The sequence below is a fragment of the Microbacterium sp. PI-1 genome, from assembly GCF_004337555.1.
Taxonomy (GTDB): Bacteria; Actinomycetota; Actinomycetes; order Actinomycetales; family Microbacteriaceae; genus Microbacterium; species Microbacterium aurugineum.
In genome coordinates this window covers 1-57,671 of the sequence record NZ_SJYZ01000018.1, presented here as the reverse complement: position 1 = coordinate 57,671, position 57,671 = coordinate 1, and the positions used below count along the sequence as shown (strand labels likewise).

Genomic DNA, 57,671 nt, shown 5'->3' with positions numbered 1-57,671 from the left:
AGACGCCGTGGTGACATCGGCGAGCGACGACCGACGCGCACGCGGCGGTGAAGAAGCGACCGTGGGGATCTCGTTCGTGCTCGACGGTGAGGAACACACGGCAGAGCTGTCTCTGACGCCTGTCGGCGGACGCTGGACCGTCGACGCGTCCGGCCTGGGCACGGTGACGCCCACAACCACGATCGGCTCCTTCGTCGCGGTCGGCGAGCAGACCCTGCCGACCGCAGAGAAGGCCTCCCTGCTCCCTGCCGCCTACTCGGTCGCCCCCGCGCCGGTCGCACTGCTCGACGGCCGCAGCGCGCTGGTGGTGCTCCCCGGCGAAGAGTCGGAGCTCGCCGTGGAGGCAACGCTCCGACCGGAGGCGACGGTCGCGGCGCAGAAGCAACTCGACGACTACCTCGCGGCGTGCACGACGTCGTCGGACGCGGCACCCGAGGGGTGCGGAATCCGGATCCCGTGGGGCACCGAGTTCCGCGCGGTGTCGGAGTTCCGCTACCGCGTCGACGAGCTGCCGACCGTGACGCTCGACGGCACCGGGTTCCGCGCCCACGGCGGGGCACTCGTCGCCACGCTGGTCGGCACCGGTCAGGACGGCGCGGCGCGCACCACGACGTACCGCACGGATTCCTGGGGCGTGCGCGGAGACGTGACCTTCACCGACGAGGGCCTGGTGCTGTCCGTCTGGTGAGTGCGCTCTCCGTCAGAACTGCGCGCTCCGTCAGAACTGCACGCGAGGCGGCTCGGAGATCGCGCTGCTGTCGGCGACCTCGAAGAACTCGCGCTCGGTGAAGCCCAGCCCCTTCGCGAACAGGTTGTTCGGAAAAACCTTGATCTTGGTGTTGAGCTCGCGCACACCGCCGTTGTAGAACCGGCGCGCGGCTTGGATCTTGTCCTCGGTGTCGACGAGTGCCTGCTGCACCTGGAGGAAGTTGGTGCTGGCCTGCAGCTGCGGGTATGCCTCGGCGACCGCGAACAGACTGCGCAGGGCCTGTTGCAGGTGTCCCTCGGCGATGCCCGCCTCGCCGGGCCCACCGGCCGAGAGCGTCTCGGCGCGCGCACGGGTGACGTTCTCGAAGACCGCCTTCTCATGGGAGGCGTAGCCCTTGACGGTCTCGATCAGGTTCGGGATGAGGTCGGCTCGTCGCTTCAACTGCACCGTGATCCCGCTCCACGCCTCATCGACGCGCACCTTGAGCTGCACCAACGAGTTGTACGTGGCCCACAGATAGATGCCGGCGAGCAGGATCACTCCGACAACGATCAGTACCGGCACGAGCCATTCCATCAGAGGCCCACCCTTCCTCGTGTTTCTCCCATCCTAGACGCGCACCCTGCACGTGGACTGGGCGCCGACGCACTCTCCACGGACGTCGGATCAGCTCCCGAGGACTCGCTCCAGGTAACGGTTCCCGAACCGGCGCTCCGGGTCGAGGCGGTCACGCAACGCGACGAAGTCCTCGAAGCGCGGGTAGCGTTCGCGCAGCGTCTCTTCGGTCAGCGTGTGGAGTTTGCCCCAGTGCGGGCGACCGCCGAACTCGAGCATGATCTCCTCCACCGCGCCGAAGTACTCGGTCGGGTCGGCCCGCCAGTACCGGTGCACGGCGATGTACGCCGTCGCGCGCCCGTGCGCCGTCGACAGCCAGCGGTCGTCGCTGGCGGCGAAGCGCACCTCGATCGGGAACTCGATCCGCCACCCGCGTCGGGCGATGAGAGCACGCACCGCCTCGAACGCCGGCACCACGTTCTCCGCGGGGAGCGCATACTCCATCTCGCGGAATCGCACGGTGCGACTCTGGATCAGCACTCGGTGCGAGAGCTCGGTGTACTCGCGATTCCCCGTGAGCCTGACCGCGAGCCGGCTGAACGGCGGGGTGATCGCGGGAACCGCTTGTCCCGCGGCACACACCATCCGATACACACCGTTGGACAGGAGCGTCTCGTCGATCCACCTCCCCACGACAGGGAGCGGCTGGCGCACGGTCGACTCAGGCAGGCGGGTCTGACGCTTGGTCAGGGCGACCTCGGTGTGGGGGAACCAGTAGAACTCGAAATGATCGGACGCCGCCACCCGCTCCTCGAGCGTCTCGAGCACGTCGTCGAGCGGAGCCGGTTCATCGATCGCATGCATCACGAAGGCCGGCACGCACTGGAGCGTGACTTCGACGATGATCCCGAGCGCGCCGAGGCCGAGCGCGACGGCCGGGAGCAGCTCACTCTCGCGCTCGTCATCGATGCGGAGGAACTCGCCGTCCGCCGTGACCATCGTGACTCCGACGACCTGGGTCGCGAGCCCGCCGAACCCGGCGCCGGTGCCGTGGGTCCCGGTCGAGATGGCACCCGCGATCGACTGTCGGTCGATGTCCCCCAAGTTCTCCATCGCGAGCCCGAAGGGTGCGAGCAAGCGCGGGATCCGATGCAGCCGGGTTCCTGCGAGAAGCGTCACCCGGCCGGTTGCGGCATCCGCGGAGACGAGTCCCTGCAGATCGTCGAGCTCGAGCAGGACTCCCGGCGCCACGGCGATGCCCGTGAAACTGTGTCCGGCGCCCACCGCCTTGATGCTGAGCCCCTGCTTCACCGCAGCCAGAACCGCCCGCTGCACACCCTCCGGACTGCGCGGACGCTCCACACGCACGGGCCGCACCGAGGCCGAGCGGCCCCAGTTCTGCCAGGATCCGCCGATTCTCGTCACAGGAACGCCTTTCCCTCGCCGCGATAGGTCGGCAACTCGTCGATGATCTCCTCACCCGACACCAGGTGGTATCCGTCGATGCGCTCCGCCGGCTCGCCGCTCTTGGCGTGACGGAACCAGACCCGATCCCCCACTCCGAGTGACCTGGCGGCAGGACCCTGCAGCGGTGTCTGCACCTCACCCGCCGCTTCGCGGGAGAGCGTGTGGAGTCCCTGCGGCCAGACGGCTCGCGGCTGGCGCGAGGCGACGGCCGGCCCGGAGGCGATCCATCCGCCGCCGAGCACGGTGGCGATGTCCGGGGCCGGGCGTCGGACGACGTCGAACGCGAATGCGGAAGCCGGCGCGGGACGGAAGGAGCGGTAGCCGTCGAACAGGTGTCCTCCGAGCAGGCCGCTGCCGGCGCTCGCCTCGGTGAGGGACTCATCGCTCCCGGTGAACTCGAGCGAACCCGTCCCCCCGCCGTTGAGGATCTCCAGAGACGCGATCGCTCCGACCGCGGCCACGATGTCCGCCCGACGCTCCCGCAGTTCGTTGCGGGAGCGCGCCTGCACCATCCGGATAAGGGGCGCGTCGGGGCCGGCGTCGTCGCCCTGCCCGGCGATCTGCGCGTCGTACATCTGCAGTCCGACCAGCCGGAAGCCCGGGCGCGCGACGACCTTTCGGGCGAAAGCGGCCACCTCTCCCGCCGAGAACAGAGCCGAGCGACGCACACCGATGTGTCCGAGGAGCGAGGAGCGCCACGAGGCGTCGACGTCGATCGCCACTCGGATCTCCGGACGGGATCCCGGTCCGGCGACACTGTCGATCACATCGAGGTGGACGAGGTCATCGACCATCAGCGTGATGCGCTGCGCCGCCTGCTCGTCGGCGAAGAGCTTCTCCAGCCCCGCGCGGTCCACGGTCGGGTAGCCGAGCATGATGTCGTCATGCGTCTCAGCGAGCCAGAGCGCCTCCTCGAGCGTGAACGCGAGGATGCCCCGGAACCCGGGGAGTTTCAGCACCGCATCGAGCACTGCACGCACACGCACCGACTTCGACGCCACGCGGATCGGAAGTCCACCGGCGCGGACCAGGAGATCCATGGCGTTGTAGCGGAGCGCTTCCCGGTCGATCACCGCGACGGGCGCCGGCAGCTGGCCCGTCACGGCGGAGAGGCGCGGCCAATAGCGGGCCGGATCCTCCCATTCGGGGGCGACCGCGAGCGCGCCGGGGGCCGGGCTCAGTTCGTCGATGAGGTCGAGCACTCCCCCACCCTACGGCCTCCTCGTACTCCGGATCACCCCCGACGGCACCGGGTCGCATCCTCTGACCGGGCTAGGCTGACGAGCAGGCCCCCGTAGCCCAATGGCAGAGGCAGGCGACTTAAAATCGCTTCAGTCTGGGTTCGAGTCCCAGCGGGGGCACCGCTTTCAGTCCTGTGCGCGTGCGAGCTTCTTCCGCTCACCCGCCGCCTCACGTATCCGACGCACGACCAGCACGACGAGGGCGATCGCGATCGCCGTGTAGACGGCGTAGTCGAGATAGCCGAGATATTGCTCCAGCTGCTCGTGCTGTGTGCCCAGGGCCGCGCCGACCCCCAGGAGCAGCGTGTTCCAGAGCCCGCTGCCGATGATCGTGAAGAGGCTGAAGGTCACCAGGTTCATGCGAGCAGCACCGGCGGGGATCGAGATGAGGCTGCGCACGCCGGGCACCATGCGCCCGACCAGCACCGTCCACGCGCCGCTGCGCACGAACCACTCGGATCCGCGCTCCAGGTCCGAGCGGCTCACCAGACGCGTCGCCGCGAGCAGACGCACCGCCCGGTGCATCCCGATCGCTGCGCCGAGGCCGTAGAGCAGGAGCGCACCGATCCACGATGCCAGCGTGCTCCAGAAGATGAGCCAGCCCAGGTTCAGCTGTCCGCTCTGGCTCAGGTACCCCGCGAACGGAAGGATCACCTCGCTCGGGATCGGCGGGATCAGCACTTCGAGGAAGACCAGAAGGCCGACGCCGAAGTCGCCGAGAGCGATGAGCACATCGGCCGCGAACCCGGTGAGGCCGGTGAAGCCGTGATCGGTGTCGATGGACAGAAGCATCAGTGGGCGAGCCTTCCCATGGTGGTCCCTTCGTGGAGCAGACCACCGGGCATCCCCACGTCGGAGAAGACGGCAGGGGTTTCTCGGCGGCCCGCGATGCGGGTGCCAAGGTCTCCTCCACCCTCGCGGGCCAGCGGGCCGGAGCACATTCTCGTGCTCGTAATGACGACGACGCTGCAGACGGGAGTACTCCCCTTCGCGGTGACGACACTATCGGAGCACGCCTGAGCAACGCCTCGGAAACGCACAGGTGCCGAGAAAACGAGGAACGGCCCCGGCGCTGAGCGCACGGGGCCGTTCCGCAGACGCGAGAGCGCCCGACTACTTCGCCGAAGCCTCGACGGGTTCAGCGGCCTTCTTCGCGGGAGCCTTCTTGGCGGGAGACTTCTTGGTCGCCGGCTTCTTCGCCTCCGGCTCACCGTCGGCGTCGGAAACCTTGGCCGCAGACTTCTTGACGGGAGGCTCGGACTTCGCGGCCGGAGCCGTGTCCGCAGCCGGCGCCGCGGGAGCAGCCGGACGCGGGCGGGCGGCGAACTCCTCGAACACGTAACGCGGGTTCTGCACGGTCTCGAGGTTCACCAGGTCGCGGCCCAGCCACAGGTTGTTCCACCAGCCCCAGATCACGCGGAACTTGCGCTCCCACGTCGGCATCGCGAGGCCGTGGTAGCCACGGTGCGCGACCCAGGCCACGAAGCCCTTGAGGGCGATCTTGCCGGACTGGAAGACACCGTTGTAGAGGCCGAGGCCCGCGACGGCGCCCAGGTTCTTGTGGAAGTACTCCTTGGGGTTCTCTCCGCGCAGGACGGCGACGAGGTTCTTGGCGAGGAGCTTCGCCTGACGGACCGCGTGCTGAGCGTTCGGCACGCAGAAGCCGCCGACTCCCCCGCCGGAGAGGTCGGGCACAGCGGACACGTCACCCGCGGCCCAGGCACCCTCGACGAAGGCCTCGGGGGTACCGACGCGCAGATCGGCGCGGGTCTGGATGCGACCGCGCTCCTCGACGGGAAGGTCTCCGCCCCGCACCACCGTCGGGTTGGCCATGACACCGGCGGTCCACACGATGACGTCGGTCGGGATGACCTCGCCCGTGGAGAGCTCGACGTTGCCGTCGATCGCCCCGGTGACCTGGGTGTCGAGGTGCACGTTGGCACCACGCTTGGCGAGGTCCTTCAGCACCCACTCGCTGGTCTTCAGCGAGACCTCGGGCATGATGCGCCCCATGGCCTCGATGAGGTGGAAGTGCGTGTCCTCGAAGCTCAGCTGCGGGTACTTGCCGACGAGCGAGGAGGCGAGCGAGCGCAGCTCCGCGAACACCTCGATGCCGGCGAAACCGCCACCGACGACGACGACGGACAGCAGGCGGTCGCGCTCCGGGCCGGCCGGCAGCGACGCCGCCTTGTCGAAGTTCGACATCACCTTGTCGCGGATCGCGACGGCTTCCTCGATCGTCTTCAGCCCGATCGCGTTGTCGGCGATCCCGGGAATCGGGAACGTGCGCGATACCGCTCCGGCGGTGACGACGATCTGGTCGTACGCGAACTCGTGCGGCTCGCCCACGGGCGGCGTGATCGTCGCGACCTTCTGCGCGTGGTTGATGTTCGTCACCTTCGCGGTGAGGACGTGCGTGCGCTTAAGGTGACGACGGTGGGCGACCACCGAGTGCCGCGCTTCGATCGAACCGGCGGCGACCTCGGGGAGGAACGGCTGGTAGGTCATGTACGGCAGCGGGTCGACCATCGTTACGTCGGCCTCACCCTTGCGCAGGTGCTTCTCGAGCTTCCACGCAGTGTAAAAACCTGCGTACCCTCCGCCGACGATCAGAATCTTGGGCACAGTGCTGTTCTGAGGCACAGAAGAACTACTCCTCGGAGTCGGGGATTTGGCGTACGGGAACGCGCGCCGATCGGATGCGCCGGGCAGCTGCGGTGACGCCAAGCGCTATCAGGATACCAGGGACCGTGAGCGCAATGAGCGGCAGGGTACCGTAACGCAGCGAATCAGCGCTGGGAAGCAACGGTGAACCGGCCTCGCTGGGCGCGTCCGCGGCCGGGAGAGGCGGCACGGCAACCGGTGTGACGGACGCCTCGGGTTCCGGTTTCGCCTCCGCGCGGCGGAACCACCGGATCCACTCGGCGAGATCGCCCATCGGGTTCTCGGTCACCGGCGCGATGTCCGCGGAGATCGCCGCCGCCGCATCCACGAGCCCGTAGCCGTAGAGCGGATCCCGCGGCTTGACGGCATCCGGAACCGGGATGGCCGTCTGGACGATCCGGTTGATCACGTCAATCGCCTTGATGTCGGGGTGCGCCGAACGGATCAGCGCTGCGACGCCGGCGACGATGGGGGCCGCGCCGCTCGTTCCGCGCCAGGGCTGGATCGTCCCGTCGGCCGAGACGCCGATCAAGCCCTCGCTGGGCGCCGAGATGCCGATCGTGATGCCCTGCGTGGAGGCCTCGACACTCGCCGTACCCGTCTGGTCCACCCCGCCGACCGTGAGCACACCGGGGATCGTGGCCGGGGCGCCGATGATGTTCGTCCCGCTCCCCCTGTTCCCTGCAGCGACGACCACGACGACGTCGTGCTCGAAGGCGTACAGGAACGCATCGTCCCAGCTCTCGTCCCAATCCAGCGTGTTCGTCGTGAAGGAGAGGTTGATGATGTCGGCGCCGTTGTCGACGGCCCAGCGCATGCCCTTCGCGACCTGCTCCGTGAATGGGACGGCCGCGGCCGCACCGAACCCCACGGAGATCGACAGCAGGTTCGCCTCGGGCGCCACACCGATCATGCCGGTGCCGTCCGCCGCGCCGCGCCCCGCAGCGAGCGACGCCACCCAGGAGCCATGGTTGCCGTCGACCGCGCCCAGCGGTGTGCGTCCGTCCGGAGTTCCCGCGCCGGAAACGTCGGTCCCGCCCACCACGGCATCGCCGAACACCTGTGGCACCTTGCCGATGCCCGTGTCGATCACGGCGATCGTCACGCCCTCGCCCCGTGTGGTCTGCCAGGCCTCGCGGATCCGCGCTCCGTCGAGCCAGTACTCCGACGCACGCGTCGGGTCGGCCGGATCATCCGGGATCGGCGGCGGGGTCGCGGAGGCTCCGAGGAGCAGGACGGAGGCCGCGACCACCACGATGGCGGCAGCGCTGCGGAACGTCCGACGCACGGTCATTCCGGGAGGGCCGCCTCTTCACGCGTGGCGGCGCCGGGGTCCTCACACCGGCAGACCGTCGGGGACCACGAGGAGCGCGACAGCGCGGCGTCGCCGATGGGGTTCACTCCAGGGCCCGCCGCGAGAGCGTGTCCGGCGAGCGCATGGAGGCACTTCACGCGCGTCGGCATGCCTCCGGCGGAGATGCCGTCGATCTCGGGGACCTCTCCGAACCGCGTGCGGTCGCCGAGGTAGGCCTGATGGGCGGCGAGGTAGGCCGCGGCCACCTCCTCGTCGTCGACGAGCAGGGCGGCGAGCTCCGGCATCACCTGCGTGGCTTCGAGCGTCGACATGGCCGCGGTCGCTGCCGGGTGGGTCAGGTAATAGAAGGTCGGGAACGGAGTGCCGTCCGGAAGACGGGGGGTCGTGGCGACCACCGTCGGGTTGCCGCAGGCGCACCGGGCGGCGATGCCCACCACACCCCGAGCGGGACGGCCGAGCTGGGCCGATACGACGGCGAGTTCGGCGGGAGTGGGGGCGGGGAACGGCGGCGTGGTCACCTCTCCAGCGTACGGGAGCCGCCCGAGAAGATGCTCGACGCGACCCCTCAGCGAGCCACCGCCGCCGTGTCGCTCAGGCCCGTCGAGACGAGCGTGCGCAACAGTTGCGGCATCCAGTCCGCGGGCTTCTCCTGGATGGTGTCGCTGACCGGCGCCTGCTCACGAGGCAGCGCGGAGGGATCGAGATCGTTGTCGATCAGGTACACGACCTCCCCCGGCTTCACGTAGTACAACCGTTCCCGAGCCTGGGTGGTGATGTAGGCGGGGTCGTTCCAGCGGTCCCGCTCTGCGATGAGCGCCGAGATCTCGTCCTCGCTCACCTGCACGGAGGCCTCGAGCGCCGCGATCTTCTGGCGCTGATCGATGAAGGTGCCGAGCGTGGGCACGAGGACCCACGCGCCGAGCACCACCAGCGAGAGCATGATGACGGAGAAGGCGGACAGACGGATACCCGCCGCCCATTCGCGGACGTCGACACGCGGAGCGGAGCCACGCGTCGACCTCGATGCGGACGCGGGCTTCGGCTTCGTGGCCGACTTCCCCGTCGTCCGCGGAGTCTTCGGCGCGGGAGACGCCGAAGGAGGAGCCGGTCGTCGTACCACGGCTCCTCCTTCGTCGTGCTGCCCGGCGGGTCGTTCGTGCATCCTCCGCCGGGCGAGATGTCTCGCTGTCTCGGCTGCGCTCAGGCCTGGTAGCGCGGGAACGCCGATCGACCGGCGAAGACCGCGGCATCTCCCAGCTCTTCTTCGATGCGCAGAAGCTGATTGTACTTCGCCACGCGCTCGCTGCGGGCAGGCGCACCCGCCTTGATCTGACCGGCGTTCGTCGCGACGACGAGGTCGGCGATCGTGGTGTCCTCGGTCTCGCCCGAGCGGTGCGAGAGCATCGCCGTGTAGCCCGAGCGCTGAGCGAGGCTGACCGCGTCGAACGTCTCGGTCAGCGTCCCGATCTGGTTCACCTTGACGAGCAGGGAGTTCGCGACGCCGCGCGTGATGCCGTCGGCCAGACGTGCCGGGTTCGTGACGAACAGGTCATCGCCGACCAGCTGCACCTTGGAGCCGAGGACGTCGGTGAGGTGCTTCCAGTTGTCCCAGTCGTCCTCGGCCAGCGCGTCCTCGATCGTGACGATCGGGAAGTCGTTGACGAGTCCGACGTAGTACTCGGTGAGCGCGGCGGCGTCCCAGTCCTTGTTGTCGAGACGGTAGACACCGTCCTTGAAGAACTCGGTGGCGGCGACGTCGAGGCCGAGCGCGATGTCGGTACCGGGGGTGAAGCCGGCCTTCTCGATCGCCTTCACCAGGAAGTCCAGTCCCTCGCGGTTGCTGGGCAGGTCGGGGGCGAAGCCGCCCTCGTCGCCGAGGCCGGTCGCGTAACCCGCGGCCTTCAGCTCCGCGCGCAGCACGTGGTAGGTTTCGACGCCCCAGCGGAGGGCGTCGGAGTAGGTCTCCGCACCGATCGGGGCGAGGAAGAACTCCTGCATGTCGATGCCGTTGTCGGCGTGCTCGCCGCCGTTGATGACGTTGAACAGCGGAACGGGCAGCACGTGCGCGTTCGGGCCGCCGAGGTAGCGGAACAGCGGCAGATCGGCCGAGTCGGCGGCAGCCTTGGCGACCGCGAGGCTCACGCCGAGGATGGCGTTGGCGCCGACGCGCTTCTTGTTCTCGGTGCCGTCGACCTCGTTGAGGATCTCATCGACGATGCGCTGCTCGCTCGCCTCGACACCTTCGATCGCCGGGCCGAGCTCATCGATGATGGCCTCGACGGCCTTGAGCACGCCCTTGCCGCCGTAGCGGTCCTTGTCGCCGTCGCGGAGCTCGTACGCCTCGAACGCGCCGGTGGATGCGCCGGACGGGACAGCCGCCCGCTGCACGATGCCGTCGTCGAGGAGGACCTCCACCTCGACGGTCGGGTTTCCGCGCGAGTCGAGAATCTCGCGTGCGCCTACAGCCTCGATCAGTGCCACTGATGTGCTCCTTGCTCAGGGGGAAAACGTGGTGTGGAGCGTCGTCGATCCGCGCCCAGTCTAGCCCGCGCTCCTCACCGGCCCAGGGACTCTTTCCTCCCGGTACGCGCAGTCAGACCACGACCGCGATCGCGAAGCCGTCCCAGCCCTTGACCCCGACGGTCTGCAGCGCCGTGGCGTCGAAGCGCGGATCCTCCCCGAGCATCCGGAGTCCGTCACGGGTGCCGACCACCTTCGGGTCGACGGCGTCCTCACGCACGATCTCCCCCTCGCGCCCGATGTTGTCCAGCACGATCACGGTTCCCGCGTGCCCGAGCTTCGCCGCCCAGTCGAGGTAGATCGTGTTGGACTCCTTGTCGGCGTCGATGAACACCAGATCGAAACCGCCGACCAGGCTCGGGAGCACGTCCGCTCCCCTGCCCACCCGGATGTCGACGCGATCGCCGACGCCCGCCGCGTCGATGCTCGCCCGGGCGACGGCGGCGTTGTCGGGCTCCGCCTCGACCGTCACCACCCGCCCCTCGGGCCCGACGGCGCGAGCGAGCCAGATCGTGGAGTAGCCGCCGAGCGTGCCGATCTCGAGCACCCGTCGCGCGCCGCTGATCCGGACGAGGAGGTTCAGCAGCTTGCCCGCCACGGGCGCGACCTCGATCTCGGGCAGACCCGCCGCCCGCTGGGCCGTGAGCGCCGCCTCGAGGTGGGCATCGGAGCCGATCAGTGTGTCGGCGAGGAACGAATCGGTCTGCGACCAGGCCGCGGGAGTGGATTCCATGCCCTCAGCCAACCCCCGACGCCTCGGCCCGTCAAGGCTGCGGCGGGGAGAGCCGGGGTGCCGGAGCGGCGAGTTCCGGCTGCGTGCGGAACTGCCCGGTCAGCGCGAGCACGACCGCGACGAGGAGGAGCACGATCCACCCGGCGAGCCCGAGCGGCCCGGCGAGAGCCATGTCCGGCTGCGAGGCGGCGAAGATCAGCACGAGTCCGGCGGCGGCATTGAGCGATCCGTGCGCGATCACGGCGGGCCACACCGACCCCGAGCGCAGACGCAGCCACCCGAACAGGACACCCCAGGCGACGCATCCGCCGATCATGAGCACCACGCCCAGGATGTCGGTGCGCCCGAAGTTGTACCCGAGCAGGATGATCGGGCTGTGCCAGGCGCCCCAGATCACACCGCTCAGGATCAGGGCGGGCCAGGTCCCGAGCGGGCGCAGCGCCGGCAGCAGCCAGCCCCGCCAGCCGAGCTCCTCGCCGAACGCGAAGAAGCTGTTGATCAACGCACCGACCGGGATCGCGGCGATCTGCGCGAACACGAGGATTCCGACCGGGGGCAACGGCGTGCCGGCCGGGACGGCCTTCTCGAGTTCGGCGGCGAAGGCGGGGAAGGTCGGGTCGAACTGCACGAAGCCGAACGCCGCCGCCACGAGGAGGCTCGCTCCGACCAGGAGGGGCGGAACCAGCCATCCGACGACGATGAGCCATACGACGCGCTTCGCGGGACGCAGCGGCCAGAGTCCGAGGAACCGGGCGCGCCCACCCCGACCGGGAACCCCCATCGCGAAGGTCACGATGACCGCGGCGACCGCCGGAGTGCACATCATCAGCGGGAGCAGCACGACGGTCAGCGGTTCGGCGAGTCCGTCACCGAGCCACAGCGGCAGCGCCACCAGCCACGCCAGGGCGAAGGCCACGACGACGAAGAGAAGGACGGCGGCCCAGGGCACGCGCCGCAGTTGTGGAGTGGAGTCGATCATGACGTCGCCTTTCCGGTGTCGGTGGGCATCGTGCCCGATGTTCGCGTGCGGTCGACATACGCCTGCAGCAGTGCGGCCGCCTCCTCTGCGCCGTCGATCGTCACGAGGAAGGGACGTCGACCGCGGCGCGAGACCTCGATCGCCGGCCCCCGGCGCAGGACGATACCCGAACGGCCGTCGACGGCGACGCGCCATCCCCATCCGCCGAACTCACCGAACGGCGAGATGTCGACGGCGCGCGCCGACTCGACCTCGTCGAGCGGGACACGGACCCGCGGCCACCCCAGGAGCGCCCGCGCAGCGAAGCCCTCCGGCGTGATCATGACGCGGAAGGAGGCCGTGGCCGCCAGCGAGAGGCCCACGACGAGCACCACGAGAGCGACGATCCCTCCTCCCTCGGTTCCGGTCCCGAGCAGGTACGCGGCGAGCGCGACGAGTCCGAGCAGCACGACGAGGAGGAAGGCGACCACACCGCGGGGCATGCTCGTCGTGGCGATCCACACGACGCGTTCCCCCTTCTCGATGTGCACTGCGTACCGCGGCTCGAGCGTGCGGCCCCGGGGAGCGCGGACGCGAGGCTGCACGGCCCAGGCCGCTCCGGCGACGACGAGGAGCGCGACGAAGGAAACGGCGACGACACCGCCGATGCCGGGGATTTCGGAGGACTCGGACAGATCGCGCTGGATCGCGAGCGACCCGATGCTCGTGACCGCGGCGAAGGCCGCCATCCCGGCGGCGAGCGCACCCATCAGCCGCGCTGCGCCGCCCCAGTGCGACCCGACCGCGACGAGTGTCGTGACGACCATCAGCGCGGGGATCCCGAGGCCCACCCCGAGCAGGAGCCAGAGATACGTGGCCGCGGGTCCGAACCCGTCGGCGCCGTCGACACCCCAGTGGGTCGCGACCTGCTCCGGAAGCGACGGCAACCAGGAGAGCAGCACCACCAGCGCGACCGTCGTGATCACGATCGGCACGAGCACGGCGACGAGGAAGAACATCCGTCGGGCGCGCTTCAGGAGCGGCGGTGGCGTGCGGGTGAGGTCGTAGGTGGTCATGGCGAGTCCTCCTCGCGACGGTCGGAGTGGTCGAGGTCGGAGCGGACCTCTCGATGGGAGCGCACGATGCCCGCGAGCGTATCGGCGGAGACACCGAGCGCAGCGGCGCGGCGCACCAGGTCGTCGATGTCATGGGCGAGTTCGGCGAGCGGTGCCGCCGATGCTGCGATGACCGCCCCTCGGCCCCGGCGGAGGTCGACGAGCCCTTCGTCGCGCAGCCGCTGGTAGGCGTGGAGCACGGTGTGCTGATTGATCGACAGCGCTTCGGCGACATCGCGCGCCGCGGGGAGCCGGTCCCCGGGAGCCAGGACGCCGGCGAGGATGTCGGAGCGGACGGAGGTCGCCACCTGGTCGTACAGCGCACGCGGGCTGTCGACATCGACACGGATGAGCATGTGGCCCCCTCCCCTCGAATCTCTAGTTATTCTATGCGAACTAGAACAACTGTCACAATCCTCCACACGTCTTTGTCGCTCTCGGAGCGGTACTCCACACTGACCTCATGCGCATCACTCCCCGCCGTCTCGCGATCGGTATGAGCCTGTGGATCCCCAATCTCTTCAGCGGAATCCGCATCCGCCGCTTCAGTGAGGACTGGACGCACGCCACCGTGGAACTGCACGTCAACGTCTTCACCCGCAACTACGTCAAGACCGCGTTCGGCGGCTCGATGTCGGCGATGACCGACCCGTACTTCTTCATGCTGGTGATGCACCAGCTCGGCCGCGACCATGTCGTGTGGGACACGCGCGGCGAGATCGAGTTCCTCAAGCCGGGACGAGGCGTGCTCACGGCCGAGTTCGAGGTGTCGAAGGAGAAGGCCGAGGAGATCCGCGAGCGTGCGCGCGGCGGGGCCAAGGTGCTCGAGTGGTTCGAGACGGTCATCACCGACCGCGAGGGCGACGTCGTCGCGAAGGTGCGCCGCGAGGTCTACATCCGCGAGAAGAAGCGGGTCACCGCCGCACGGAGCTGACCGCCGTCACCCGCCGTTCACCGTCGCATGCCACGATGACGGGATGCCCCTCGCTCGTCGCCTGACACTCACGGACGCCGTCGCCATCGGCCTGGGTTCCATGATCGGTGCCGGCGTGTTCGCGGTGTGGGCACCGGCGATCGGCGTCGCGGGAAGCGGAGTCTTCGTCGCGCTCGCCATCGCCGCCGTCGTCGCGTACTGCAATGCCACATCATCGGCGCAGCTCGCCGCTGCCCATCCGGTCGCCGGCGGGACCTACGCCTATGCACGCGCGGAGATCGGCCCCTGGTGGGGCTTCGTCGCCGGCTGGAGCTTCGTGATCGGCAAGATCGCCAGCTGCGCCGCCATGGCGATGACGTTCGCCGCCTATGCCGCCCCCGAAGGATGGACCGTTCCGGTGGCGGTCGCCGCGGTCGCCGCGCTCGCGATCGTGAACTGCCTCGGCGTCACGCGCACCGCGATGCTCACCCGCGTGCTGGTCGTCTGCTCGCTCCTCGGGATCGCGGTCGCGGTCGGGTTCGGGTTCGGGTTCGGCGCGATCACCAGCGCGGCTCCGCTGCCCGACGCCACGGCGTACGGCGTGTTGCAGGGGGCTGGCCTGCTGTTCTTCGCCTTCGCCGGTTACGCCCGCATCGCGACGATGGGCGAAGAGGTGGTCGACCCCGCGCGCACCATCCCCCGTGCCATCGTGGTCGCGCTGGGTGGTGCCGTCGTCGTCTACCTGCTCGTGGCGGTCGTGGTGGTCCTCGTGCTCGGCGCCGACGCGGCGGAGTCGACCGCTCCCCTCGTCGACGTGCTCCTGGCGACCGGATGGCCCGCGCTCACGCCGATCGTGCGCGTGGCCGCCGCGGCCGCCTCACTCGGAGCCCTCCTCGCGCTGCTGACCGGCATCGGACGCACCACGCTGGCCATGGCACGGGAGAGCGACGTGCCGAGGTTCCTGGCGAAGATCGATCAGCGCCATCAGGTGCCGCAGCGCGCAGAGATCGTGATCGCGATCGCCGTGATCGCGATCGTCCTCGTCGCTGATCTCCGCGACGCCATCGGGTTCTCGTCGTTCGGAGTGCTCCTGTACTACCTCATCGCGAATGCGGCCGCCTTCCGACAGGCCGGAAGCGCTCGCCGCTACCCCCGCGCGCTGCAGGTGCTCGGAGCACTCGGCTGCCTCCTGCTGGTGAACACGCTTCCCGTGCTCGCCTCGCTCATCGGAGTAGCGGTGGTCCTCCTCGGCGTCACCTATCGGCTGGTGCGTCTGCGCGTCTCCCGATCCTGATCTCAGAGGCTCGACTCGGCGCGGTACACCCGCGGCGCGATGCCCAGGACCGACTGGAAGTCGCGGGTGAGATGGGCATGGTCGGAGTACCCGAGGTCGGCCGCGATCGAGGCGAGGTCGACGCCCGGCTGATCCCGGACGCGCTGTGCCGCCTCCTGCAGACGCCGTCGCCGGATCATCGCGGCCGGCGAGATGCCCACATGACGATGCGTCATCCGCTGCAGGGTCCGCACGGAGACCCCCAGGCGCGTCGCCGCCTCCTCCGGCGTGAGCACCGCGGCGTCGTCCATCAGCACGTCCGTCAACGCGTTCGCCTGCCGGTCGGGCTCGCTCACCGCCCCGACCCGATCCGCGAGCCACCGTGCGAAGACCTCCACCGCTCGTTCCCGGCGCCCGTCGCCCGAGGCCATCGCGGCCACCACGTCGTGGCGGAGCGCGGCCACCGCGGTCTCGGGTGCGGTCAGTGCGCGCTCGCCGTCGATCAACGCAGCCGGGTCGTCGATCAGCGCGGCCACCGCGGCGGGGCGCAGCAGGGCACCGACCGCCCAGCCTCGCCCTCGCAGGTCGCGGTGGGAGACGCGGGTCGTCACACCGGACAGCATCACGGCATCGGCATCCACGACGAGGTTGAGCGCGGGGTAGGCCACCATCTCTTGCCGCGATGAGCGCCCGGCGGCGATGTCCCACTCCGGGATCCAGAACCACACGACCAGCTCCGCGACCTCCGCCGGCGCGGGCAGCCGATGGAATTCCGGGAGCCGCGCCGGATAGAGCACGCCACGAGTCGGATTCACCATGGGGCCAGGGTAGGCGCTGCCACCGACGTGCGGAGGTTGTCGCGGATCTTCAAGCCATGGTCCGCCCGCGGGACGTACCGTGGCGACATGAGCGACGACACCTCCACGACAGCCACCCCGACCACCGGCGCCACCGGCACCCACACCACCGACGGCCGCCCGCACGGGGCCACCTCCCTCACCCCGTTCCTGGCGATCCGAGGCGCGAAGCAGGCGATCGACTTCTATCGCGACGTGTTCGGCGCGCGGGTCGTCGACGTCACCGAGTTCGGCGGCGTCGTCGTGCACGCCGACCTCGACTTCGGGCTGGGCCGTCTCCAGCTGGGCGAACCGAATCCGGAGTACCACCTCGTCCGCGCACCCGAGGGCGATGACGACTGCTACTCGATGGGTCTCTACGTCTCCGACGTCGACACCGTCGTCGAGAAGGCCGTGGTCGCCGGAGCCACCGTGCGCGAAGCACCGGCCCTCTTCGTCTCCGGCGATCGGTTCGCCAGCATCCGCGATCCGTTCGGCGTGCGCTGGTCCGTCATGACGCGCGTCGAGGACATCTCCGAGGAAGAGAGCAGCCGACGGGTCGCGGAATGGGCGGCATCGTTCAGCGAGGCTCCCGCCGACGCGAGCTGAGCGACCGCTCCACCGCCCGGCACACGGCGGGTGTCAGGGCCTCGGCCGTACGGCGGTAACCCAGGGCACTCGGGTGGAACCGGTCCAGGCTGAACATCGTCTCCGGCTCGTCGAAGAACATCGGCCCCACCGCGCGACGCAGATCGACCGCCTCCGCGCCTGCCTGTCGCGCCGTCTCGTCCTGGATCTCGGCGAGACGACGCGACAGGCTCGACGCGATCCGACGGAGAGGCTGCGGCACCGGGCGCAACGCCCCGAGGTCGGGGCACGTGCCCACGACGACCTCGACCCCGAGCGCGCTCAGCCTGCGGATCGTCTCCTGCAGGTGCTGCGCCGACAGCGCCACGGGCAGCCGATGCGTCACATCGTTGCCGCCCACCACGATCACCGCGACGTGCGGACGGTACCCGGCGGGGAGGGCATCGAGCTGAGCAGTCAGGTCGGGTGACTCCGAGCCGACGACTGCCGCCGTACGCAGCCGCACCGGACGGTGCATCCGGCGTCCGATCGCCTTCGCCAGACGCCCGCCGAGCGTCTCCTTGCGACGCTCGGCCCCGAGACCGGCGGCGATGGAGTCGCCGAGCATCAGCAGATCGAGCGGTTCCCCGTCGAGCGCGCCACGCCAGACGCGATCCGCATCGAGCGACTCCTCCCCCAGCGGCTTGCCGATGCGCTTCCGTGCGAGCGCAGCCTGCTGCACGAGCACCAGACGGACGGACGCCGCCACCGTCACGGCGATCAGCGCCGCGAGCATCACGAGACGGAACCGGCTCATGACCCGATTCGACCCGATCACCGTGAACACGGCGTGAACGGCCCGACGCCGCTCTCGTGCCCCGGGCAGGCATCAGGAGAGCGGCTTGACCTCCAGGTCGCCCGCGCCCGCCGTGACCATCGCGAAAGCCGTGTAGCCGTCGGCCGCCGACCGCTCGAGCAGCGCCTTGACGTTCTTCGTCCGTCGCTCCAGCCGTACGCGGGTGCCCTCGGCGATCAGCGCGGCCTTCTGCCGGACCAGCTCCTGCACCGGGACGTCCGCATCGTGGATCAGGACCACGGCCTGGGCCACGGTGTCCTTCTCCTCGGCGATCAGGTCGACGAGGCGCTCGAACCCGAGCGAGAACCCGACCGCCGGAACCTGCTGGCCGAGGAACCGCCCGATCATGCCGTCGTAGCGCCCGCCGCCCCCGAGCGAGTATCCGACGGAGGGGTGCGCGAGCTCGAAGATCGTGCCCGTGTAGTAGCCCATGCCGCGCACGAGGAACGGGTCGAACACGAGCGGGATGTCGGACTGCCCCCGCCCCGCTGCGACCGCCTCGCCGATGCCGACCAGGTGCTCGACGAGCTCGACGGGTGCTCCCTCGGGCAGCGCCTTGCGGATCTGCCGCTCCCCGAACGGGTGGTACTCCATCGTCTGCGGGCGCTGCAGGAAAGCATCGAAGGCGTCGGCGGCGGCCGCGGAAGCGCTGCGCTCGCGCAGCTCCGCGACGACGCCCTCCGGTCCGATCTTGTCGAGCTTGTCGATCGTGATGAGCACCCCGGGGCGTTCCTCGGCCGTGAAGCCGAAGCTGTCCAGCATCCAGTCCAGCACCCGGCGGTCATTGATCCGCACGGTCGCGCCGTCGAGTCCGAGCGCGTCGACGGCGTCGAGGGAGGCGACCATCAGCTCCGCCTCGGCCCGTGAGGAGTCATCGCCCATGATGTCGATGTCGCACTGGACGAACTGCCGATAGCGCCCCTTCTGCGGCCGCTCGGCGCGCCACACCGGGCCGATCTGGATCGACCGGAAGACGGTGGGGAGCTGGCCGCGGTTGCTCGCGTAGAAGCGCGCGAGCGGCACGGTCAGGTCGTAGCGGAGACCGAGGTCCGAGAGTGCGGCGGGGTCGTCGGCCGCGGCCCGGATCGCGTCGGCATCGAGGCCGCGACGGAGGATGTTGTACGAGAGCTTCTCGTTGTCGCCACCGATCCCGGCATGGAGGCGATCGTAGTCCTCGACGACGGGCGTCTCGATCTCATCGAAGCCGTGCGCGAGGTAGCGCTCGCGGATGACGGAGAGCACGCGCTCACGGCGAGCCTTGTCGGCGGGGAGGATGTCGCGCATACCGCGCGGCGGGTTCACAGTAGCCACAGGTCCATCTTCCCAGGTCGGCCCGAGGGTCCGTGCGCCCGGACGATCAGGAGGCCGCTTCGGCCGCTGTCACGTCGTCCTCGAGCACGCGCAGGCGCTCGCGGAGTGCGCGCTCCGCATCCCACCCCGCGACGCGGGCCGTCGCCACCAGCGCGAGCAATGCGTCACCGAGCTCGGCTTCCGATGCCGGAACGTCAGCCTCGTCGCCGGGTTCGACCGCCACCTCCACCTGAGCGGCGCGGCCGACCAGTTTCTGGGCGAGGGCGAGTGCCGGCATCCCCCGCGGCACGCCGTCGAGCACGCTGCGGCGGGTGCGCTTCTCCGCGGCCTTCGCCGCGTTCCAGTGCACGAGCACCTGCTCCGGGGTCTCGGCGACCTCACCGGCGAAGACATGCGGATGCCGGCGCACCATCTTCTCGGTGAGCGTCCGTGCCACGTCGTCGATGTCGAACGGATCCTCGGGGTCCTGCGCGGCGATCGCCGCATGGAACAGCACCTGCCAGAGCAGATCGCCCAGCTCCTCGCGCAGATCGTCCCGGGTGCCGGTCTCGACCGCGTCGATCACCTCGTGCGATTCCTCGATCAGATACGGCACCAGGTCCTGGTGCGTGATGCGCTGCGACCAGACGCAACGCGCGCGCACCTCCCGCATGGTCTCGGCAGCGGCGCGGAGCGGATCGTCCACCCCGGCACCGGGCTCAGGATGAGAGCTCATGCGTCCTCCTTCGAACAGAGCGGAACCGGCTCCGCGCTCAGGACGAGGCGGATGCGGTGCGACGGTACCAGCGCGCACGCAACGACACGATGAGCGCAGAAAGCAGAAGGGCGATCAACGACCCGACGAGCACGCCGAGGATCGCCTGGTCCCGGATACCGCGATCGTCGGCGAACGCGAGATTCGCCAACAGCAGCGACACGGTGAACCCGATCCCGCCGAGCGCCCCGGCCGCGAGGATGTCGGCGAACGGCAGCGCCGGATCCGAGCCCTTCGGACGGATGTGCATCGCAAGCCAGCCGAACAGCGAGATCCCGATGATCTTGCCGACCGGCAACGCGACCACGATCCCCCAGAAGGCCGGAGAGAGCTGCGTGGGCGAGAGGGCGGGGATCACCACGAACGCCGCGACGAAGGCGAAGATCGGAAGGATCACCCCGTTCACGGACGGCTCGAGCGCGTGACGCGTGCGGGCGGCCGGAACCGGAGCCATGACGAGCCCCAGCAGCACACCGGCGATCGTGGCGTGGATGCCCGACGAAGCCACGAGGCCCCACGTCACGACACCGACCACGACCATCGCGACGGCGATCAGCGGGTGCCCCTTCGCATGCAGGAAGCGGCTGAGGGCCCAGAACACGGCGACCCCCACGACCGCGAGGCCGAGCAGCAGCCACTGCACGTCGCCGGCGAAGAGGACCGCGATGAAGATGATGCCGATGATGTCATCGAGGATCGCGAGGGCGAGCAGGAAGACGCGCACACGAGACGGCAGACCCTTCCCGAACATCGCCAGCACACCGAGGGCGAAAGCGATGTCGGTCGCGGTCGGAATGGGCCACCCCGAAGACGTCGAGCTGTCTCCCCCGGCGATCAGCAGGTACACCGCGATCGGGACCAGGACTCCGCCGGTCGCCGCGATCGCGGGCTGCACGGCCTTGCGCAGGGAATCGAGCTCGCCGTGGGTGAGTTCGTGGCGCAGCTCGATGGCGACCACGAGGAAGAAGACCGCGAGGAGTCCGTCCGACACCCAGTGCTCGATCGACAGGTCGAGGTCCGTCCCCGGCACCGCGATGTGGAAGTCGAGGAAGGCGGCCAACGGATCGTGCGTGGGCAGGTTCGCGAGCAACAAGCCGAGACCGGCCGCGAGGAGGAGGAGGACGGCGGGGAACTGCTGCCCGCGGAGGGGGTTCGCTGAGATGCGCATCCGTCCCATCGTATGGTCCCGGCTCACCCCGCGGTCCCCGTGCCTTCCGCGATCCGCGCTCCGCGGTCCGGCGCGTCCGTCCGGCGTCCGTCATGCGTGCAGAACACCCTCGGCGTGCGGGATACTCTCGAAGTGTGACCCCCGCACACTCCTTCTCCGAACCCACGAACACCGAGGCGATCCGCGTGATCGGCCGTTTCGAAGCCGGCCGCGGCATCCCCGATGCCATGCGCACCGACGTCAGGATGCTCGGGCAGCTGCTCGGGCAGGTACTGCGCGAAGCCGGCGGCGACGGACTCTTCGAAGACGTCGAACGCCTCCGGCTCGCCACGATCCAGGCCTACGACCAGGAGACCCCCGACGCGTTCGAGCGCGCCGCGGCGATCGCCGAGTCGTTCACGGTCGCCCGCGCCGACGAGGTCGCGCGCGCGTTCACCTGCTACTTCCACCTGGTGAACCTCGCCGAGGAGCACCAACGCGTGCGCGTGCTGCGCGAGCGCGCAGGGCAGCCGGGACGCGAGGATGCCGCCGACACCGTCGCGACCGCATACGCGCGACTGCGGACCGAGGTCGGCGACGACGAGGCGCGCCGGCGCCTGGAGGGCCTGCGCTTCCACCCGGTCTTCACCGCGCATCCGACCGAGGCCCGCCGCCGCGCGGTCTCGTCGAGCATCCGTCGCCTGTCCGAACTCCTCACGCAGCACGACGCAGCGAGCGAGGGCGGCTCGGAGGAGCACCGTGCTCGCCGGCGCATGCTGGAGGAGATCGACACGCTCTGGCGCACGGCTCCCCTGCGGTCGCAGAAGCCGTCCCCGACCGACGAGGTCCGCACCGTGATGGGCGTGTTCGACGAGACGCTGTTCACGACCGTTCCGCACGTCTATCGCCGCATCGATGACGCCCTGCGCGGCGAGGAATCCGGCGCCAGCGCCCCGGTCGTGCCCGCGTTCGTGCGGATCGGCTCGTGGGTGGGCGGCGATCGGGACGGCAACCCGTTCGTCACCGCCTCCGTGACCCGCGAAGCCTCGCAGATCGCCGCCGACCATGTGCTGCGCGGCCTCGAGCGCGCGCTCGAGCGGATCGGTCGTGCACTCACGCTCTCGGCGGACGACACCCCGCCGAGCGCCGACGTCACGGCACTCTGGGACCGCTTCGCGGCCGGAGACCCCGAGCTGGCCGCGGAACTCGCGACCCGCTCGCCGGACGAGCCCCACCGTCGCGTGCTGCTGGTGATGGCGCGCCGCATCGCCGCCACCCGTCAGGGCGATGGTGCACGGGCCTACGCCCGCCCCGAAGAGCTTCTCGCCGATCTGCGGGCCGTGCAGTCGTCGCTCGCGGATGCCGGCGCGAAGCGTCACGCATTCGGCGGCGTGCAGCACCTGATCTGGCAGGTGGAGACCTACGGTTTCCACCTGACCGAGCTCGAGGTGCGTCAGCACTCGCAGGTGCACGCCAAGGCGCTGGCCGAGCTGGACGCCGGCGAGGCTCTCAGCGCCCAGACCGAGGAGGTGCTGGAGGTCTTCCGCGCGATCGCGGACATCCAGCGCGATCGCGGTGTGCGGGCCGCGGGGCGCTACGTCGTCTCGTTCACCCAGGCCGCCTCTGATCTCGCCAACGTGCATCGCCTCGCGCGGTACGCCCTGGGCGACGACGCCCCGGTGCTCGACGTGGTCCCGCTGTTCGAGACGTTCGCCGATCTGCAGGCCGCGCCGGGCATCCTCGCCGAAGCCGTGACGTTCCCGGAGTTCCGCGAACGCATGGCCGCCACGGGCAACCGCCTCGAAGTCATGCTCGGCTACTCGGACTCGTCCAAGGACGTCGGTCCGGTCGCCGCGAACCTGGCCCTGTACGAGGCGCAGGAGAAGATCGCCCGCTGGGCGCAGGAGTCCGGCATCGTCCTGACGCTCTTCCACGGTCGCGGCGGCGCCCTCGGCCGCGGTGGAGGACCTGCGAACTCCGCCATCCTCGCGCAGCCGCCGCACTCGGTGGACGGTCGGTTCAAGCTCACCGAGCAGGGCGAGGTCATCTTCGCGCGCTACGGCGAGCCCGCCATCGCGATGCGGCACATCGACCAGGTCGCCGCCGCGACGTTGCTGGCGTCCTCCCCCACGGAGGAAGCGCGCACCAGCCGCGCCGCCGAGCGCTACGCCGAGATCGCCTCGATCATGGACGCCGCCTCGCGGGAGCGCTTCTTCTCACTCGTGAAGGCGGACGGCTTCGCCCCGTGGTTCGCCACCGTGACGCCGCTCGAGGAGATCGGCCTGCTCGCACTCGGGTCCCGCCCCGCACGCCGAGGACTCTCGGTCGAGTCGCTGGAAGATCTGCGGGCGATCCCGTGGGTGTTCGCGTGGACGCAGGCGCGCATCAACCTCGCGGGCTGGTTCGGGCTCGGCACCGCACTGGACGCCGTCGGCGATGAGGAGCTCCTTGCCGAGGCGTACCGCGAGTGGCCGCTGCTGCACACGATGATCGACAACGTGGCGATGAGCCTGGCCAAGACGGATGAGCGCATCGCCCGGGAGTATCTCGCCCTCGGCGACCGTGACGACCTCGCTCAGCTCGTCCTCGATGAGCTGGCGACCACGCGGCGCTGGGTGATCCGGCTCACCGGCGGCGACAGCCTCCTGGAGAACAAGCCGGTCCTGCAACGCGCCGTGCAGCTGCGCAGCCCCTACGTGGATGCGCTCTCGCTCCTGCAGTTGCGTGCACTGCGCGCGCTGCGCTCCGCGGACGAGGAGCCGACGGGCTCGGGAGCCGACGCCGAACAGCAGCGGCTGCTCCTGCTCTCGGTGAGTGGAGTCGCCGCCGGCCTGCAGAACACCGGGTGACCGGCGCCCCGCCTGCCGCGTGCGTCGCCCACGATGGACCGCCGCTAGAGTGAAATCTCGCGCCGGATCCGGCGAAGCCTCACGCGACACGATCGCCTGCACCACCATCCCCCACCAGAAAGCCCCTTCCGCGTGACCGCTACGACTCCCGTCGACTTCCACCCGCTCGCCCCCGCCGTGCAGCCCGTCTTCGACACGGTGCTCGCCCGCAGCCCGCATGAGCCGGAGTTCCAGCAGGCCGTCCACGAAGTGCTGCACTCGATCGCGCCGGTCCTGGAGCAGCACCCGGAATACGTCGAGGGCGGGATCCTGGAACGGCTCGTCGAGCCCGAGCGTCAGATCCTGTTCCGCGTACCGTGGGTCGACGACTCCGGAAAGCTGCAGGTCAACCGGGGCTACCGCGTGCAGTTCTCCTCGGTGCTCGGCCCGTACAAGGGTGGGCTGCGCTTCCACCCCTCGGTCGACCTGTCGATCATCAAGTTCCTCGGGTTCGAGCAGATCTTCAAGAACGCGCTCACCGGTCAGGGCATCGGCGGCGGCAAGGGCGGATCCGACTTCGATCCGCACGGCAAGTCCGACGCCGAGGTCATGCGCTTCTGCCAGTCGTTCATGAACGAGCTCTACCGTCACCTCGGAGAGCACACCGACGTCCCCGCCGGCGACATCGGGGTGGGCGGCCGCGAGATCGGCTACCTGTTCGGCCAGTACCGCAAGATCACCAACCGCCACGAGTCGGGCATGTTCACCGGCAAGGGCACCGGGTGGGGCGGCGCGGAGGTGCGCACAGAGGCGACCGGATACGGCGCGGTGTTCTTCGCCCAGGAGATGCTCGCTGTGCACGACGACTCCCTCGCCGGCAAGCGCGTGGGCATCTCGGGCTCCGGCAACGTCGCGATCTACGCGATCCAGAAGGCCACGCAGCTCGGCGCGACCCCGGTGACCGCCTCCGACTCCTCCGGCTACGTCGTCGACGACGCCGGCATCGACGTCGACCTGCTCCGTCAGCTCAAGGAGGTCGAGCGCGCCCGCATCGTCGAGTACGCCAACCGTCGCCCGAGCGCACGCTTCATCGAGGGCGGCAGCGTCTGGGAGGTCCCGGTCGACATCGCGGTGCCCTCGGCCACGCAGAACGAGGTCAGCCTGTCCGACGCCGAAGCGCTGATCGCCAACGGCGTGCGCGTGGTGTCGGAAGGCGCGAACATGCCGTGTGTGCCGGATGCCGTCGACGCGTTCCAGAAGGCGGGTGTGCTGTTCGCCCCCGGAAAGGCCGCCAACGCGGGCGGGGTCGCGACCTCGGCCCTCGAGATGAGCCAGAACGCGTCGCGCCAGCGCTGGAGCTTCGGGGACAGCGAGAACAAGCTGCGCGAGATCATGGCGGACATCCACGATGCCGCGTTCGACGCCGCGGAGCGTCACGGTGTCGCAGGTGACTACGTGGCCGGTGCCAACATCGCGGGCTTCGAGCGCGTCGCCGCCGCGATGCTCGCCCAGGGCGTCATCTGATCCCTCGCCCTCTCCGTTCCGGTCGCGATATGTCACCGTTTCGGCTGATTTCGGCTGACATATCGCGACGGGAAGGGCTCGTGAGGGACCGCGCCGGCGGTCAGGAGCGGTGGGGGCGGCGGTGTGCGTCGTCGAGATGCACGTCCTGCGCATGCCGCGCGAGGGAGCTGCCGTAGCGCTCGGTGAGCTGCACCATCAGGTCGGGGGTGTCCCGGTCGACGCCGAAGACGTGCCCGGGGAAGTCGAGGTCGGGCTGGGCGGCCGCGATGTCGTCCTCACGGTCCGGCGAGAAGAGCTGCACCGGATCACCGACCGCCACCCAGCCGATCGGGACCACCGTGCCTTCGGGCAGGACGGCGCGACGGAGGACGATCGCGTTGACGCGTACCTCGCAGCGCGCCCCCACCAGGGAACCGTTGAACAGACGCGACCCCGAGGCGAGGAACGTCTCCTCACCCACGGTCGCGCCCGCGATGCTCGACAGTGTGCCGATCAGGGTGTGCGCGCCGATGTGCACCGCGTTCGCGGCGGTCGCCCGGATGAGCGCATTCTCCATCACGATCACGTGCTCGCCGAGAGTGATCGCTCCTCCTTCGGCCGTGATCACGGCGCCGTGCAGCACCTGGCAGCCCGGCCCGATCTCCACGTCGCCCGAGACGACGGCGGTGGGGGCGATGACGGCGGTGTCATGGATGCGGGGCCGAGCCCCGAGGTGCTCGTACAACATGCGGCCAGACTAGTACCGTCGCCGGTCGCCGCGCGTTACTCGGCCGCGACCGGCTCGGGGAAGATCGCGGTGAACAGCTGTCCGACCCACTCGAGCAGCTGTGCATCGGGCAGCGGCTCGAGACCGACGCCGACCGCTGCGGGAACCATGGGCATCGGCACGACCAGCGCCTCTCCCCCGGCCACGAGCTTCGCCTTCGGATACAGCCGCTGCAACCGCACCTTGATCGAGTCTTCGAGGCGTGCGGGCGCGATGCGCAGGTTCGACCCCATCACGACCACATCCGTGAGCCCGGCGCGGGCGGCACGGCGCCGCAGACGCGAGACCGCGACCAGGCCCTCCACCTCTTCCGGCGGTGTGCCGTAGCGGTCGACGAGCTCCTCGATCACGAGGTCGATGGCCTCGTCCTTCGCCGTCGCCGCCGAGGCCGCCGAGAGCTTCTGATAGGCCTCGAGTCGCAGACGCTCGCTGTCGATGTAGTACTCGGGGATGCGCGCATCGAGCGGCAATTCCAGTCGCAGCTCCTGTCCGGTCTCGACCTCGTCGCCGCGGAAGGTCGCCACGGCCTCGCCGATCATGCGCAGGTACAGGTCGAATCCGACGCCGGCGATGTGTCCGGCCTGCTCGGCACCGAGGAGGTTGCCCGCCCCCCGCAGTTCGAGGTCTTTCAGCGCGACCTGTATGCCGGAGCCGAGGTCGTTGTTGACCGCGATCGTCTGCAGACGGTCTGCCGCGGTCTCGGAGAGCGGCTTGGTCTCGTCGTAGAGGAAGTACGCGTACGCGCGCTCGCGCCCTCGTCCGACACGACCTCGAAGCTGGTGCAGCTGGCTGAGCCCGTACTTGTCGGCGCGGTCGATGATGATCGTGTTCGCGTTGGCGATGTCGAGGCCGGTCTCGATGATGGTCGTCGAGACGAGGACGTCGAACTTGCGCTCCCAGAAGTCGTCGACGACCTGTTCGAGCTGGTGCTCGCCCATCTGTCCGTGGGCGACGGCGATGCGGGCCTCCGGCACGAGTTCGGCGAGCTCGCTCGCCACGCGCTGGATGGACTGCACGCGGTTGTGCACGAAGAAGATCTGCCCCTCGCGCAGGATCTCACGTCGGATCGCGGCGGCCATCTGCTTGTCGCTGCGGGGACCGACGAACGAGAGGATCGGATGACGGTCCTCGGGCGGAGTCGCCAGCGTCGACATCTCCCGGATGCCCGTGACCGCCATCTCGAGCGTGCGCGGGATGGGGGTGGCACTCATGGCGAGGATGTCGACGTTGGTCTTCATCTTCTTGAGCGAGTCCTTGTGCTCGACCCCGAACCGCTGCTCCTCGTCGATGATCATGAGGCCGAGATCCTTGAACATCACCTGATCGGTGAGGATGCGGTGGGTGCCGATCACCATGTCGACCGAGCCCTCCAACAGCCCCTGGAGGGTGAGCCGGGCTTCCTTGTCGGTCTGGAAGCGCGACAACGGCCGCACCTTGACCGGGAACCCGGCGAAGCGCTCGGTGAAGGTCTCGAGGTGCTGCTTCACGAGAAGCGTGGTGGGCACGAGCATGGCGACCTGCTTGCCGTCCTGGATCGCCTTGAACGCGGCACGGACGGCGACCTCGGTCTTGCCGAAGCCGACATCCCCCGAGAGCAGTCGGTCCATCGGGATCGGCCGCTCCATGTCGGCCTTGATCTCGTCGATGGTCTGCAGCTGGTCCTGCGTCTCGGCGAACGGGAACGCCTCCTCCAGCTCGCGCTGCCACGGCGTGTCCGGACCGAAGGCGTGTCCCTTGGCGCTCATGCGCGCGGAGTAGAGCTTCACGAGCTCGACGGCGATGTCGCGGACCGCCTTGCGCGCCTTGCCCTTGGCCTGCGACCAGTCGCTTCCGCCCATCTTCGAGAGCGTGGGCGCTTCGCCGCCGACGTACTTCGAGAGCAGGTCGAGCTGGTCGGTCGGCACGAAGAGCTTGTCGCCCGGGTAGCCGCGTTTGGACGGTGCGTACTCGAGCACGAGGTAGTCGCGGACCGACTTGGCGGCATTGCGTCCCCCGGTCGACACCTCCCGCTGCGTCATCTCGACGAACCGGCCGATGCCGTGCGTGGCGTGCACGACGAAGTCGCCCTGCTTGAGCTGGAGCGGATCGACGACGTTCTTGCGGCGGGAGGCGAGCTTCTTGACGACGCGCTGGTCGCCGCCGATCGTGCGGCCGTAGAACTCGTTGTCGGTGAGGACCGCGAGCTTCGCCTCCTCGATCTGGAAGCCCGCTTCGACGGAACCGGTGACGAGCGTCGCGACACCGGGCTCCGGCGCCTCGTCGAGCGTCTCGAGCACGCGAGCGGCCAGGCCCCGGTCTGCGAGGACGTCGCGTGCACGATCGACCAGTCCGTGACCGGCGGCGATCACGACCACGCGCCATCCGTCGGTCACCTTCGCCTCGACGAAGGAGATGGCCCCGTCGACGTTGCCGTGGAAGGAGGGGATGACGGCGGCGCCGAGGTTGGTCGCCTCCACCTCGCCCTCGCCGAGGCCGGCGCCGAACGGGCTGAGCCGCCACCACACGCCGCCGCGGTCGCGCACGACCTCCCGGAGCTCGGCGATCGTCAGGAAATCCCCGGCCCCCAGATCGATGGGCGCGGAAGCGCCGGAGGTGGCCGCGCTCCAGGCGGCGTCGAGGAACTCGCGGTTCGTGTCGCCCAGGGTGATGGCACGTGCGCTCGCGCGCTCGGGATCGATGACCGCCGTCGCGCTCCCGGCCGGCAGGTACTCGGCCAACGACTTCAAGGGTCCGGCGACGGCGGGGAGCAGCGACTCCATCCCCTCGACCGGGATCCCCTCGGCCATCTTCTCGAGCATGCCGGAGATCGCGGGGAAACCGCCGATCAGCGCGCGGGCGCGTTCGCGGACGTCGGCTGTGAGCAGCAGTTCACGGGTCGGAGGAAGGTCGACGCTCGGGACATCGCCCGGAAGCGAACGCTGGTCGGCCACCGAGAAGGCCCGGATCTGATCGATCTCGTCGCCGAAGAACTCCACGCGGTAGGGATGCTCGGACGTGGGCGGGAACACGTCGAGGATGCCCCCGCGCACCGCGAACTCTCCGCGCCGCGACACCATGTCGACGCGCGAGTACGCCCGCTCGACGAGCTGCTCCACCACGCGGTCGAGTTCGTGGCCCCGACTGCCGACCAGGAGCTCGAGCGGCGCGATCTCGCCGAGGTTCCCTGCGATCGGCTGCAGCGCGGCGCGGACGGACGCGACCACGATCAACGGGTGGTCGCCCGACCACTCCGCGATCCGACGCAGCGTCTGCAGCCGCTGACCGACGGTGTCGGGGCTCGGGCTGAGGCGCTCGTGCGGCAGCGTCTCCCACGCGGGGAAGGTGAGGATGTCGGCATCGGGCATGTAGGCGTGCATCGCCAGCGCCAGACTCTCCGCCCGGCGACCGGTGGGCACGACCGCGAGAAGAGCGGCCGGATGTCCCGCCGCGGTCCGTCGAGCCAGCAAACCGGCCAGAGTCGGCGCGTCGAGCCCGTCGACCAGGCCGAGGTCGGCGTCGGTGCGCGCCCAGCTGAGGGCGTCACGGTACAGAGACGCCTCTTCCAAGGCGCGCAGAATCCCCGGAACAGTCACCGGACAAGACTAGTCGCGCCCACGGACACTCCCGCCGCCGTCCGACGACGAGCGCTCACCTGCGTAGGCTGTCGGGATGGAATCCGTCGTGCTGACCACCGAACGTCTCGTCCTTCATGCTCCGACGGATGCCGACGTCGATGCCATCACCGACGCGTGCCAGGACCCCGAACTCCCCCGCTGGACCACGGTGCCGAGCCCGTACTCGCGCGAGGATGCGGAGGGCTTCGTGCGCCTGGTGACCGAGCACTGGAACGCGGGAACAGAGGCCGTGTGGGGCGTCTACGCGGACGGCGGGCTCGTGGGCATGATCGGTCTCCACAACAGGACCGACCACTTCACGGGCGCGACGGCCGAACTCGGCTACTGGGTCGAGGCCTCCGCGCGCGGCAAGGGCTACCTCGTCGAAGCGGCCCATGCCGTGATCGACTGGGGGTTCACCGATCTCGGCCTCGCCCGCATCCGGTGGCAGGCCGTGGTGGGGAACGTCCCTTCCGCACGGGCCGCGCGCGCTCTCGGCTTCCGCTACGAAGGTCTGCAGCGCCAGGCGCTGACCAGCCAGCGCGGCCGTGACGACGGGTGGATCGCGGGGCTGTTGCCCGACGACGACCGCACCCCGGTGGACTGGCCGGTGCTCTGAGGGCCGCCCGCCGGGTGACAGTGTCGGCGGCCGGTGACAGGATGAACGCATGCCGGAGATGCCGGAAGTCCAGGGCCTGACCACCTTCCTCGACGAGCGCGCCGTGGGGCGGACGATCACGCGGGCGACCGTGGCCGCCATCGCCGCGCTCAAGACCTACGACCCACCGATCACCGCGCTGCAGGGACGCACGATCACGGCCTGCGCTCGCCTCGGCAAATTCGTGGTTCTCTCGTGCGGCGACGACCTGCACCTCGTGTTCCACCTCGCGAAGGCGGGATGGCTCCGGTGGTACGACGCGCTGCCGACCACGCTCCTCAAGCCGGGCAAGTCCCCCATCGCGCTGCGCATCGCACTCGACGACGGCAGCGGCTTCGATCTCACGGAGGCCGGGACGAAGAAGTCACTCGCCGTCTCCGTGGTCCGCGACCCGCAGGAGGTCCCCGGCATCGCGCGGCTCGGGCCCGACCCACTCGACCCCGCGTTCACCAGAGAGGCGTTCGCGGCATTGCTGGATGAGCGCCGGATGCAGATCAAGGGGCTGCTGCGCGACCAAGCGGTGATCGCAGGCATCGGCAACGCGTACTCCGACGAGATCCTGCACGCCGCTCGCATGTCGCCGTATGCGATCGCCGGAAAGCTGGACGATGCCGAGATCGACCTCTTGTTCGCCGCCCTGCGCGAGACGCTGACGGAAGCGGTCGCCGAAGCCTCCGGCAAGCCGCCGGCCGATCTGAAAGACGCCAAGCGCCGCGGGATGCAGGTGCACGCCCGCCGCGGAGAGGCCTGCCCGGTATGCGGCGACACGGTGCGCAGCGTCTTCTTCGCCGACCGTTCGCTCGAGTACTGCCCCACCTGCCAGACCGGCGGCAAAGTGCTCGCCGACCGGCGGCTCTCGCGGCTGCTCAAGTGACGGCGGTGGCGAGCGGCGGGCGCAAGGTCCCTGTCGTGGAATGACAAGGTCCCTGTCGTGGAATGAAATGCGTGCAGGCGCGTTGAGTACACTCAGAGCAACAACGTGCTCCGGGGTCGGTGAGAATCCGAACCGGCGGTGACAGTCCGCGAGCGTCTCGAGAGATCGGGATGCCGATCCGGTGGAACTCCGGGACCGACGGTGATGCGAGGGAGACTTCGCTAGTCCGGAAGGGAGGCAGCACGAGACGCATCCGTGCGTCCGTTCCGCCATCCCTCCGACCCCCGGAGCCTCAGAGGAGGACGACGGATGGCAGTGAACGCGGCAGAGCGCGACGCGATGGTTCGCGCGCTCCACCTCGCCGCCCGCGGACCACGAGGGGCGAACCCGCAGGTGGGCGCGGTCATCCTCTCCCCCGAAGGCAGGGTGCTCGCCGAGGGGTGGCACCAGGGCGCCGGCACCCCGCACGCCGAGGTCGACGCGCTCTCGAAGCTCGACCCGCTCGAGGCCCGCGGCGCCACGGCCGTCGTCACCCTGGAACCCTGCAACCACACCGGCCGCACGGGTCCGTGCGCCGTCGCGCTGATCGAGGCCGGCATCGCCCGCGTCGTCTACGCACTCGACGACCCGGGCGCCGTCTCCGGTGGCGGGGCCGATCGGCTGCGTGCGTCCGGGGTCGACGTCGAGTCGGGAGAACAGGCCGAGGCCGCGCACGCCGTGATCGACGGGTGGCTCACCGCGCAGCGGCTCGGACGCCCGCACGTCACGGTCAAGTGGGCGCAGAGTCTGGACGGGCGCGCCGCTGCGGACGACGGTTCGAGCATGTGGATCACGGGCCCGGAGGCGCGCGCCGATGTGCACCGACGCCGTGCAGAGGCCGACGCCATCGCGGTCGGCACCGGCACCGTGCTCGCCGACGACCCCTCCCTCACCGCCCGCGACGGCGACGCCCTGCTGCCCCACCAGCCGATCCCGGTGGTCATCGGCGCGCGGGTCACTCCGGACGATGCCGCAGTGCGTCGGCATCCCCACACGCCGCTGTTCTTCGACACCCATGATCTGCACGCGATCCTGGCCGATCTGCATTCCCGTGGTGTGCAGAGCCTGTTCGTCGAAGGGGGCCCGACCCTCGCCAGCGCTTTCCTCGCGGCCGGGTTCGCCGACCGCATCCTCGCGTACGTCGCGCCCGTGTTGCTCGGCGGCCGGCGACTCGCGCTGACCGACATCGGGGTCGGTTCCCTCACCGAGGCCCGGCGCCTCACCATCGACGAGTGGGTGCCCCTCGGGGGCGACCTCCTCGCGATCGCACACCCCGTGGAAGAGACCGACCCGCAGCACGAAGACCCGCAGCACGAAGGAGCCGCCTGATGTTCACCGGAATCATCGAGGAGATGGGCGAGATCACCGCGATCGCCCCGTCCGGAGACGGCTGGCGCCTGACCGTGCGCGCGCCCCGAGCCGCCGCGGATGCCGTGCACGGCGAGTCGATCGCCGTCTCGGGAGTCTGCCTGACCGTGGTCGGCTCGACAGCGGACACCTTCGACGCCGACGTGATGAAGCAGACGCTCGACGTCTCGGCCATCGGGTCGGCGACGGTCGGCACCCGGGTGAACATCGAGAAGGCCATGCCCGTCGGCGCCCGGCTCGGCGGTCACATCGTCCAGGGCCATGTCGACGGCACCGGCGACGTGCTCGAGGTGCGCCCGGGGGTCGAGTGGAGCGTGCTGCGCATCAGCCTCCCCGCCGACCTCGCGCCGCTGGTCGTCGACAAGGGGTCGATCTCGGTCGACGGCACCTCGTTGACCGTGAGCGCCGTCAGCGCCCCCGCCGCCCCCTCCCCGTGGTTCGAGATCTCGCTGATCCCGGAGACCCTGGCCGCGACGACCCTCGGCGTCCGCGCCGTCGGGGACCGCGTGAACCTGGAGACCGACATCCTCGCCCGGCACGTCGAGCGCTTGCTCGCGTTCCGCGCCGCACCGGAAGGAGGCTCACGATGAGCCTTTCCACGATCGCCGAGGCCCTGGACGCACTGCGCGCCGGGCGACCCGTCCTCGTCGCCGACGACGAGAACCGTGAGAACGAAGGCGATGTCATCCTCTCGGCAGAGCTCGCGACCCCGGAGTGGGTGGCGTGGACCGTGCGCTGGTCGTCCGGATTCATCTGCGCCCCGATGCCCGCCGACCTCGCCGATCACCTGAACCTGCCGCCGATGGTCGCCGCCAGCGAAGACGCCCGCTCCACCGCGTACACCGTGAGCGTCGACGCCGCCCAGGGCGTCACGACCGGCATCAGCGCGCATGATCGCGCACACACCCTGAACGTGCTGTCGGATCCGGAGTCGACGTCGACCAGCATCATCCGCCCCGGACACGTCCTGCCGCTCCGCGCCGTGGACGGCGGCGTGCGCGAGCGCAGCGGGCACACCGAGGCCGCTGTCGAGCTGATGAAGCTGGCCGGGCTCCGCCCCGTCGGAGCGATCGCCGAGGTCGTCGCGGAGGACGGCAGCATGATGCGCCTTCCGGGCCTGATCGAACTCGGCGCCCGCGACGGGGTGCCGGTCATCACGATCGAACAGCTCATCGACCACCTCAACGAGATCGACCCCGACGGCGCGACGCCGAGCGCGCACCGCGGTCGTCGCGTGAGCCTGCGCGCCGACGCCACGGTGCCGACGACCCACGGCAGCTTCCGATTCCTGGCGTACAAGGACCGCATCACCGGCACCGACCACATCGCCGTCGTCTCCGGTGAGCCCGGCGAGACGGCGCTCGTGCGGGTGCACTCCGAGTGCCTGACGGGTGAGGCGTTCGGGTCGCTGAAGTGCGAGTGCGGTCCGCAGCTCGACTCCGCCCTCGACGCGATCGAGAAGGAGAGCGGCGTCGTCATCTACATGCGCGGGCACGAGGGGCGCGGGATCGGGCTCATCAACAAGCTGCGCGCGTACAGCCTGCAGGAAGAGGGGCTCGACACGGTCGACGCCAACCTCGCGCTGGGTCTGCCCGCCGACGCCCGTGACTACGCGGCAGCGGCCGGGATCCTCGCCGACCTGGGTGTGTCGAAGGTGCGCCTCCTGACGAACAACACCGACAAGGTCGCACAGCTGCGCGAACTCGGCCTCGACGTCGTCGAGCAGGTACCGCTGATCGTCGGCGTCGGACCCAACAACCACCAGTACCTGGAGACCAAGCGTGACCGGATGGGTCACATCATCGGCGAAGCAGAGCTCGCAGAAGCTCTCGCCACGGGAGAGGACGAGAAATGAGCGGCGCAGGAGCACCCGAGACCGGCAACATCGACGGGCGGGGACTGAATGTCGTGATCGTGGCCGGCACCTGGCACGAGACGATCTCGAACGGCCTGATCGCCGGAGCCGAGCGTGTGCTGTCGGCAGCGCAGGCCACGCACCGACTGGTACGCGTGCCCGGATCCTTCGAGCTCGCGATCGCTGCGCAGGCGGCCTTCGCCGGTGGTGCGGATGCGGTCGTCGCGCTGGGCGTCATCATCCGCGGCGGGACCCCTCACTTCGAGTACGTGTCGGCGGCGACCACCGACGGCCTCACCCGGGTCGCGCTCGATGCCGGCAAGCCGGTCGGGTTCGGTGTGCTGACCCTCGACGACGAGCAGCAGGGACTCGACCGCGCGGGCCTCGACGGCTCGAAGGAGGACAAGGGGGCCGAAGCTGCGGACGCTGCGCTGCGCACCGCCCTCGTGACCCGGGAGCTGCGCGGCTGAGGCGGGCGCGTGCACCTGTCAGGAGAATGACCGGGCGAAGGAGCGCGACCGACGTTTCCGCCCGGCATACGTGCAGTCTCCCGACAGGTGAACACAGGCGCACGTCGATAGCCCGTGCCTGAGGTCAGCCTGCCCTTGCTAGCGCAGAAGGGCGCCGCACTCGTACGGTGAGTGCATGGAGACCCTCCGCCACATCGTGCTGTTCGTCCACCTCATCGGATTCGCCGTGCTCTTCGGCGCCTGGGCGGCGCAGGCATTCGGGGGCAAGCGCCAGATCACGAAGATCATGGACTACGGCCTCGCCATCGCCGGTGTCGCGGGCCTCGCTCTCGCCGCGCCGTGGGGTATCGAGTACGAGCTCAACTACGTCAAGATCGGCGTCAAGCTGGTCGTGCTGCTGATCATCGGTGCCCTGCTCGGCATCGGCTCCGCCCGTCAGAAGCGCGGCGCCGCCGTGCCGCCCGCCGTGTTCTGGCTGATCGGCATCCTGGCGCTCCTGAACGCGGGTCTCGCCGTCATCTGGCGCTGACCGGCTCCTCCTCGTCGGCGAACAGTCGTCGTACGCGCGGCAGCAGCTTCTCGTACCTCCGCCGCACGTCGCCGTACGCGGTCGCCGCCTCGGCATCGACCCCCACCTCCGTCCCCACCGCGACCATCGAGGTCACGGCGGCTTCCCATGTCGGGTGCATCCCCGTGCCGACCGCAGCGCAGATCGCAGCCCCGATCCCCGCCGCGTCCTGCACGAGAGGTACGCGAACGGGCACCCCGTACACCGCAGCGAGGATGCGCAGCATGAGCATTGATCCGCTTCCACCGCCCGTGACCAGCAGACGCCGTCGCCGCCGGCCCAGCGCCCGTCCTGCACGCGAATCCGCTGCCTCGGTCTCGATCGCGAGAGCCTCGAGGATCGCCCGATATATGTGGAACCGTCCCTGAGTGCCGTCGAAACCGACCAGCGCGCCCCGCCGCCAGGGCTCCTCGGCAGGTGCGAGCCAGTCGAGCGCGGCGACGAGCCCCCCGGCGCCGACAGGCACACTCTCGGCACCGCGATTCAGCTCGTCTTCAGTCGTCGCGGCACCGGCGTCCGACAGGAGATCACGGAACCAGCTGACGGTCCACATTCCCCGACGCACACCGCCGCTCTCGTAGAGGTAACGCCCCGGCTCCGACGCGAAATTCGTCCAGACATCGGGATGCGGCGGTAGCGGGCGATCCCCCGGGATCATGGTGGCGACATAAGTGCCGAGCGAGAGCAGCACGTCGCCCTCGTCGCGCAGACCGGCGCCGAGGGCCTCCACGGCCTTGTCGTTCGCGGTCGCGATGACCGGGATCCCCGCCGGGAGTCCGATGATCTCCGCAGCGGACTCCGTCAGAGTCCCCAGGACCTCACCCGGCGCGGCCAACTCGAACAGCATCGACGGCGCCATGCCCGTGCGGGCGTAGTCCTCGGCATCTTCGCTCCACTGCCAGCGCGCCGTGTCGATCGGCCAGACTCCCTGCACGTTACCGGCGGCGTCCCGCCGCTCTCCGGTGAGACGGTGCGCGAGGTAGCCCGAGGACGTCGTGACATAGACCGCATCGTCGACCTCGCGCTCGTAGGCGCGCGGGAGCCGCTCATCCATCCAGCTCATGATCGGCTGAGCGAGGGAGCCGTCAGCGCGCAGCACGGCCCGGCAGAACCGGATCGTGCACAGCCCGATGCCGTGGATCTCGGTAGTGTCTCCCCCGAACTCCGCCATCGCCCCGCGGACGGCAGCGACGATCGAGTCCCAGAGGTCGTCGTCCGGATGCTCCCAGCGGCCCGGCGCCGGCGACGCATACGGCCGCAGCCCGACGCGGGCACTCGCGTGCACGACGCCCAGACCGTCCACGATCAACACCTTGGTACTCTGGGAGCCGTTGTCGATCGCAATGACATAGCCCGTCGCTGGCGTGCTCACGTCCGCGGCCCCGTGTCACCATCGTCCAGCGGGTAGATGGTCCCCCGGTTCATGATCCCATGCGGATCCAGGCCGTCCTTCAGTGTCCGCAGCAACGAATAGGCGCTGCCGTGCTCCTCATGGGTCCACGGCGTCCGATACTTGCCGATACCGTGGTGATGCACCATGGACCCGCCCAGACGCAGGGCCTCTTCGACCACGATCGCGTTGAGCGGCTGATGGTACTCCGTGATCTCCTCGCGCGGCTCGCACGCGATGTCGTAGTCGTACACGAAGTAGAGATTCGTACCCGTCTGGTAACTGTGCGACGAGTGCGCGCCGAGCATCGTGAGATCCGCCGCGCGCGGGAACTCCGTGCGTGCGCGCCGCATCACGGAATCGAAGAGCTGCTCCACGCCCGACCAGTCGATCGACACCTCGGTCGTGTAGCCGAGGTGCGCCTTCTCGAGCATCTCGCGCTTCTCGGCGTCGATCTTGTCCTGTCCCCAGTTGAGGTTCTCGAACCACGCCTCGACCAGCGCGGGGTCGACCGGCTCATGCGGGATGTCAGCGAAGATCTCCTCGACACCTGCCGCAGTCGCGTCCGCGATGCCCCGTGGCCCCTCCGCCACCACCACCACGACAGCCCGGCCGTCCGCGAAGTGCGAGAAGTGCTGCGCGGCATCCTCTTCGGAGTATGCCCGCGCCACCGACGGACGGTAGCCGGCGACGATGATCTGCCGCAGACCGGCGACACCCGCCGGGAGCGAATCGACGAGATATCCGAGGAAACGATTGTTCTCCGGCTGGTACCGGAAGACCTTCACCGTAACCTCGGTGATCATGCAGAGGGCGCCCTCGTTGCCGATCACGATGTGGCGGATGTCGGGCCCGGCAGCCCGGCGCGGCACATTCTTGACCCGCACGACCTCGCCGCCGGGAAGCACCGCCTCGAGCCCCACCACCATGTCCTCGATCCCGCCGTACAGCGTGGAGAACTGGCCGATCGACCGCGTGGCGACCAGCCCGCCCATCTGCGCGAGCGGCTTGGACTGCGGCGAGTGCCCGGTGGTGAGACCCTGTGCCCGCAGCGTGTCCTCGAGCACCTGCAGCGGTACGCCACATTGCGCGGTGACCATCATGTCGACGGGATCGATCTCGAGAATGGCGTCCATCCGCGAGCCGTCGAGGACGATCGAATCCTCCACGATCGTCTCCAGGCCGCCCTCTGTCGCGGTGCGTCCCGTCCGCGGGACGATGTTGATGAGGTTCTCCTGCGCGAACGCAAGGATCGCCGCCACGTCCGCGGTCGAGCGCGCGTAGGCGATCGCCGTGGGAATCGGCCCGTCGAAGATCCCGTGCGCCGACGTGTACTTCTTGAATCGGTCGACGCTCGCCTCGCGTAGCGCCTGAGCGTCGGTCTCGACCTGGTCCGAGCCGAGGATATCCTGCAGCCGGGTGACGATCTCCTCACGAGAGAGCGCCGATCGTGAAGCAACCATGGAATGTGTCCTGTTCGTTGTGGGGGTCGGGTGCCGCGGTCAGCGGACCAGGTAGCCGCCGTCGACGGACAGCACGTGCCCGTTGACGAAGTCGGAAGCGCGGCTGGCGAGGAAGACGGTCGCGCCCATCAGGTCGGCGACGTCCCCCCACCTCCCCGCGGGTGTGTGATCGACGATGCGCTGGTTTGCCGCGGGGTCGGAGCGGGACTCCTCGGTGATCGGTGTGTTGAAGTAGCCGGGAGCGATCGCATTGACCTGGATGCCGTGGCTTCCGAGCTCGTCGGCGTAGGCCTTGGTCAGACCGGCGATGCCGTGCTTGGTCGCCGCGTAGGCCGGAGAGCCCAGACCGCCGAGGAAGGCGAAAAGCGAGGCGATGTTGATGATCTTGCCCGAGCCCTGCGGGATCATGAGCTTCGCCGTCTCGTGCGACATCTCGAAAGCGGCCGTGAGGTTGACGGCGACCATCGGATCCCACAGTTCGCGTCCGAACTCGGTGACGTCGGCGATACGGCTGATTCCGGCGGAGTTGACCAGGATATCGACACCGCCGAGCGCGTCGACGCAGGCATCGAGAACTCGTGCCGGCGCGCCCTCCTCGGTGATGTCGACGCGCTGCTCACGATAGCCGGCAGCGGTCCGCGCGAGGAGCGCAGCGGTCTCGCCGCCGTCGTCGAACAGCGTCGGGACGAAGACGTCGGCTCCCGCCTCGGCGAGCGCGAGCGTGAACGCCTGGCCGAGGCCGGTGTTGCCTCCCGTGACGATCGCACGCTTGCCCCGCAGGGAGAAGTGATCGAGGGAGAAATCAGTGATGTGCACAGGGGCTCCTTCAGGAAGTGCGTCGTTCAGGCGAAGGGGTCGGAGATGCCGATATAGGTCGTCTCGAGGTACTCATCGATCCCTTCGAAACCGCCCTCGCGCCCGATACCCGACTGCTTGACACCGCCGAACGGCGCAGCCGGATTCGAGACGAGTCCGGTGTTGAGGCCGAACATGCCGGTTTCGAGCCGTTCGGCGAGGCGGAGCGCTCGGTTCAGGTCGCGTGTGTAGGCGAAGCACACCAGTCCGTACTCGCTCGCGTTCGCCAGCCGCACCGCCTCGTTCTCGTCGCGGAAGGTCGTGATCGGTGCGACCGGTCCGAAGATCTCCTCCCGCAGGATGCGTGCGTCCTGCGGGACGTCGACGAGCACGGTCGCCGGGTAGAAAAACCCGCGGCCCGACGGGACGCTGCCGCCCAGTGCGACTCGCGCGCCGTCCTCGACCGCGCCGGAGACGAGCTCGGCGACCTTTTCACGGGTCGACTCGTCGACGAGGGGACCGAGCATCGCATCCGGATCCGTTCCCCGCGCGTTCACGTAGCCGGCCATGCGATCGACGAGGCGCGAGGTGAACGCGTCGGCCACACTCTCATGTACGAGGAATCGATTCGCCGCGACGCATGCCTCGCCGCCGTTGCGCAGTTTCGCGAGCAGTGCACCCTCGACGGCAGCGTCGACATCGGCATCCTCGAACACGAGGAACGGCGCGTTGCCGCCGAGCTCCATCGACACCCGCAGCACCTGGTGCGCGGCATCGGCGATCAAGCGACGACCGACGTCGGTCGACCCCGTGAACGACAGCTTACGCAGGCGCGGATCGGTGATGAGCGGCCCGGTGACCGCGCCGGCACGGCTGGTCGAGATGACGTTGACGACCCCATCGGGCACTCCGGCCTCGCGCAGCACTTCGGCGAACAGCAGGGCGGTGAGAGGCGTGAGCGCCGCAGGCTTGAGCACCGAGGTGCACCCGGCGGCGAGCGCGGGAGCGATCTTGCGCGTTGCCATCGCGAGCGGGAAGTTCCAGGGCGTGATGAGCAGGCTCGGTCCGACCGGACGCTTCGCGACCAGAAGCCGGTTTCGACCGTCCGGCGCGGTCGCGTATCGCCCGGAGATGCGCGGGGCCTCCTCCGAGAACCAGCGCAGGAACTCGGCGCCGTAGGCCACCTCGGCCCGTGACTCGGCGAGGGGTTTACCCATCTCGAGTGTCATGACCAGTGCGAAGTCGTCGGCGCGCGCGGTCACGAGTTCGAAGGCGCGGCGCAGGATCTCACCGCGGACGCGCGGCGCCGTATCCGCCCAGCCGGCTTGGGCCGCCACCGCCGCATCGAGGGCTGCCATGCCGTCCTCCGCTGTCGCGTCGGCGACTTCGGCGAGCACCTCGCCGGTCGACGGATCGTGCACCTCGAAGGTGCGACCGGAGCTGGCGGAGCGCCATTCCCCGCCGATCAGCAGACAGGTAGGCACCGAGGCGATGACCTCGGTCTCGCGAAGGGCGGTCATGCGGCCACCTCCCGACGCAGATCGCGGCCGAGGAGCTCCTCGTACAAGCGCACCGGGGCCATCTCCCCCGCACGGTCCCCGTAGCTCGCGCGGGCGCGTCGGAAGATCTGCTCGACGAGCGAGGACAGTTCCACGGGCATGCCCACAGAGCGGGCGAGGTCGACCGAGAGTCCCAGGTCCTTGCAGGCGAGGGCGATCGCGAAGCCCTCGTCGTAGTCCCCGTGGTCGAGGATCGACAGCACGTCACGCGAGACGAACGTGCTGTTGGCCGGGCTCGCGATGAGCGCATCCCGCAGGACGCCGAGATCGACTCCTGCCGCGACACCGACCGACAGCACCTCGGCGGTCGCGACCAGGTGCGAGAACCACAACTGGTTGATCATGAGCTTCACCGCGTATCCGGCGCCGTGTCGTCCCACGTGGAGGATCCGCTCGGGATCTCCCATCGCCTCGAAGACGGGACGCAAGCGCTCGACGTCCTCCGCCTCGCCACCCACGAAGATCTGCAGCATGCCGTTCGCCGCCCCCACCGACATCCCGCTCACGGGCGCGTCGAGCAGGTGCAGGTCTCGCCCGGTGGTCGCCGCGCGAACGCCGTCGAGCACGTCTGGCACCGAGGTGGACATGTCGATCCAGGTACCGCCGTCCGGAAGCCCGGCGACCAGTCCGTCCGGCCCCGAGGCCACGGCCTCGACGTGTTTCGGCGTTGGCAGCATCGTGATCACCAGGTCGCTGGACGCTGCGACGTCACGAGGCGTGTCCGCCCAGCGAGCGCCGCCGGCGAGCAACTCGGACGCCGACTCGCGCCGGAGGTCGGTGACCACGAGCGGGAAACCGGCCGCCTGAAGGTTTCGGGTCATGCCGGAGCCCATGTTGCCGAGGCCGATGAACCCGACGGTGGGCCGGGTCTCGGTGTGTGCGGGGTCGAGCACAGGGGTGGGGGAACTCATAGGTCGTGCGTTTCCTTCGAGACGGGGGCGGCGGAGGTGAAGAAGGGGTTGCGGGGCTCGTGCCGCACGGCCAGGACCTCGTCGAGGTCGGGCAGCCCGGCGGCACCGTTGGCGAGAGCGGTGCGGATCGCCTCGCGATTGTTCCGATAGACGGCCTCGGCATCATCGGCCGCGGGATTCACCCACACGGCCGCGATGAGCGCGTGCGTGTCCGCGGCCTCACGGGGGATCGTGCCGTCGGCGACTGCATCCGCGACGCCGGACGCGACACCCGCCTGCGCAGGGCCCCAGATGAGGAGCCCGTGCTCCTCGCTCGCCGGGGCGGCCTTGGTGACGAACAGCGTCATCGGCTTGACCGGGAGGGACGGGCGGAGCACCGCCACGAAGGGCACGTGCCCCTGGCTGGGGCCGGCGAGGGCCGTGGCCCACGCCGTACCCGCCGGGCCTTCACGATGACCGAGCACCGTGTTGATGTGCGCCGCGTTCGCGCCGTCCCCGACGAAGCTCTCGCCGAGCTGAAGGGTCGAGACCATCAGATGAGCCCCTGATCTTCGAGCCAGTCGATCGCGATGTCTTCCGGGTCCTCCCCGTCGACGTCGGCCTTGGCGTTGAGCTCCTGCATAACCTCGGTGGTCAGTAGTGGGCTCAGCTTCGCCAGCACATCGGCGATCGCCGGATAGTCGTCCAGCGTGCTCTGCTTGAGCGTGAAGCCGCCCTGGTAGCTCGGGAAGAACTCCTTGTCATCGGCCATGACCACCAGATCGAGCGCCGGGATGCGACCATCGGTCTGGAACACCTCGCCGAAGTTGCAGTCATCGCCCTTCTGGGTCGCGGTGTAGATGACGCCGGTGTCCAGCATCGTGACGTTGGCGTCGGGTGCGTCGAACCCGTAGGCCGCCTTGAGACCGGGCCAGCCGTCGTCCCGCGTGGAGAACTCGCTCTCGATACAGAACGTCTGATCAGCGCTCGGGAGCTTCGCCACATCACTGAGAGTCTTCACACCCAGCTCGTCGGCCTCGCTCTGACGGATCGCGAAGGCATAGGTGTTGTTGAACGGGGCGGGGTCGAGCCACGCGATGCCGTTCACGGCGTCGGCCTCCTTGACCGCCTCGAACTGCGCCTCAGCGCCCTGCACCGGCGCGGTGTTGCCGTTGTAGGTGATCCAGGAGGTGCCGGTGTACTCCCAGTAGCCGAGGAACTGGTCGTTCTCGAGCGCCTGGCGCACATTGGCGGATCCGACCAGCTTGGTGTTGGCCTCGACGTCGGCGCCGTGTGCGTTGAGCAACTCGGCCGTCATGTAAGCGAGGATGTACTGCTCGGAGAAGTCCTTAGAGCCGATCTCTCCGGTGAGACCGTTGAGCTCGTCGCCCTGGGCGCCGGAGCCACCGCCGGAGCTGGAAGTGCAGCCGGTAAGGAGCAGGGCGCCGGCGGCGAGTGCGGCGAACGAAGCGGATGCGATGGTGCGGGTTTTCATTGCGGTTCCTTTCGGGAAGGGAGCGATGGAGGTCAGAGACCCTTGGGGCGCACGATGTCCTCCACGACACCGGCCGCCCAGTCGATGAGCACGGCGATCGCGGCGACCAGGACCGCGCCAACGACGAGAACGGGATAGCGCTGCAGCTTGAGGCCGTTGATGATCATGTCGCCGAGACCGCCGGCATTGATGAACGTCGCGACCGTGGCCACTCCGACGGCGAAGACGAGGGCCGTCCGAAACCCCGCGAGGATCACGGGTGAGGCGAGCGGAAGCTCGACCCGGCACAGCACCTGGGATGAGGTCATGCCCATGCCCCGAGCCGATTCGCGGATGTTCGGATCGACCTGCGCGAGCCCGGTAATCGTGTTCTGCAGCACGGGCAGGAAGGAATAGATGACGAGGGCGAGGAGAGCTGTCGTGAATCCGGTCTGCCAGACGATCGCGAGCAGGATCACGACCCCGATCGCCGGAGTGGCCTGCCCGATGTTGGCGATGCCGATCACGATGCCGCGGAAGACCTTCGAGCGCGATCGGCTCACGGCGATGCCGGCCGGGATGGCGAGCACGGCGACGAGGACGGAGGCGATGATCGAGAGCACGAGGTGCTCGCCGATCCGCGACGTGATGTAGCCGGCGTTGAGGGTGCGCCGTTCGATCGAGTCGAGCTCCAGGCTGGTGACCCACGCGTAGGTGAGCAGCAGCACGACGGCGACGACGATCAGCGGCATCGTTCGGCGCAGCAGCACGGGCATCCCCCGGCGCTGCACGTTCTGGGTCTGCACCACCGTGGTCGCCGAAGGGACCACCTGCGGGCCGGTCATGCTCAGGCCTCCTCGGCACGGCGTGCGGGCCCTTCGGCCCCGAGCGCCGCAGAGATCGCCGCCTGATCGATCGAGCCGACGGCGGTCCCACTACGCGTCACGTTGACGCGCGGGGCGCCGGTGACGACGAGCGTGTCGAGGGCCTCCCGCAGGGAGGCGTGCTCATCGACGGACGCCGCGGGTGCTGCGGTGTCCACCGCCCCGATACGGGCATCGGTCACGGGGATGAGGGCGAGCCGCTTGAGCGCGGCACCCTCTCCGATGAACGAGCGCACGTAGTCGTTGGCGGGTTCCGCGAGGATGCGCGCCGGGGTGTCGAACTGCTCGATCCGGCTGCGATCGCTGAGCACCGCGATGCGGTCCCCCATCCGGATGGCCTCTTCGAAGTCGTGCGTGACGAAGATGATGGTCTTGCCGATGTCCGCCTGCAGCCGGAGGAACTCGGCCTGCAGCTTCTCGCGTGTGATCGGATCGGTGGCCCCGAAAGGCTCGTCCATGAGCATGACGGGAGGGTCGGCGGCGAGCGCCCTGGCCACGCCGACACGCTGCTGCTGACCGCCGGACAGCTGACGCGGGTAGCGCTGCGCGAACGTGCCAGGGTCGAGCTGGACGGTACGCAGGAGCTCATCGACGCGATCGGCGATCCGCGACTTCGACCACCCGAGGAGCTTCGGCACGATCGCGATGTTCTCCGCGATCGTGAAGTGCGGAAACAGACCGATCTGTTGGATGACGTATCCGATGTGCCGGCGCAGCTCGTTGCCATCCAGTGACAGCACGTCGTCGCCGTTGATGCGGATGGAACCGGAGGTGGGTTCGATGATGCGGTTGATCATCTTCATGGTCGTGGTCTTGCCGCAGCCGCTGGGACCGACGAACATGATCAGCTCGCCCGGTTCCACGCGCATCGAGAAGTCCTCGACGGCCGGCACCTGCTGCCCCGGGTACTGCTTCGTGATGTGGTCGAGCACGATGTCGGCCCCGCCCTGCTGGGCCGCGAGCGAGGAGAGAACGCCGGTGTTCGTAGTGATGTCAGGCACGGAGACCCCTTGAAGTGGTAAGGCGGGCGACGAGCACGAGGATGCCGTCAAGGATGAGAGCGAGGAGGATCACGACGACGGTGCCGGTGAGGGCGTAGTTGAGCGCGTTCTTCGAGCCGAGCGAGCTCAGCCCCTTGAAGATGTACTCGCCCAGTCCGGGACCGGCGACGTAAGCGGCGATCGCCGCGATGCCGACGGTGAGCTGGGCTGCCACGCGGATTCCGGTCATGATGACCGGCCACGCGATCGGGAGCTGAACCGTGAAGAGGATGCGGGTCGGCCCGAGGCCCATGCCACGCGCCGATTCGAGCACTGCGACGGGGACTTCGCGGAGCCCCACGACGGTGTTCCGAACCACCGGGAGCAAAGAGTAAAAGACCAGTGCTACGACGGTGGGAAGCCAGCCGAGACCGAGCACTGGGCTCAGGAGAGCGAGGAGGGCGAGCGAAGGGATCGTGATAGCGACCGCTGCGGCGGTGAGGACGCTGGTCCGGGCGACACGGCGGTCGCGGACCAGGATACCGAGACCCATTCCGATGATCGCCGCCAAGACGACCGAGATGATGACGACGACGAGGTGATCGCGGGTGAGTTCGAGGATGTCGTCCGCACGACGTGTGAGGAAGGCCATGAGGTCTTCCCAGTTGAATCCGGACAAGGGGGCTCCTGTCTCGTCGCTGAGGCCGGTACCGGGTATGAGATTCACCGTAGCTTGCGTAACCATTTCGTCAAATAGAGTTGTCTATATGGCAACTATTGACGCTAAACTCCCGTTGTGACCACCACGACACCCTCAGCCCCCCGGCGCAACTCCTCCGGCCTCGGGCGCGACATCGAGATCCTCGAACTCCTCGGCGGAGACGACGCTCTTCGATCGGGCGGACTCGGCGTGTCCCAAGTCGCCCAGGCGACCGGACGTGACAAGGCCGTCGTCTCCCGTACGCTCGCGACCCTCGCCGAGACGGGGCTCGTGGAGCGCGACGAGGAGACGCTGCGGTATCTCCTCGGGCCTCGGCTGTACGCCCTCGCCGCGCACACCGCCACCTCCACGCTCGTGCACGCCTCGCGCAGCATCCTCCGCCGCCTCGTGCAGTCAACGCGCGAGACCAGCCACCTCTGCGTGCTGCGCGGCGGCAACGTGCTGACCCTGCTGAGCGAACTCAGTCCGCACGACGTACGCACGACGGGCTGGGCCGGCACGACGACGGCTGCCTGGCGCACCCCATCGGGCCGCGCGCTGCTGAGCGACTGGGACGACGAGTCCCTCGCCCGCTGGTACGACGACCACGGACAGGACCAGCCGCTCGTGGGGCGCTTCGACCAGGCGGATCCGTTCGGATTTCCCGTGCTCGACGCTCCCCCACCGGGAAACTCGCCCGTGGCCGACCTCGACAGCCTGCACGCCGAGCTCGCCCGCATCCGCGAACAGGGCTACGCCCTCTCCGACGAGGAACTCGAGTTCGGAGTCGTCGCAGCGTCCGCACCCATCGTCGACTTCACGGGTCGCATCGTCGCCGCCGTGAATGTGAGTGCGCCGAAGGCCCGCATCGGTCCCCGCCTCGACGCACTGGGAGCCCTCGTCTCCCGCGCCGCGCGCGAGCTCTCCTCCCGCCTGGGGGCGAGCTGACCGGCTTCTCTCCTCAGCGCTTCCGCGGAGGTGCCGTGCTCGCGCGCACGATGAGTTCGCAGCTCACGAGCGGCGTCTGCTGACGTCCGGTGCCGTCGAGCTCGGCGAGCAGCGCGTCCACCGCGAGGGCCCCCACGCGTTCCGGATGCTGCTGCACGGTGGTCAGGGGCGGCCACAGCTGTGCAGCGTCGGGCAGGCCGTCGAAACCGACGATGCTGACGTCGCCCGGCACCTCGCGGCCGACCTCGCGAAAGGCCCTCAGCACGCCGATCGCCATCTGGTCGTTCGCGGCGAAGACGGCGGTGACCTCGCCGCGCTCGCGCAGTTCGACACCGGCTTCGTAACCCGACGCGGCGGACCAGTCCCCCGGCAGCGGCTCCGGCACGCGACGCCCGTGCTGCTCCAGCGTCTCCCTCCAGGCCTCCCTGCGTCGCTCCGCGGAGTAGGAACGGGCGGGACCGGCGACGTGCCAGACGGTCTCATGCCCGAGTTCGAGCAGGTGCTCGGTCGCCAAGCGGGCACCCTGCGCCTGATCCGTGTCGACGAACGGATGGGTCTCGCCGCGGTTCGAGTCGACGAACACGACGGGGAGGGCCTCGGGGATCTCGATGTCGGCCTCATCGAGCTGGTGCGCCTCGATCACGATGATGATGCCGTCAACGGCATGCTCTTCGAGCCTCCGGAACGCACCGGCCACGGTCTCACCGGCACTCGACTCCACCGGGATGAGGGTGAGGGCATAGCCGAGCTGGGCGGCGCGCACCGCGATCGCGTCGAGCGTGCGCTGATTTCCGTACGAGCTGAACGAGAACATCACGACGCCGATGGTGCGGAAGCGTCCTGATCGCAGAGCACGCGCCGCGCTGTTGGGCCGGTAGCCGAGACGATGCATCGCGGCTTCGACGCGCTCACGGGTGGTCGCACCGACGTAGCCCCGGGCGTTCACGACGCGGGACACGGTCTGCCCTGAGACTCCGGCCTCCCGGGCGACGTCCTCCATGGAGGGCTCACGACGACGCGTCGACGTCTCGGTCGGATGCTCTGGGCTCACGATCACCCATCCCCTCATGTGTTGACGTTGACACACTAGCAGTCCATCGAATATGTTGACGTTGACACACGGCGCAGCAAGCGCCCGGATCGTAAGAAGGACTCGTCGATGACGACTGAAATCCCCGCACCCCTGGGCGCCCCCGGCGTCCGACGGCGCGACAGGCGCGACTGGAAGGGCTGGTCCTTCGTCGGCCCGTTCATGGTCGTGTTCGCCCTGGTGTTCCTGACACCGCTCGCCTACGCGCTGTATCTCAGCTTCTTCCAGGAGAAGCTGATCGGCGGAACCGCCTTCGTCGGCCTGGACAACTACGTCCGCGCGCTCACGGACCCGCAGTTCTGGGAGGCGTTCGGTCGCGTGCTCATCTTCCTGGTGGTGCAGGTGCCGATCATGCTCCTCCTCGCGCTCGGCGCCGCCCTCGCCCTGGACAGCGCACGCCTGCGCGGAGCGTCGTTCTTCCGCATCCTGATCTTCCTCCCCTACGCGGTTCCCGCCGTCGTCGCGGTCCTCATGTGGGGCTACATCTACGGCGACCAGTTCGGTCTCACCAGCAACTTCAACGACTTCCTCGGCATCGACGCGATCACGCCGTTCGCCAAGGAATGGATGCTCGTCTCGATCGGCAACATCGTCACCTGGGAGTTCGTCGGCTACAACATGCTGATCTTCTACTCCTCGCTCAAGACCATCCCGACCGACATGTACGAGGCGGCCGCCCTGGACGGCGCGGGCGCCTGGCGCACGATCTTCTCCATCAAGATCCCCTCCGTGCGCGGGGCGCTCGTGATCGCGACGATCTTCTCGATCATCGGCAGCTTCCAGCTGTTCAACGAGCCCAACATCCTGCGCCCGCTGGCTCCGAACGTGATCACCACGTTCTTCACCCCGAACATGTACGCGTACAACCTGTCGTTCGCCGGTCAGCAGTTCAACTACGCCGCGACGATCGCCATCATCATGGGCGTGATCACGGCCGTCATCGCCTACGTCGTGCAGCTGCGCGGCTCGACATCGGAGGTGCGCTGACATGGCACTCCCCCTCGCCCGCCCCTCGCGCCGACGCGACGATCCGCTGAAGCCCCGCAAGTCCAACACGCTGCTGATCGTGATGGTCGTCTATGCGCTGTACACGCTCGTCCCGCTGGTGTGGCTGCTCTTCAGCTCGACCAAGACGCAAGCCGGACTCTTCAGCTCCTTCGGCCTCTGGTTCGCCGACGACTTCGCGTTCTTCGACAACCTCGTCGCCACGTTCTCCTACCGCGACGGCATCTTCCTCCGCTGGCTGGGCAACACCCTGCTCTACGTGGTGGTCGGCGCCGGCGGTGCGACACTGCTCGCCACGATGGCCGGCTACGGACTCGCGAAGTTCCGCTTCCCCGGGCGGCGCGCGGTGTTCGCCGTGGTCCTCGGCGCCGTGGCGGTGCCGGGTACGGCACTGGCCGTGCCGACCTTCCTGCTCTTCAGCGAGCTCGGGCTGACGAACACGCCCTGGGCCGTGATCATCCCCTCGCTCATCAGCCCGTTCGGGCTGTACCTGATCTGGGTGTTCGCCTCCGAATCGGTGCCGACCGAACTCCTCGAGGCCGCACGCATCGACGGAGCCGGCGAGTTCCGGACGTTCTTCACGATCTCGATGCGGCTTCTCGCCCCGGGCATCGTCACGGTCGCGCTCTTCACGGTCGTCGCCACCTGGAACAACTACTTCCTGCCGCTGATCATGCTGTCGGACCCCGCCTGGTACCCCCTGACCGTCGGCCTGAACCAATGGAGCGCTCAGGCCATCGGCGCGGGATCCCAGCCGATCTACAACCTCGTGATCATGGGCTCGCTCCTCACGATCATCCCGATCGTCATCGCCTTCCTGCTGCTGCAGCGCTTCTGGCAGTCAGGTCTCACCGCGGGAAGCGTCAAGCAATAGCTCCCCGCATCTTCTGCAACACCCCCGCGATCCGATGCTGGACCGCACCTCCCGAAAGGACACAGCAATGAAGCACCTTCCCTCACCGACCCGGCGCAGCCTCGCCGTGCTCGCCGCCGGAACCGTGGCAGCACTGGCGCTGGCCGGCTGCAGCACCGGCGGCACGACCGACTCCGGTTCCGGCACCGATGCGGGCTCCGGCTCCTTCGACGCCGTCGAAGCCGCCCTCGAGAAGGGCGGCGAGATCACGTACTGGTCCTGGACCCCGTCCGCCGAGGCGCAGGTCGAGGCCTTCCAGAAGGAGTACCCGAACGTCACCGTCAATCTGGTCAACGCCGGGACGAACAACGAGGAGTACACCAAGCTGCAGAACGCGATCAAGGCGGGCTCCGGCGCCCCCGACGTCGTGCAGATCGAGTACTACGCCTTCCCGCAGTTCGCCCTCACCGACGCCTTCGCCGACCTCTCGGCCTACGGGTTCGCCGACTTCGAGGACGACTACACCGCCTCGACCTGGAACTCCGTCACGAACGGCGACGCGATCTACGGTCTGCCGCAGGACTCCGGCCCCATGGCCCTGTTCTACAACAAGACCGTGTTCGACGCCGCGGGTGTCGCGGTGCCCACCACGTGGGACGAGTACTACGAGGCCGCCAAGAAGATCCACGCGGCGAACCCCGACGCATACATCACCAACGACGCCGGGGACGCGGGCTTCGCGACCTCGATGATCTGGCAGGCCGGCGGAAAGCCGTTCGAGACCTCGGGCACCGACGTCACGATCGACCTGCAGGACGCGGGCTCGAAGAAGTGGACCGAGAACTGGAACCGCCTCGTCGAGGAGGACCTGATCGCGCCCTACGGCAGCTGGAGCGACGAGTGGTTCCGTGCCCTCGGCGACGGCAGCCTCGCCAGCCTCGTGATCGGCGCCTGGATGCCCGGAAACCTCATCTCGGGCGCACCCGACGGCGCAGGCGACTGGCGCGTCGCCCCCATGCCGACGTATGACGGCACCCCGGCGAGCGCGGAGAACGGCGGTGGCGGCCAGGCCGTCACGACGCAGAGCGAGAACCCCGAGCTGGCGGCCGGCTTCCTGTGGTGGCTGAACAACTCCGAGGAGAGCATCTCGATCTTCCTCGAGAGCGGCGGGTTCCCGTCCACGACCGCCGAGCTGTCCAGCGAGGAGTTCCTCTCCGACGCTCCCGAGTACTTCGGCGGCCAGAAGATCAACGAGGTACTCGCCGCCGCGGCCGATGACGTCGTCGAAGGGTGGAGCTACCTGCCCTACCAGGTGTACGCGAACAGCATCTTCGGCGACACCGTCGGCCAGTCGTACCAGAACGGCACCGATCTGAACGACGGCCTGACCGCCTGGCAGGACGCGCTGGTCGAGTACGGCAACGCGCAGGGCTTCACCGTCAACAAGTAATACCCGCGAGCTGTGCCGGTCCCGGATCCCCCGTCACGGGATCGGCACAGCTCGCCTCATCGAAAGCACCACGACTCGTGACCTCCTTCTCCCTCGGCGACACCGACTTCCTCCGCGACGGACGACCGCACCAGGTCATCTCCGGCGCGATCCACTACTTCCGCGTGCACCCGGACCAGTGGGAGGACCGCATCCGCAAAGCCCGGCTGATGGGGTTGAACACGATCGAGACGTACGTGGCCTGGAACGCGCACGAACCGCGACGCGGCGAGTGGGACGCGAGCGGGTGGAACGATCTCGGGCGCTTCCTCGACCTGATCCACGCGGAGGGTCTGGACGCGATCGTCCGCCCCGGTCCGTACATCTGCGCGGAGTGGCACAACGGCGGGCTGCCGGTCTGGCTCACCGGGGGCACGGGTGGGCTGCGTTCCTCGGCGCCGGAGTACCTCGTGGAGGTGAGCGCGTACCTCCGCCGCGTGTACGACATCGTCGCACCGCGCCAGATCGATCGCGGCGGTCCGGTCGTGCTCGTGCAGATCGAGAACGAGTACGGAGCCTACGGCTCGGACGCGGCGTATCTCGAGACACTGGTCACGGTCACCCGCGAGGCCGGGATCACGGTGCCGCTGACGACCGTCGACCAGCCGGTCGACCGGATGCTGTCGAACGGGAGTCTCCCCGGGCTGCACAAGACCGGGTCCTTCGGCTCGCGCAGCACCGAGCGCCTCGCGACGCTGCGCCGGCATCAGCCCACCGGCCCCCTGATGTGCTCGGAGTTCTGGGACGGATGGTTCGACTGGTGGGGCGGCGTGCACCACACGACGGACGTCGCGACCACGGCCGCCGACCTGGATGCGCTCCTGGCCGCCGGCGCCTCGGTCAACATCTACATGTTCCACGGCGGCACGAACTTCGCACTCACGAACGGCGCGAACGACAAGGGACGCTATCTCCCGCTCGTGACCTCCTACGACTACGACGCCCCGCTCGACGAGGCGGGCAACCCGACGGAGAAGTTCTTCGCCTTCCGCGACGTGATCGCGCGCCATGCGCCCGTGCCGGACGAGCTGCCCGCGAGCGCGGCCCCCGCCCCCGCGCTCGAGGTCCCCCTCGTCGCCGGTGGTGCCTGGACGACGACCGCGGGATCGGCGGAACCGACGGCCCACCCCGAGACCTTCGATGCGCTCGGACACCAGAGCGCGTTGATGCGCTACGACGTCGACCTCCCCCACGGCAACGGCGGGGTGCTCCTCGTCGACGAACTCCGGGACTTGGGCTGGGTCAGCGTCGACGGGCGCGCGGTCGGCACGATCTCCCGCACCCGCCACGACCGCGCGATCCGGATCCCCGGTGGCCGCACCCTGAGCATCCTGGTGGAGGACCAGGGGCGGGTGAACTACGACCACCGGCTCGGCGAGGAGAAGGGACTCATCGGGGCGGTCACCCTCGACGGGGCACCGCTGAGCGGATGGCGCTCCACGCCGTTGGACGTCGCCGCCATCGCCGCGGGGATCGGGAGGGACGCTGTCTCGGACGCCGAGGCAACGACTGCCGGGGACGGTCCGACCGCATGGACCGCCGAGTTCGAGCTGGATGCCCGCGCCGATCTCTTCCTCGAAACCGCGAGCTGGAGCAAGGGCTACGCGTTCGTGAACGGGTTCTTCCTCGGCCGCTACTGGCGCAACGGACCGCAACGCACGCTCTACGTGCCCGCCCCCGCCACCGTCGCCGGGACGAATCGCCTCGTCGTCCTGGAGCTCGAGCAGCTTATCGAGCGCCGGGCCGCTTTCGTCCCCTCACCGTCGCTCGGCGCCACGGAGGAGTGACCCTCGAATCGCGCAGACGGCTGCATCCGGTACGCAGATGCAGCCGTCTGCGCGACTCGAACGGGTCGCGGCGCACACAGGCAACACTCAGGAAGGCGTAAACTCGCCCAGGTCCCCGGCAGACCGGGGCTGATCGGAGAAGCGTCATGAGTACTGCCACTGCGCCCGCGAATCCCCGCTCGCGCGTCATCACCGCGAGCCTGGTCGGCACCACGATCGAGTTCTACGACTTCTACGCGTATGCCACGGCGGCCGTGCTCGTCTTCCCGGTGCTGTTCTTCCCCACGGGCAACGACACCACCTCGCTCCTCTCCTCGTTCGCGGTCTTCGGCGCCGCGATGGTGGCCCGCCCGATCGGCGCCGTGGTCTTCGGGCACTTCGGCGACAAGTTCGGCCGCAAGGCCACGCTGGTGGCGTCGCTGCTGACGATGGGCATCGCGACCTTCGTGATCGGGCTGCTGCCGACCTTCCAGCAGATCGGCTGGTGGGCGGCGCTCCTGCTGCTCATCCTGCGTCTCGCGCAGGGCTTCGCGCTCGGCGGCGAGTGGTCCGGCGCGGCGCTGGTGGCCACGGAGAACGCCCCGAAGGGCAAGCGCGCCTGGTACGGCACCTTCCCTCAGCTGGGCGCCCCGCTCGGCTTCATCATCGCCAACTTCCTCTTCCTCACGATCAACTGGCTGCTGCCGCACTCCGAGAACCCGGCCCTGAAGTCCGAGGCGTTCCTGGCGTGGGGCTGGCGCATCCCGTTCCTGTTCTCCGCGGTGATGGTCATCATCGGCCTGTGGGTGCGGCTCAAGCTCGTCGAATCCGACACCTTCAAGAAGGCCGAGACGAAGGGCGCGATCCGCAAGCTCCCCCTCGCGACCGTGTTCCGTCACCACTGGAAGCAGCTCATCCTCGGCACGTTCATCATGTTGGCGACGTATGTGCTCTTCTACCTGATGACCAACTTCACGCTCGCGTACGGCACCAAGCCCGCGTCGCTGGAGACCGCCTCGGCCGCGGCGAAGGCAGCAGCGGAGGCGACCGGTGCCTCCTTCGACCCGAGCGAATTCGCGGCGCAGTTCTACCCGGGGCTCGGCTTCGGATACACCGACTTCGTGCTGATGCAGATCATCGGCGTGGTGTTCTTCGGCATCTTCACGCTCCTGTCCGGCCCGATCGCCGATGCGGTGGGCCGCAGGAAGCTGCTGCTGTGGGTGACCGGGGCGATCATCGTCTTCGGCTTCACCTTCAACACGTTCCTCCTCCCCGCCGTCGACCCGAAGTTCACCGGTGCGCTCGCCCAGGCGTTCCTCGTGTTCGGGTTCCTGCTGATGGGGGCCACGTTCGGCCCGATGGGCGCGCTGCTGCCGGAGCTCTTCCCGACCAACGTGCGCTACACGGGCTCGGCGATCGCCTACAACGTGTCCTCCATCCTCGGTGCGGCCGTGGCCCCGTTGATCGCCCTGTGGCTGTGGGCGCTCGGCGACGGCGCCCCGTGGCTGGTCGGCCTGTACCTGTCGGCCATGGGCGTGCTGACGTTCATCGCGCTGCTGTTGAGCCCGGAGACGAAGGACCATGACTACGACGGCGACCTCGGCGTCGCCGCCGCCGTCGAGCTCTGATCAGTACGCGGCGGAGATCGTGCGCGCAGCGCCGTCCACGATCATCGTCCCGCCGTAGGGCAGGATCCACTGCGGTCGGGTGTGCCCGAACGGCGGGCCGACGCAGATGACGGCGTCGGGGTTGTAGTGCGTCACGACGTCCATCACTGCATCCCGCTGCGCCGCACGCAGCGCTGCAGCCTCGGCGGGAGATGGGTGGTATTCGAAGTCACTCACGGGCGGGCGGGCGACGACCACGGCTGCCGCAGCCGCGAGGATGTCGCGCTCCCCCAGTCCGCGCAACCACCGGGCCACCCAGCCCGCGGACGGCCGCTCCTCGCTGGTCTCGAGCAGCAGGACAGCTCCTTCCAGGTCCGCCGCGCGCGGCAGCCGGTCGGCGAAGGCCAGGCCGTCGATCACCTCGAGGCAGCCGCCCCAGGTCACGCCTTCCACCCGTGATGCGGGCCCTGCCCAGGCCCACGGCTCGGTCGGGACGCGGTCGCCGAACTCGAGGAGCGCCCGGGGGTCGTGCCACCGTCGCCCGACGTCTTCCGACTCACCCGGCTCGGTGATGTCGAGCACACCACCGGTCAGGAGCAGGGCACGCAGGGAGCGCAGGTGGATGTCGTCGACGAACGGTCCGGGCCCGAGATGCACGGCGGTCGAGCCGCCGTAGTAGCCCCGAACCCCGAGGCCCCAGAGCCAGTTGAGGATGTTCGTGTTGTCGCTGTACCCGACGAACGGCTTGGGGTCGGCCACGGGCAGCGCCGGGTCGAGGTGCGGGACGACGAGGAGCTGGTCGTCTCCGCCGATCGTGGCGAGGATCGCACGGATGCTCGGGTCGGCGAACGCCGCGTTCACGTCGGCGGCGCGGGCCTGTGGACTCGCGCCGAGCTCACGCGTGGTCGGGTACTCGATCGGGAGCAGCCTCGTGAGGTCCTCGAATCGGCGCATCGCCTGCGCGTGCAGGTCCGGTGCGACGGCCGGAGCAGCGAATGACGGGGAGAGGACCGCGACACGGTCTCCCGGGGTGAGGCGGGGTGCGGACAGCATCCGCCCAGTCTGACACGTCAACAGATATTGACAGCGCGTGCTACGTCAACGATCATTGACGCAGGAGGACATCATGACAATGCCGACCGCGATCGCACAGGACGACGGAAGCGAGCCGCTGGCCGCCCTGCACAGACTCGCCGAACTGCGCACGGAGATCGCCCGCGCCGAGGAGGCCAACGTGCGCCGCGCACGGAACCTCGGATACTCCTGGCAGGCGATCGCCAGCGCCCTCGGCGTGAGCAAGCAGGCCGCGCATCGGCGATTCGGCCGCTCCTGATCCGCATACAGCCCCTCCATAGGATTCGTCCACGCACGAAGTACGGTCGAAGTACCATCTCCAGATAGAGGTCCCGCATGTCCGGTTCGGTGACAGCACGCCGCCGCGGACGGGGCGCGCAGTCCGAGGGCCCGCGCGCCACCTTCCGCCAGCTCCTCCCCTTCCTGTTCGAGCACAAGCGCACGCTGATCGTGGTCGCGGTGCTCAGCGTCGTCGGTGCCGCGACCTCGCTCGTGCAACCCCTGCTCGTGGGGCAGGTCATCGAAGCGGTGCAGTCCGATGCCGGGATCGGGATCCTCGTGTGGCTGCTGGTCGGGTTCGTGATCGTGTCGTCGATCATCTCCGGTTTCCAGCACTATCTGCTGCAGCGCACGGGAACCGCGGTCGTGTACTCGAGCCGGCGCAAGCTCATCGCGCGCATCCTGCATCTGCCCACCTCCGAGTTCGACGCCCGCCGGACCGGCGACCTCGTCTCGCGCGTGGGCACCGACACGACTCTGCTCTACGCCGTCCTCACCCAGGGGCTCGCGGACGCCGTCGGCAGTGCCGTCCTGTTCCTGGGCGCCCTGATCGCGATGCTCGTGATCGACCCCGTGCTGCTGCTGATGATCGTGCTCGTGATCGGCCTCTCGGTCACGGTCGTCGTGCTGCTGAGCGGCCGGATCCGCACGGCCTCGACCGCCCAGCAGATGAAGGTCGGCGAGCTGGCGTCCGGCGTGGAGCGGGCGATCGGCTCGATCCGCACCATCCGCGCCTCGGGAGCGACCGAGCGCGAAGCGGACACCGTGACGACGCTCGCCTCCGAGACCTACGGCATCGGCGTGCGCATCGCCAAGATCTCCTCACTGGTGGTCCCGGTCTCCGGCATCGCTCTGCAGCTCTCGCTTCTGGTGGTCCTCGGCGTGGGCGGGTTCCGCGTCGCCGCCGGTGCCATCACGATCGCGTCGCTGATCTCGTTCATCATGTTCCTCTTCCTGCTCGTGATGCCGTTGGCGACCACTTTCGGGGCGATCACCTCGGTGAACCAAGCGCTCGGCGCGCTCGGCCGCATCCAGGAAGTGCTCGATCTTCCCACCGAGTCGCAGGACGACGAGAAGATCGCCGCCTCGTTGCCGCGTGAGGCCGCAGCGGCGAATGCGCCGGCGATCGAGTTCCGTGACGTGCGCTTCCACTACCCCGCGAACGTGGTGGCCGCCCGCCAGGCGGCGGCGAAGGAGGCGCGATCCCTGCTCGCGGACGCCCACCTGGAATCCACCGAAGATGCTGCCGACGCCCCGCAGGACCACGAGGTGCTCCGCGGCGTGTCGTTCGCCGTCCCGCGCGGCTCCCGCGTCGCCCTGGTCGGGCCCAGTGGCGCGGGCAAGAGCACGATCCTGTCGCTGATCGAGCGGTTCTACGACCCGACCGGAGGGTCGATCCGCGTGCACGGCCATGATGCCCGCACCTACCCGCGCGACGACCTGCGCGCCCACTTCGGCTACGTCGAGCAGGACGCGCCGACGCTGGCGGGCACGCTGGCCGAGAATCTGCGACTCGCGTCCCCCGACGCGACCGATGCCGACTGCGAACGCGTGCTGCGCGCCGTGAACCTGGGCGATGTGCTCGAACGCAATCCGCTCGGCATCGAGGCCCCCGTGGGCGAGGACGGCGTGATGCTGTCGGGCGGCGAGCGTCAGCGCCTCGCGATCGCCCGCGCACTGCTCACGGACGCCCCGATCCTGTTGCTCGACGAGTCGACATCCTCCCTCGACGGCGTGAACGAGCAACGGATGCGCGAGGCCATCGACGCCGTGTCCACCGACCGCACGCTCATCGTGATCGCGCACCGCCTCTCGACGGTGGTGGACAGCGACCTGATCGTGGTGCTGCAGGACGGCGTCGTGGTCGGCCAGGGAACGCATGCGGAGCTCGTGGAGTCGACGCCCCTCTACCGCGACCTCGCCCGCCACCAGCTGCTCGCCTGACGGG

General features: G+C 69.2%; 53 protein-coding genes and 1 tRNA gene (1 of these 54 running past the window's edge). 22 read left to right on the top strand and 32 right to left on the bottom strand.

Features of this window, described 5'->3' with window-relative positions; translation table 11 throughout:
* On the top strand, positions 1–688 hold the 3' portion of the coding sequence (locus tag E0W80_RS14455; protein WP_131493494.1) for a hypothetical protein. It extends 227 nt beyond the left edge of the window; 688 of the gene's 915 nt are visible here — the last part of the coding sequence; its start codon lies off the left edge, out of view; the stop codon is at positions 686–688.
* Positions 689–718: 30 nt separating this feature from the next.
* Here E0W80_RS14455 and E0W80_RS14450 read toward each other — a convergent pair whose 3' ends face one another.
* The 3 genes from E0W80_RS14450 to E0W80_RS14440 all read right to left on the bottom strand — a co-directional run bounded on the left by E0W80_RS14450 (position 719) and on the right by E0W80_RS14440 (position 3,933).
* Positions 719–1,285 carry a LemA family protein gene (locus E0W80_RS14450; protein WP_029262976.1) on the bottom strand — a complete coding sequence of 189 codons (567 nt, stop codon included), beginning with the start codon at positions 1,283–1,285 and terminating at the stop codon, positions 719–721.
* 90 nt (positions 1,286–1,375) lie between these two features.
* On the bottom strand, positions 1,376–2,689 hold the full coding sequence (locus E0W80_RS14445) for a D-arabinono-1,4-lactone oxidase (RefSeq protein ID WP_131493493.1): 1,314 nt from the start codon (positions 2,687–2,689) through the stop codon (positions 1,376–1,378).
* Complete coding sequence (locus tag E0W80_RS14440; RefSeq protein WP_131493491.1) at positions 2,686–3,933, bottom strand: alanine racemase; 1,248 nt, start codon at positions 3,931–3,933, stop codon at positions 2,686–2,688. The genes E0W80_RS14445 and E0W80_RS14440 overlap by 4 nt, the downstream gene beginning before the upstream one ends.
* An 86-nt stretch (positions 3,934–4,019) precedes the next feature.
* On the opposite strand from E0W80_RS14440, the gene E0W80_RS14435 reads away from it, so the two are divergent.
* Positions 4,020–4,092, top strand: a tRNA-Leu gene (locus E0W80_RS14435).
* Between the two features lie 6 nt (positions 4,093–4,098).
* Here E0W80_RS14435 and E0W80_RS14430 read toward each other — a convergent pair.
* The 10 genes from E0W80_RS14430 to E0W80_RS14385 form a co-directional block, all read right to left on the bottom strand.
* A complete protein-coding gene (locus E0W80_RS14430) occupies positions 4,099–4,764 on the bottom strand; it encodes a DedA family protein (RefSeq protein WP_131493489.1) in 666 nt (221 codons plus the stop codon).
* Positions 4,765–5,085: 321 nt separating this feature from the next.
* Complete coding sequence (locus E0W80_RS14425) at positions 5,086–6,597, bottom strand: FAD-dependent oxidoreductase (RefSeq protein WP_131493487.1); 1,512 nt, start codon at positions 6,595–6,597, stop codon at positions 5,086–5,088.
* 25 nt (positions 6,598–6,622) lie between these two features.
* The gene (locus E0W80_RS14420) at positions 6,623–7,930 is read right to left on the bottom strand and encodes a S8 family serine peptidase (RefSeq protein ID WP_131493485.1); all 1,308 of its coding nucleotides are present in this window, start codon (positions 7,928–7,930) and stop codon (positions 6,623–6,625) included.
* The gene (locus tag E0W80_RS14415; RefSeq protein ID WP_131493483.1) at positions 7,927–8,469 is read right to left on the bottom strand and encodes a DUF501 domain-containing protein; all 543 of its coding nucleotides are present in this window, start codon (positions 8,467–8,469) and stop codon (positions 7,927–7,929) included. Before E0W80_RS14415 ends, E0W80_RS14420 begins: the two co-directional genes overlap by 4 nt.
* Positions 8,470–8,516: 47 nt before the next feature.
* Positions 8,517–9,071, bottom strand: coding sequence for a septum formation initiator family protein (locus E0W80_RS14410; protein ID WP_240740542.1), 555 nt, complete (start codon positions 9,069–9,071; stop codon positions 8,517–8,519).
* An 80-nt stretch (positions 9,072–9,151) separates the two neighbouring features.
* Positions 9,152–10,432 carry a phosphopyruvate hydratase gene (gene eno, locus E0W80_RS14405; protein ID WP_131493480.1) on the bottom strand — a complete coding sequence of 427 codons (1,281 nt, stop codon included), beginning with the start codon at positions 10,430–10,432 and terminating at the stop codon, positions 9,152–9,154.
* A 112-nt stretch (positions 10,433–10,544) separates the two neighbouring features.
* A complete protein-coding gene (locus tag E0W80_RS14400) occupies positions 10,545–11,204 on the bottom strand; it encodes an O-methyltransferase (protein ID WP_131493478.1) in 660 nt (219 codons plus the stop codon).
* Positions 11,205–11,235: 31 nt separating this feature from the next.
* A complete protein-coding gene (locus E0W80_RS14395; protein ID WP_131493476.1) occupies positions 11,236–12,183 on the bottom strand; it encodes a type II CAAX endopeptidase family protein in 948 nt (315 codons plus the stop codon).
* Positions 12,180–13,238 carry a DUF1648 domain-containing protein gene (locus E0W80_RS14390; RefSeq protein WP_131493474.1) on the bottom strand — a complete coding sequence of 353 codons (1,059 nt, stop codon included), beginning with the start codon at positions 13,236–13,238 and terminating at the stop codon, positions 12,180–12,182. The genes E0W80_RS14395 and E0W80_RS14390 overlap by 4 nt, the downstream gene beginning before the upstream one ends.
* Positions 13,235–13,633 carry a GntR family transcriptional regulator gene (locus E0W80_RS14385; RefSeq protein WP_047523193.1) on the bottom strand — a complete coding sequence of 133 codons (399 nt, stop codon included), beginning with the start codon at positions 13,631–13,633 and terminating at the stop codon, positions 13,235–13,237. Before E0W80_RS14385 ends, E0W80_RS14390 begins: the two co-directional genes overlap by 4 nt.
* Before the next feature lie 107 nt (positions 13,634–13,740).
* On the opposite strand from E0W80_RS14385, the gene E0W80_RS14380 reads away from it, so the two are divergent.
* On the top strand, positions 13,741–14,211 hold the full coding sequence (locus tag E0W80_RS14380; RefSeq protein WP_047523192.1) for a DUF4442 domain-containing protein: 471 nt from the start codon (positions 13,741–13,743) through the stop codon (positions 14,209–14,211).
* Positions 14,212–14,254: 43 nt separating this feature from the next.
* Positions 14,255–15,484, top strand: a complete 1,230-nt coding sequence (locus tag E0W80_RS14375) for an APC family permease (protein WP_131493472.1) — start codon at positions 14,255–14,257, stop codon at positions 15,482–15,484.
* A gap of 2 nt (positions 15,485–15,486) precedes the next feature.
* Here E0W80_RS14375 and E0W80_RS14370 read toward each other — a convergent pair whose 3' ends face one another.
* A complete protein-coding gene (locus E0W80_RS14370; protein WP_131493470.1) occupies positions 15,487–16,281 on the bottom strand; it encodes a helix-turn-helix domain-containing protein in 795 nt (264 codons plus the stop codon).
* An 87-nt stretch (positions 16,282–16,368) separates the two neighbouring features.
* Here E0W80_RS14370 and E0W80_RS14365 point away from each other — a divergent pair, with 87 nt between their 5' ends.
* Positions 16,369–16,908, top strand: a complete 540-nt coding sequence (locus E0W80_RS14365) for a VOC family protein (RefSeq protein WP_131493468.1) — start codon at positions 16,369–16,371, stop codon at positions 16,906–16,908.
* Here E0W80_RS14365 and E0W80_RS14360 read toward each other — a convergent pair.
* The 4 genes from E0W80_RS14360 to nhaA form a co-directional block, all read right to left on the bottom strand.
* Positions 16,880–17,683, bottom strand: a complete 804-nt coding sequence (locus E0W80_RS14360; RefSeq protein WP_131493466.1) for an SGNH/GDSL hydrolase family protein — start codon at positions 17,681–17,683, stop codon at positions 16,880–16,882. The two genes, E0W80_RS14365 and E0W80_RS14360, sit on opposite strands and share 29 nt — an antisense overlap.
* 72 nt (positions 17,684–17,755) lie before the next feature.
* The gene (gene hisS / locus E0W80_RS14355) at positions 17,756–19,006 is read right to left on the bottom strand and encodes a histidine--tRNA ligase (RefSeq protein WP_240740543.1); all 1,251 of its coding nucleotides are present in this window, start codon (positions 19,004–19,006) and stop codon (positions 17,756–17,758) included.
* Positions 19,007–19,079: 73 nt separating this feature from the next.
* The gene (locus E0W80_RS14350; RefSeq protein ID WP_131493464.1) at positions 19,080–19,748 is read right to left on the bottom strand and encodes a MazG family protein; all 669 of its coding nucleotides are present in this window, start codon (positions 19,746–19,748) and stop codon (positions 19,080–19,082) included.
* Between the two features lie 37 nt (positions 19,749–19,785).
* A complete protein-coding gene (nhaA, locus tag E0W80_RS14345) occupies positions 19,786–20,955 on the bottom strand; it encodes a Na+/H+ antiporter NhaA (protein WP_047523187.1) in 1,170 nt (389 codons plus the stop codon).
* Between the two features lie 134 nt (positions 20,956–21,089).
* Between nhaA and E0W80_RS14340 the strand changes: the two genes are divergently transcribed.
* A complete protein-coding gene (locus E0W80_RS14340; RefSeq protein WP_131493462.1) occupies positions 21,090–23,783 on the top strand; it encodes a phosphoenolpyruvate carboxylase in 2,694 nt (897 codons plus the stop codon).
* A gap of 132 nt (positions 23,784–23,915) precedes the next feature.
* Positions 23,916–25,286 (top strand): NADP-specific glutamate dehydrogenase, encoded by a 1,371-nt coding sequence (gene gdhA, locus E0W80_RS14335; protein ID WP_131493460.1) that lies wholly within the window; start codon positions 23,916–23,918, stop codon positions 25,284–25,286.
* 100 nt (positions 25,287–25,386) lie between these two features.
* Here gdhA and E0W80_RS14330 read toward each other — a convergent pair whose 3' ends face one another.
* Entirely contained in the window at positions 25,387–26,013 is a 627-nt protein-coding gene (locus E0W80_RS14330; RefSeq protein WP_047523184.1) for a transferase, read from the bottom strand.
* Positions 26,014–26,048: 35 nt separating this feature from the next.
* Positions 26,049–29,624 (bottom strand): transcription-repair coupling factor, encoded by a 3,576-nt coding sequence (gene mfd, locus E0W80_RS14325; RefSeq protein ID WP_131493459.1) that lies wholly within the window; start codon positions 29,622–29,624, stop codon positions 26,049–26,051.
* 76 nt (positions 29,625–29,700) lie between these two features.
* Between mfd and E0W80_RS14320 the strand changes: the two genes are divergently transcribed.
* From E0W80_RS14320 to E0W80_RS14290, 7 genes are all read left to right on the top strand, one after another.
* A complete protein-coding gene (locus tag E0W80_RS14320) occupies positions 29,701–30,264 on the top strand; it encodes a GNAT family N-acetyltransferase (protein ID WP_131493457.1) in 564 nt (187 codons plus the stop codon).
* 49 nt (positions 30,265–30,313) lie between these two features.
* The gene (locus tag E0W80_RS14315; protein ID WP_131493455.1) at positions 30,314–31,177 is read left to right on the top strand and encodes a DNA-formamidopyrimidine glycosylase family protein; all 864 of its coding nucleotides are present in this window, start codon (positions 30,314–30,316) and stop codon (positions 31,175–31,177) included.
* Between the two features lie 309 nt (positions 31,178–31,486).
* Positions 31,487–32,545 (top strand): bifunctional diaminohydroxyphosphoribosylaminopyrimidine deaminase/5-amino-6-(5-phosphoribosylamino)uracil reductase RibD, encoded by a 1,059-nt coding sequence (gene ribD, locus E0W80_RS14310; RefSeq protein WP_131493454.1) that lies wholly within the window; start codon positions 31,487–31,489, stop codon positions 32,543–32,545.
* Positions 32,545–33,174: a riboflavin synthase gene (locus tag E0W80_RS14305; RefSeq protein ID WP_131493452.1), complete on the top strand. Its 630-nt coding sequence runs from the start codon at positions 32,545–32,547 to the stop codon at positions 33,172–33,174. The genes ribD and E0W80_RS14305 overlap by 1 nt, the downstream gene beginning before the upstream one ends.
* A complete protein-coding gene (ribA, locus tag E0W80_RS14300) occupies positions 33,171–34,439 on the top strand; it encodes a GTP cyclohydrolase II (RefSeq protein ID WP_131493450.1) in 1,269 nt (422 codons plus the stop codon). The genes E0W80_RS14305 and ribA overlap by 4 nt, the downstream gene beginning before the upstream one ends.
* Positions 34,436–34,909, top strand: coding sequence for a 6,7-dimethyl-8-ribityllumazine synthase (gene ribH / locus E0W80_RS14295; RefSeq protein WP_047523177.1), 474 nt, complete (start codon positions 34,436–34,438; stop codon positions 34,907–34,909). Before ribA ends, ribH begins: the two co-directional genes overlap by 4 nt.
* A 175-nt stretch (positions 34,910–35,084) precedes the next feature.
* Entirely contained in the window at positions 35,085–35,438 is a 354-nt protein-coding gene (locus E0W80_RS14290; protein WP_047523176.1) for a hypothetical protein, read from the top strand.
* Here the strand turns inward: E0W80_RS14290 and E0W80_RS14285 are convergent.
* From E0W80_RS14285 to E0W80_RS14240, 10 genes are read right to left on the bottom strand one after another with little or no spacing between them, the layout of a single operon-like run.
* Entirely contained in the window at positions 35,425–36,849 is a 1,425-nt protein-coding gene (locus E0W80_RS14285) for an FGGY family carbohydrate kinase (RefSeq protein ID WP_131493448.1), read from the bottom strand. The two genes, E0W80_RS14290 and E0W80_RS14285, sit on opposite strands and share 14 nt — an antisense overlap.
* The gene (locus tag E0W80_RS14280) at positions 36,846–38,330 is read right to left on the bottom strand and encodes an FAD-binding oxidoreductase (protein WP_131493446.1); all 1,485 of its coding nucleotides are present in this window, start codon (positions 38,328–38,330) and stop codon (positions 36,846–36,848) included. Before E0W80_RS14280 ends, E0W80_RS14285 begins: the two co-directional genes overlap by 4 nt.
* A gap of 39 nt (positions 38,331–38,369) precedes the next feature.
* Complete coding sequence (locus E0W80_RS14275) at positions 38,370–39,146, bottom strand: SDR family oxidoreductase (RefSeq protein ID WP_131493444.1); 777 nt, start codon at positions 39,144–39,146, stop codon at positions 38,370–38,372.
* 26 nt (positions 39,147–39,172) lie between these two features.
* The gene (locus E0W80_RS14270; protein WP_131493442.1) at positions 39,173–40,645 is read right to left on the bottom strand and encodes an NAD-dependent succinate-semialdehyde dehydrogenase; all 1,473 of its coding nucleotides are present in this window, start codon (positions 40,643–40,645) and stop codon (positions 39,173–39,175) included.
* Entirely contained in the window at positions 40,642–41,595 is a 954-nt protein-coding gene (locus tag E0W80_RS14265) for an NAD(P)-dependent oxidoreductase (protein ID WP_131493440.1), read from the bottom strand. The genes E0W80_RS14270 and E0W80_RS14265 overlap by 4 nt, the downstream gene beginning before the upstream one ends.
* Positions 41,592–42,128 (bottom strand): formaldehyde-activating enzyme, encoded by a 537-nt coding sequence (gene fae, locus E0W80_RS14260; RefSeq protein ID WP_131493438.1) that lies wholly within the window; start codon positions 42,126–42,128, stop codon positions 41,592–41,594. The genes E0W80_RS14265 and fae overlap by 4 nt, the downstream gene beginning before the upstream one ends.
* Positions 42,128–43,069: a glycine betaine ABC transporter substrate-binding protein gene (locus tag E0W80_RS14255; RefSeq protein WP_131493437.1), complete on the bottom strand. Its 942-nt coding sequence runs from the start codon at positions 43,067–43,069 to the stop codon at positions 42,128–42,130. The genes fae and E0W80_RS14255 overlap by 1 nt, the downstream gene beginning before the upstream one ends.
* A gap of 32 nt (positions 43,070–43,101) precedes the next feature.
* The gene (locus E0W80_RS14250; protein WP_131493435.1) at positions 43,102–43,893 is read right to left on the bottom strand and encodes an ABC transporter permease; all 792 of its coding nucleotides are present in this window, start codon (positions 43,891–43,893) and stop codon (positions 43,102–43,104) included.
* 2 nt (positions 43,894–43,895) lie between these two features.
* A complete protein-coding gene (locus E0W80_RS14245; RefSeq protein WP_131493433.1) occupies positions 43,896–44,933 on the bottom strand; it encodes an ATP-binding cassette domain-containing protein in 1,038 nt (345 codons plus the stop codon).
* The gene (locus E0W80_RS14240) at positions 44,926–45,639 is read right to left on the bottom strand and encodes an ABC transporter permease (RefSeq protein WP_131493431.1); all 714 of its coding nucleotides are present in this window, start codon (positions 45,637–45,639) and stop codon (positions 44,926–44,928) included. Before E0W80_RS14240 ends, E0W80_RS14245 begins: the two co-directional genes overlap by 8 nt.
* A gap of 69 nt (positions 45,640–45,708) precedes the next feature.
* Here E0W80_RS14240 and E0W80_RS14235 point away from each other — a divergent pair, with 69 nt between their 5' ends.
* Positions 45,709–46,560, top strand: coding sequence for an IclR family transcriptional regulator (locus E0W80_RS14235; protein WP_131493429.1), 852 nt, complete (start codon positions 45,709–45,711; stop codon positions 46,558–46,560).
* A gap of 13 nt (positions 46,561–46,573) precedes the next feature.
* Here the strand turns inward: E0W80_RS14235 and E0W80_RS14230 are convergent, their stop codons facing one another.
* On the bottom strand, positions 46,574–47,617 hold the full coding sequence (locus tag E0W80_RS14230) for a LacI family DNA-binding transcriptional regulator (protein ID WP_227991494.1): 1,044 nt from the start codon (positions 47,615–47,617) through the stop codon (positions 46,574–46,576).
* A gap of 102 nt (positions 47,618–47,719) precedes the next feature.
* On the opposite strand from E0W80_RS14230, the gene E0W80_RS14225 reads away from it, so the two are divergent.
* The 5 genes from E0W80_RS14225 to E0W80_RS14205 all read left to right on the top strand — a co-directional run bounded on the left by E0W80_RS14225 (position 47,720) and on the right by E0W80_RS14205 (position 54,391).
* Entirely contained in the window at positions 47,720–48,637 is a 918-nt protein-coding gene (locus E0W80_RS14225) for a sugar ABC transporter permease (RefSeq protein ID WP_131493427.1), read from the top strand.
* 1 nt (position 48,638) lies between these two features.
* Positions 48,639–49,529, top strand: coding sequence for a carbohydrate ABC transporter permease (locus tag E0W80_RS14220; RefSeq protein WP_165875474.1), 891 nt, complete (start codon positions 48,639–48,641; stop codon positions 49,527–49,529).
* A gap of 67 nt (positions 49,530–49,596) precedes the next feature.
* The gene (locus E0W80_RS14215; protein WP_131493425.1) at positions 49,597–50,958 is read left to right on the top strand and encodes a sugar ABC transporter substrate-binding protein; all 1,362 of its coding nucleotides are present in this window, start codon (positions 49,597–49,599) and stop codon (positions 50,956–50,958) included.
* Between the two features lie 77 nt (positions 50,959–51,035).
* Positions 51,036–52,784 carry a beta-galactosidase family protein gene (locus E0W80_RS14210; RefSeq protein WP_131493423.1) on the top strand — a complete coding sequence of 583 codons (1,749 nt, stop codon included), beginning with the start codon at positions 51,036–51,038 and terminating at the stop codon, positions 52,782–52,784.
* Positions 52,785–52,930: 146 nt separating this feature from the next.
* Positions 52,931–54,391: an MFS transporter gene (locus tag E0W80_RS14205; protein ID WP_047523171.1), complete on the top strand. Its 1,461-nt coding sequence runs from the start codon at positions 52,931–52,933 to the stop codon at positions 54,389–54,391.
* Here the strand turns inward: E0W80_RS14205 and E0W80_RS14200 are convergent, their stop codons facing one another.
* Complete coding sequence (locus E0W80_RS14200; protein WP_131493421.1) at positions 54,392–55,423, bottom strand: LD-carboxypeptidase; 1,032 nt, start codon at positions 55,421–55,423, stop codon at positions 54,392–54,394.
* Between the two features lie 73 nt (positions 55,424–55,496).
* Between E0W80_RS14200 and E0W80_RS14195 the strand changes: the two genes are divergently transcribed.
* Positions 55,497–55,703 (top strand): hypothetical protein, encoded by a 207-nt coding sequence (locus tag E0W80_RS14195; RefSeq protein ID WP_047523260.1) that lies wholly within the window; start codon positions 55,497–55,499, stop codon positions 55,701–55,703.
* 77 nt (positions 55,704–55,780) lie between these two features.
* On the top strand, positions 55,781–57,667 hold the full coding sequence (locus E0W80_RS14190; RefSeq protein WP_131493419.1) for an ABC transporter ATP-binding protein: 1,887 nt from the start codon (positions 55,781–55,783) through the stop codon (positions 57,665–57,667).
* Positions 57,668–57,671: the final 4 nt, after the last annotated feature.

Coding starts and splice junctions, on each gene's coding strand:
- E0W80_RS14200 (WP_131493421.1), bottom strand. CDS start 55,423: ATGCTGTCCGCACCCCGCCTCACCCCGGGAGACCGTGTCGCGGTCCTC.
- E0W80_RS14270 (WP_131493442.1), bottom strand. CDS start 40,645: ATGACCGCCCTTCGCGAGACCGAGGTCATCGCCTCGGTGCCTACCTGT.
- E0W80_RS14395 (WP_131493476.1), bottom strand. CDS start 12,183: ATGATCGACTCCACTCCACAACTGCGGCGCGTGCCCTGGGCCGCCGTC.
- E0W80_RS14385 (WP_047523193.1), bottom strand. CDS start 13,633: ATGCTCATCCGTGTCGATGTCGACAGCCCGCGTGCGCTGTACGACCAG.
- E0W80_RS14360 (WP_131493466.1), bottom strand. CDS start 17,683: ATGAGCCGGTTCCGTCTCGTGATGCTCGCGGCGCTGATCGCCGTGACG.
- E0W80_RS14420 (WP_131493485.1), bottom strand. CDS start 7,930: ATGACCGTGCGTCGGACGTTCCGCAGCGCTGCCGCCATCGTGGTGGTC.
- hisS (WP_240740543.1), bottom strand. CDS start 19,006: ATGCGCGACATCCTCCCCGCCGACAAGGCTCGCCGTGAGCGCGTGCTC.
- E0W80_RS14255 (WP_131493437.1), bottom strand. CDS start 43,069: ATGAAAACCCGCACCATCGCATCCGCTTCGTTCGCCGCACTCGCCGCC.
- E0W80_RS14430 (WP_131493489.1), bottom strand. CDS start 4,764: ATGCTTCTGTCCATCGACACCGATCACGGCTTCACCGGCCTCACCGGG.
- E0W80_RS14450 (WP_029262976.1), bottom strand. CDS start 1,285: ATGGAATGGCTCGTGCCGGTACTGATCGTTGTCGGAGTGATCCTGCTC.
- E0W80_RS14330 (WP_047523184.1), bottom strand. CDS start 26,013: ATGTTGTACGAGCACCTCGGGGCTCGGCCCCGCATCCATGACACCGCC.
- E0W80_RS14375 (WP_131493472.1), top strand. CDS start 14,255: ATGCCCCTCGCTCGTCGCCTGACACTCACGGACGCCGTCGCCATCGGC.
- E0W80_RS14370 (WP_131493470.1), bottom strand. CDS start 16,281: ATGGTGAATCCGACTCGTGGCGTGCTCTATCCGGCGCGGCTCCCGGAA.
- E0W80_RS14250 (WP_131493435.1), bottom strand. CDS start 43,893: ATGACCGGCCCGCAGGTGGTCCCTTCGGCGACCACGGTGGTGCAGACC.
- ribA (WP_131493450.1), top strand. CDS start 33,171: ATGAGCCTTTCCACGATCGCCGAGGCCCTGGACGCACTGCGCGCCGGG.
- E0W80_RS14365 (WP_131493468.1), top strand. CDS start 16,369: ATGAGCGACGACACCTCCACGACAGCCACCCCGACCACCGGCGCCACC.
- ribH (WP_047523177.1), top strand. CDS start 34,436: ATGAGCGGCGCAGGAGCACCCGAGACCGGCAACATCGACGGGCGGGGA.
- E0W80_RS14380 (WP_047523192.1), top strand. CDS start 13,741: ATGCGCATCACTCCCCGCCGTCTCGCGATCGGTATGAGCCTGTGGATC.
- E0W80_RS14225 (WP_131493427.1), top strand. CDS start 47,720: ATGACGACTGAAATCCCCGCACCCCTGGGCGCCCCCGGCGTCCGACGG.
- E0W80_RS14215 (WP_131493425.1), top strand. CDS start 49,597: ATGAAGCACCTTCCCTCACCGACCCGGCGCAGCCTCGCCGTGCTCGCC.
- E0W80_RS14280 (WP_131493446.1), bottom strand. CDS start 38,330: ATGGTTGCTTCACGATCGGCGCTCTCTCGTGAGGAGATCGTCACCCGG.
- E0W80_RS14205 (WP_047523171.1), top strand. CDS start 52,931: ATGAGTACTGCCACTGCGCCCGCGAATCCCCGCTCGCGCGTCATCACC.
- E0W80_RS14305 (WP_131493452.1), top strand. CDS start 32,545: ATGTTCACCGGAATCATCGAGGAGATGGGCGAGATCACCGCGATCGCC.
- E0W80_RS14220 (WP_165875474.1), top strand. CDS start 48,639: ATGGCACTCCCCCTCGCCCGCCCCTCGCGCCGACGCGACGATCCGCTG.
- E0W80_RS14195 (WP_047523260.1), top strand. CDS start 55,497: ATGACAATGCCGACCGCGATCGCACAGGACGACGGAAGCGAGCCGCTG.
- E0W80_RS14265 (WP_131493440.1), bottom strand. CDS start 41,595: ATGAGTTCCCCCACCCCTGTGCTCGACCCCGCACACACCGAGACCCGG.
- nhaA (WP_047523187.1), bottom strand. CDS start 20,955: ATGCGCATCTCAGCGAACCCCCTCCGCGGGCAGCAGTTCCCCGCCGTC.
- E0W80_RS14320 (WP_131493457.1), top strand. CDS start 29,701: ATGGAATCCGTCGTGCTGACCACCGAACGTCTCGTCCTTCATGCTCCG.
- ribD (WP_131493454.1), top strand. CDS start 31,487: ATGGCAGTGAACGCGGCAGAGCGCGACGCGATGGTTCGCGCGCTCCAC.
- E0W80_RS14400 (WP_131493478.1), bottom strand. CDS start 11,204: ATGGAATCCACTCCCGCGGCCTGGTCGCAGACCGATTCGTTCCTCGCC.
- E0W80_RS14315 (WP_131493455.1), top strand. CDS start 30,314: ATGCCGGAGATGCCGGAAGTCCAGGGCCTGACCACCTTCCTCGACGAG.
- E0W80_RS14390 (WP_131493474.1), bottom strand. CDS start 13,238: ATGACCACCTACGACCTCACCCGCACGCCACCGCCGCTCCTGAAGCGC.
- E0W80_RS14350 (WP_131493464.1), bottom strand. CDS start 19,748: ATGAGCTCTCATCCTGAGCCCGGTGCCGGGGTGGACGATCCGCTCCGC.
- E0W80_RS14290 (WP_047523176.1), top strand. CDS start 35,085: ATGGAGACCCTCCGCCACATCGTGCTGTTCGTCCACCTCATCGGATTC.
- E0W80_RS14190 (WP_131493419.1), top strand. CDS start 55,781: ATGTCCGGTTCGGTGACAGCACGCCGCCGCGGACGGGGCGCGCAGTCC.
- fae (WP_131493438.1), bottom strand. CDS start 42,128: ATGGTCTCGACCCTTCAGCTCGGCGAGAGCTTCGTCGGGGACGGCGCG.